40 protein-coding genes and 1 pseudogene are annotated in these 40,484 nt (G+C 65.8%); 14 read left to right on the plus strand and 27 right to left on the minus strand.

Annotated features, from left to right (window positions below):
• Nucleotides 1-344: 344 nt before the first annotated feature.
• The 5 genes from G369_RS0133865 to G369_RS38905 all read right to left on the minus strand — a co-directional run bounded on the left by G369_RS0133865 (nt 345) and on the right by G369_RS38905 (nt 3,195).
• A complete protein-coding gene (locus G369_RS0133865) occupies nt 345-737 on the minus strand; it encodes a hypothetical protein (protein ID WP_038116808.1) in 393 nt (130 codons plus the stop codon).
• Between the two features lie 106 nt (nt 738-843).
• The gene (locus G369_RS0133870; RefSeq protein ID WP_019658517.1) at nt 844-1,104 is read right to left on the minus strand and encodes a hypothetical protein; all 261 of its coding nucleotides are present in this window, start codon (nt 1,102-1,104) and stop codon (nt 844-846) included.
• Between the two features lie 207 nt (nt 1,105-1,311).
• Nucleotides 1,312-1,797 (minus strand): T6SS immunity protein Tdi1 domain-containing protein, encoded by a 486-nt coding sequence (locus G369_RS36790; protein ID WP_019658518.1) that lies wholly within the window; start codon nt 1,795-1,797, stop codon nt 1,312-1,314.
• Between the two features lie 100 nt (nt 1,798-1,897).
• Complete coding sequence (locus G369_RS0133880) at nt 1,898-2,515, minus strand: hypothetical protein (RefSeq protein WP_019658519.1); 618 nt, start codon at nt 2,513-2,515, stop codon at nt 1,898-1,900.
• Nucleotides 2,516-2,646: 131 nt separating this feature from the next.
• Nucleotides 2,647-3,195 carry a hypothetical protein gene (locus G369_RS38905; protein ID WP_132802038.1) on the minus strand — a complete coding sequence of 183 codons (549 nt, stop codon included), beginning with the start codon at nt 3,193-3,195 and terminating at the stop codon, nt 2,647-2,649.
• A 109-nt stretch (nt 3,196-3,304) separates the two neighbouring features.
• Here G369_RS38905 and G369_RS0133885 point away from each other — a divergent pair, with 109 nt between their 5' ends.
• Together G369_RS0133885 and G369_RS0133890 are read left to right on the plus strand one after the other, a co-directional pair.
• Entirely contained in the window at nt 3,305-3,853 is a 549-nt protein-coding gene (locus G369_RS0133885) for a TetR/AcrR family transcriptional regulator (RefSeq protein ID WP_244164426.1), read from the plus strand.
• A gap of 66 nt (nt 3,854-3,919) precedes the next feature.
• The gene (locus G369_RS0133890; protein ID WP_020723444.1) at nt 3,920-4,654 is read left to right on the plus strand and encodes an SDR family NAD(P)-dependent oxidoreductase; all 735 of its coding nucleotides are present in this window, start codon (nt 3,920-3,922) and stop codon (nt 4,652-4,654) included.
• A gap of 431 nt (nt 4,655-5,085) precedes the next feature.
• Here the strand turns inward: G369_RS0133890 and G369_RS36795 are convergent, their stop codons facing one another.
• Nucleotides 5,086-5,748, minus strand: a complete 663-nt coding sequence (locus tag G369_RS36795; RefSeq protein WP_020723445.1) for a winged helix-turn-helix transcriptional regulator — start codon at nt 5,746-5,748, stop codon at nt 5,086-5,088.
• 163 nt (nt 5,749-5,911) lie between these two features.
• Here G369_RS36795 and G369_RS0133900 point away from each other — a divergent pair, with 163 nt between their 5' ends.
• Both G369_RS0133900 and G369_RS0133905 read left to right on the plus strand, forming a co-directional pair.
• On the plus strand, nt 5,912-6,772 hold the full coding sequence (locus G369_RS0133900; RefSeq protein WP_019658523.1) for a DUF8737 domain-containing protein: 861 nt from the start codon (nt 5,912-5,914) through the stop codon (nt 6,770-6,772).
• A gap of 84 nt (nt 6,773-6,856) precedes the next feature.
• Complete coding sequence (locus tag G369_RS0133905; RefSeq protein ID WP_019658524.1) at nt 6,857-7,951, plus strand: NmrA family NAD(P)-binding protein; 1,095 nt, start codon at nt 6,857-6,859, stop codon at nt 7,949-7,951.
• A 73-nt stretch (nt 7,952-8,024) separates the two neighbouring features.
• Here G369_RS0133905 and G369_RS36800 read toward each other — a convergent pair whose 3' ends face one another.
• The 3 genes from G369_RS36800 to G369_RS0133920 form a co-directional block, all read right to left on the minus strand.
• Nucleotides 8,025-9,599, minus strand: a complete 1,575-nt coding sequence (locus G369_RS36800) for a hypothetical protein (protein ID WP_145762113.1) — start codon at nt 9,597-9,599, stop codon at nt 8,025-8,027.
• Nucleotides 9,600-10,123: 524 nt separating this feature from the next.
• Nucleotides 10,124-11,470 (minus strand): sigma-54-dependent transcriptional regulator, encoded by a 1,347-nt coding sequence (locus tag G369_RS0133915; RefSeq protein ID WP_019658526.1) that lies wholly within the window; start codon nt 11,468-11,470, stop codon nt 10,124-10,126.
• Nucleotides 11,455-12,921, minus strand: coding sequence for a sensor histidine kinase (locus G369_RS0133920; protein WP_019658527.1), 1,467 nt, complete (start codon nt 12,919-12,921; stop codon nt 11,455-11,457). The genes G369_RS0133915 and G369_RS0133920 overlap by 16 nt, the downstream gene beginning before the upstream one ends.
• A gap of 418 nt (nt 12,922-13,339) precedes the next feature.
• On the opposite strand from G369_RS0133920, the gene G369_RS0133925 reads away from it, so the two are divergent.
• The 3 genes from G369_RS0133925 (at nt 13,340) to G369_RS0133935 (ending at nt 16,204) form a co-directional block, all read left to right on the plus strand.
• On the plus strand, nt 13,340-15,088 hold the full coding sequence (locus G369_RS0133925) for a gluzincin family metallopeptidase (protein ID WP_019658528.1): 1,749 nt from the start codon (nt 13,340-13,342) through the stop codon (nt 15,086-15,088).
• A 119-nt stretch (nt 15,089-15,207) separates the two neighbouring features.
• On the plus strand, nt 15,208-15,426 hold the full coding sequence (locus G369_RS38910; protein WP_080647974.1) for a hypothetical protein: 219 nt from the start codon (nt 15,208-15,210) through the stop codon (nt 15,424-15,426).
• Between the two features lie 262 nt (nt 15,427-15,688).
• Entirely contained in the window at nt 15,689-16,204 is a 516-nt protein-coding gene (locus G369_RS0133935; RefSeq protein WP_020723447.1) for a DUF2867 domain-containing protein, read from the plus strand.
• A gap of 87 nt (nt 16,205-16,291) precedes the next feature.
• On the opposite strand, the gene G369_RS0133940 is transcribed toward G369_RS0133935, so the two are convergent.
• From G369_RS0133940 to G369_RS0133980, 9 genes are all read right to left on the minus strand, one after another.
• Complete coding sequence (locus G369_RS0133940; protein ID WP_026346859.1) at nt 16,292-16,705, minus strand: VOC family protein; 414 nt, start codon at nt 16,703-16,705, stop codon at nt 16,292-16,294.
• A gap of 90 nt (nt 16,706-16,795) precedes the next feature.
• A complete protein-coding gene (locus G369_RS0133945) occupies nt 16,796-17,863 on the minus strand; it encodes a pyridoxal-phosphate dependent enzyme (RefSeq protein WP_019658532.1) in 1,068 nt (355 codons plus the stop codon).
• The gene (locus G369_RS0133950) at nt 17,863-18,846 is read right to left on the minus strand and encodes an N-carbamoyl-D-amino-acid hydrolase (RefSeq protein ID WP_019658533.1); all 984 of its coding nucleotides are present in this window, start codon (nt 18,844-18,846) and stop codon (nt 17,863-17,865) included. Before G369_RS0133950 ends, G369_RS0133945 begins: the two co-directional genes overlap by 1 nt.
• A 157-nt stretch (nt 18,847-19,003) precedes the next feature.
• Nucleotides 19,004-19,684, minus strand: a complete 681-nt coding sequence (locus G369_RS0133955) for an amino acid ABC transporter permease (protein WP_019658534.1) — start codon at nt 19,682-19,684, stop codon at nt 19,004-19,006.
• A 12-nt stretch (nt 19,685-19,696) separates the two neighbouring features.
• On the minus strand, nt 19,697-20,380 hold the full coding sequence (locus G369_RS0133960; RefSeq protein ID WP_019658535.1) for an amino acid ABC transporter permease: 684 nt from the start codon (nt 20,378-20,380) through the stop codon (nt 19,697-19,699).
• The gene (locus G369_RS0133965; RefSeq protein ID WP_019658536.1) at nt 20,377-21,135 is read right to left on the minus strand and encodes an amino acid ABC transporter ATP-binding protein; all 759 of its coding nucleotides are present in this window, start codon (nt 21,133-21,135) and stop codon (nt 20,377-20,379) included. The genes G369_RS0133960 and G369_RS0133965 overlap by 4 nt, the downstream gene beginning before the upstream one ends.
• A 30-nt stretch (nt 21,136-21,165) precedes the next feature.
• Nucleotides 21,166-22,023, minus strand: a complete 858-nt coding sequence (locus tag G369_RS0133970; protein WP_019658537.1) for a transporter substrate-binding domain-containing protein — start codon at nt 22,021-22,023, stop codon at nt 21,166-21,168.
• Between the two features lie 62 nt (nt 22,024-22,085).
• Complete coding sequence (gene hydA, locus G369_RS0133975) at nt 22,086-23,573, minus strand: dihydropyrimidinase (protein WP_019658538.1); 1,488 nt, start codon at nt 23,571-23,573, stop codon at nt 22,086-22,088.
• Between the two features lie 261 nt (nt 23,574-23,834).
• Nucleotides 23,835-24,752 (minus strand): LysR family transcriptional regulator, encoded by a 918-nt coding sequence (locus G369_RS0133980; protein WP_020723448.1) that lies wholly within the window; start codon nt 24,750-24,752, stop codon nt 23,835-23,837.
• A gap of 136 nt (nt 24,753-24,888) precedes the next feature.
• Here G369_RS0133980 and G369_RS0133985 point away from each other — a divergent pair, with 136 nt between their 5' ends.
• The 4 genes from G369_RS0133985 to G369_RS0134000 all read left to right on the plus strand — a co-directional run bounded on the left by G369_RS0133985 (nt 24,889) and on the right by G369_RS0134000 (nt 28,765).
• Nucleotides 24,889-25,548: an aspartate/glutamate racemase family protein gene (locus G369_RS0133985; protein WP_019658540.1), complete on the plus strand. Its 660-nt coding sequence runs from the start codon at nt 24,889-24,891 to the stop codon at nt 25,546-25,548.
• Nucleotides 25,549-25,579: 31 nt separating this feature from the next.
• The gene (locus G369_RS0133990; RefSeq protein ID WP_019658541.1) at nt 25,580-27,028 is read left to right on the plus strand and encodes an FAD-binding oxidoreductase; all 1,449 of its coding nucleotides are present in this window, start codon (nt 25,580-25,582) and stop codon (nt 27,026-27,028) included.
• Between the two features lie 105 nt (nt 27,029-27,133).
• On the plus strand, nt 27,134-28,066 hold the full coding sequence (locus G369_RS0133995; RefSeq protein ID WP_019658542.1) for a 2-hydroxyacid dehydrogenase: 933 nt from the start codon (nt 27,134-27,136) through the stop codon (nt 28,064-28,066).
• Nucleotides 28,067-28,105: 39 nt separating this feature from the next.
• On the plus strand, nt 28,106-28,765 hold the full coding sequence (locus G369_RS0134000) for a hypothetical protein (RefSeq protein ID WP_019658543.1): 660 nt from the start codon (nt 28,106-28,108) through the stop codon (nt 28,763-28,765).
• Between the two features lie 154 nt (nt 28,766-28,919).
• On the opposite strand, the gene G369_RS0134005 is transcribed toward G369_RS0134000, so the two are convergent.
• Nucleotides 28,920-29,246: an EthD family reductase gene (locus G369_RS0134005; protein ID WP_019658544.1), complete on the minus strand. Its 327-nt coding sequence runs from the start codon at nt 29,244-29,246 to the stop codon at nt 28,920-28,922.
• 60 nt (nt 29,247-29,306) lie between these two features.
• On the minus strand, nt 29,307-29,849 hold the full coding sequence (locus G369_RS0134010; RefSeq protein ID WP_026346862.1) for a carboxymuconolactone decarboxylase family protein: 543 nt from the start codon (nt 29,847-29,849) through the stop codon (nt 29,307-29,309).
• A gap of 58 nt (nt 29,850-29,907) precedes the next feature.
• On the opposite strand from G369_RS0134010, the gene G369_RS0134015 reads away from it, so the two are divergent.
• Nucleotides 29,908-30,231 (plus strand): winged helix-turn-helix transcriptional regulator, encoded by a 324-nt coding sequence (locus G369_RS0134015; protein ID WP_019658546.1) that lies wholly within the window; start codon nt 29,908-29,910, stop codon nt 30,229-30,231.
• Nucleotides 30,232-30,644: 413 nt separating this feature from the next.
• Here G369_RS0134015 and G369_RS36805 read toward each other — a convergent pair whose 3' ends face one another.
• Nucleotides 30,645-31,442: an AraC family transcriptional regulator gene (locus tag G369_RS36805; RefSeq protein WP_019658547.1), complete on the minus strand. Its 798-nt coding sequence runs from the start codon at nt 31,440-31,442 to the stop codon at nt 30,645-30,647.
• 102 nt (nt 31,443-31,544) lie between these two features.
• Here G369_RS36805 and G369_RS0134025 point away from each other — a divergent pair, with 102 nt between their 5' ends.
• Nucleotides 31,545-32,357, plus strand: coding sequence for a sulfite exporter TauE/SafE family protein (locus G369_RS0134025; RefSeq protein ID WP_019658548.1), 813 nt, complete (start codon nt 31,545-31,547; stop codon nt 32,355-32,357).
• Nucleotides 32,358-32,407: 50 nt separating this feature from the next.
• Here G369_RS0134025 and gcvA read toward each other — a convergent pair whose 3' ends face one another.
• A complete protein-coding gene (gene gcvA / locus G369_RS0134030) occupies nt 32,408-33,343 on the minus strand; it encodes a transcriptional regulator GcvA (protein ID WP_019658549.1) in 936 nt (311 codons plus the stop codon).
• 127 nt (nt 33,344-33,470) lie between these two features.
• On the opposite strand from gcvA, the gene G369_RS0134035 reads away from it, so the two are divergent.
• The gene (locus G369_RS0134035; RefSeq protein ID WP_020723451.1) at nt 33,471-34,817 is read left to right on the plus strand and encodes an aminotransferase class III-fold pyridoxal phosphate-dependent enzyme; all 1,347 of its coding nucleotides are present in this window, start codon (nt 33,471-33,473) and stop codon (nt 34,815-34,817) included.
• A gap of 93 nt (nt 34,818-34,910) precedes the next feature.
• On the opposite strand, the gene G369_RS0134040 is transcribed toward G369_RS0134035, so the two are convergent.
• The 5 genes and pseudogenes from G369_RS0134040 to G369_RS0134060 all read right to left on the minus strand — a co-directional run.
• Nucleotides 34,911-35,804, minus strand: a complete 894-nt coding sequence (locus G369_RS0134040) for an NAD(P)-dependent oxidoreductase (RefSeq protein ID WP_019658551.1) — start codon at nt 35,802-35,804, stop codon at nt 34,911-34,913.
• A 9-nt stretch (nt 35,805-35,813) separates the two neighbouring features.
• Complete coding sequence (locus G369_RS0134045) at nt 35,814-37,265, minus strand: aldehyde dehydrogenase family protein (protein WP_019658552.1); 1,452 nt, start codon at nt 37,263-37,265, stop codon at nt 35,814-35,816.
• A gap of 24 nt (nt 37,266-37,289) precedes the next feature.
• A complete protein-coding gene (locus G369_RS0134050) occupies nt 37,290-38,711 on the minus strand; it encodes an amidase (protein ID WP_019658553.1) in 1,422 nt (473 codons plus the stop codon).
• A gap of 4 nt (nt 38,712-38,715) precedes the next feature.
• Complete coding sequence (locus G369_RS0134055) at nt 38,716-40,209, minus strand: ABC transporter substrate-binding protein (protein WP_019658554.1); 1,494 nt, start codon at nt 40,207-40,209, stop codon at nt 38,716-38,718.
• Between the two features lie 54 nt (nt 40,210-40,263).
• Nucleotides 40,264-40,484 (minus strand): annotated as a pseudogene (locus G369_RS0134060) (peptide ABC transporter ATP-binding protein); the annotation flags it as partial.

Consider the following 40,484-nt stretch of genomic DNA (forward strand, 5'->3'; position numbering starts at 1 on the left):
GAAGTCTGGTCTTCGAGTCCGGTGATGCCCTTCGTCGACCGTCCTGGCGTCGAGCGACGCGAACAACGGCCTGGATTTACTGCGCCTCGGCAACGCCATTGGAGCCATCCCCTGGGCTCCGCGCCCCAGCCAACTTGGGCCACGCGTTCCGAATCCCCATAGGCTCGTAGCGTTGCCTGTCCTAAGCAGAGCATTCCGCGGTTTCCTCCTTAGAGGCTTGTCCAACACCTGCCCTCTGGCCGTTGTCGTGCGCGGGCTCGTGGCGTTGCTCGGGCAGGTATCGGACAACCCTTAACCACTGCGGTCTTTCGATCTGCCCCAAAGCGGATATTTCTCTGAAGGCGCTACTCCACGGAGTAGCGAAATACGCCCCAAAATATTGGGTCAGCGGCCACTAGCCTTTTCACCTTTTCTGGCGCGTACGCAAAATCGAACTGAACAGTTACCCAGCGAGCTTCTAAAAGTTTTCGACGCTTTGCCGTTCTCACCGCAGCGTCTATGAAGCTGACAGAGTACGAAATCTCTTTCAGCAGGTGCTCCACCCTTGTCAGCTCGAACGAAAAACAGTTCGCTTCTTGGTCGTCCAAGCTGTAGTAGCCGACTCCGCAGAGATCTTGTAGCACATCGTTCGATCCATCGGCATGTTGTGAGTAGCCGAGCCAGATAGAAACCTCACCGGGGCTCTCGAAGCCTTGTGTGTAAAAGTCTTCGTCTTCGGAATAGTCGCGGCGTGCCATGAGCATGCGAGGAGTTGAAGAAGTATGAGCGAATGACCGAAGCTGGCCGAATTGCCGGTGTTAGCGACCGTCTGGCGGTGGTGGACAGAACGCTCATTGAGCGCCGTCACCTCTCGTCGACCGCCACAAGCTCACTGCGGAAGTAAACCAACTGGCCGATGGAAAGCCCATGCGGCTTCTCCACTTCGACCAAGACGGCGCCGTGCTCGCTGCCGGCGTCACAACGAAAGGCCCATTCGTTCTCTACATCGGTGACGCAGGCGCGAACCTCGCACGATGGCGAGCCCACGAGTGGTTGCTGGAACGTCAGGGCGTCGTGGGCCTTAATACCGGCAACGCGCGCAACTAGTGAAATCTTGACCTCCATATTGCATGGTCCTAGCCGCCACAAGGAAGCCTTTGAATCGTAGGAGCCGCCCTCGAATGCGCTTACCCAATACCTGCGCGCATCAGTGACAACCTCCAACAGTCGGTCGTGTGTTTCTCCCTCGACTCGGTCAATTGTTCCGAACAGTTTCACCTTGCTCAACTCCTCAAAGACCTCCAGGCCTAGTGACTGGCAACTCGGGCTGCCTTAGCGGCCAGCGTCCCTGATGCTCACCGAACGGATGACCGTCTGCGGTTTGAGCCGGCTGAGCTGCGCTTGGAGCTGGCCATTGACACTGAAGTGCACTTCGATGTCTGTGGCCTCGAAGTTGTCGATGACGTAGTCGCCTCCCATGGTCGGCAGCCGCTTGAATCCGAACAGTTCTCCAGCGGCCAGAGTTTGCCCAGAATTGAAGAGTTCGCCAACGAGTTGAACGTCAAAGAACTTGGCAACAAACTCCCGCTGCGCGAGCAGCTCCTCGAATTCGACGGTCGACGCGGCGATCAGAATCAAGTCCGCTGAACCGACGTCGAGCAGTTTGATTTCGCCGCTGCTCGATTCCTCCACAAATGCGTTCCCGACGGCGGTAACCAGCACAGGGAGAGCGCTCGTACCAAGGAGCCACGTCCAATCTGAGAGCATCGTCTCGCGCTGGAGGTGTTGAAAGCCAACGGTTAGATCGTCGAGGGTCATCTGAGGGCTGAGTTTTCGCAGCAGATCGGAAAGTCCGCTCTTGGCCGACTCCTACGCTTGATCGACTGCAGCCGGACCCTGGATCGCTGGCCCTTGCGCACTACGTTTCATAGCCGTACGCCGTTTTGGCGTCTAGGAGCTTGGAGAGGATGGAGGACTCGATGTCGGAGTTCGGATTGATTTCACTCCAAGTTGCCGAAACTGTCGATCCGAAAACGCTGTCGACGAATCTACGCGGGCCGAGGATCATGGTGTACTGACCATTCACGTCGAGCAGAGAATAATTGAGGCAGGGCGAAAAGAGGAAATGACTGCCGCTGTAGAGCCCAATCTGCCCGCCCCGGACTTTGGAGAAGTCGTCAATTGTGGGGTTGATGGCGCCGAGCAGCGGTGGCTCGAAATCGAGCATCTCCATGGCCGCATCGGAATCGCGCGCATATTCATAGCCGGTAGGAATCGCATACAGCTTTTCAACGCGGGCCAGTGTCAGTTGTCTGAAAAACGACTCCAGCACGGAGTCATCCCAGTCGGCTACTTGCGCGCTGTGAATAAGAAGGCCAACTACGGCCCCCAACCACACGACAGCGTTCTCATCGAATCGCACGCCATAGTTGCAATCAAAAAGACGGCGCGCGTTCAGCACAAGGGATACGACGGAAGGCGACGCTCCGTAGATATCTGAGTCGCCAGGAATGACGGAGGGGTGTGCTTTGATCATTTGAGGACGGCGCTGCGGAAACTGATCCTCGGCGGCTTTAAGGTGAACTGGGAGCTGCGGGCGAACGGCGGGTTGTGGCCGAGAGCTGTAGCTGACGCGAACAGGACCAAGGCAGGCAAAGCGGCGGAGCCTCAGCTCCGGCATGCCTCACCGGAATCCAGAAGCAGTCGAAACGGCTCCCATCCACCTGGTGGGTCCCATTCGGCATTGCCAAAAATCTGACCATCTTGAATTCTCTGCACGATGACGCCATCGACTCCAAGCCCGGACTTCCTCCACAGGAGCCGGCCGGTTCCGTCGAAGCGCAACAACTCTGTGGCTGAGGCAACCAAGACTGATGAACCAAGTTCCAATGACTCAGTATCGCTCGAAGTGAATAGGCGGCCAAAGTAGCCATCGAGCGAGTGCGATGCCAAGTCGCCTGTCCTGGGCGAGAACACGGCGACTTGCTCGCCATAGCCAATGTAGATCAGTTCGCCAACGCGGCGTATATCCTGAAAACAGGAATGCCCAACGACTGGGAGCAAGTCAACTCGCCATTTGGCCTCTGACCCAAGGCTGATCCCAACAGCCGCAACGGCGGATGCTGTTGAGTCGGAGGAGCCGCCCAATACAAAGCGATCAGCGTTGCGCCAGTCGCCGACATCTTCGGCAGTGACAAAGGTTGCCCGCATGTTCATGATGTGCAGCTTGTCGTTCTGGTCAGCAAGCCTGGTTATTGACAGATCTATCCATAACGCATAGCATGATGGCATGGTAAGACCACGGGAATTCGACCGGGACGAAGCATTGGAGAAGGCCACCCAGGTTTTCTGGGACCGTGGCTATGCTGGCACGTCGACTGACGACTTGCGCAACGCGATGGGAATAGGTCGTCAAAGCATGTACAACGCCTTTGGGGACAAGCGGCAGCTGTATCTGGAAGTGTTGGCGAAGTACCAGGCCAAGAGCGTGGAAACGCATCTGCGAAGGCTCAATGAGCAACCGTCGGCTCGCGAAGGTATTCGGGCGATGTTGAAAGGCTTGGCCGTCGAGGATGACCGGGTGCGCGCGATGGGATGCTTCGGCGTTGGTGCGACGGGCGAGTTCGGTATTACCGACCCGGAGCTTTCCGGCATGTCCGCAAATTCGAGAGCTCTCTTGGGAGAGCGCCTCGTGGCCAAGGTCCGCGAAGGTCAGAGCGCTGGCGACATAGCGCCACACCTTGATGCGGAGCGCGCGGCCGCCTTTGTCATCCTTACCATGACCGGGCTGCAAGTGGCAGCCCGCGCAGGCGCCAATGTGCAGAGCATGCACGCGATGGCTGATTTCGCAGTTGACCTACTCGGGGTCGGCTGAGTTGGGCTCTGCCATCAGGCAGTTTTTTTTGCTTAGTTATGGACTGAACTGTCCACAAAAGGAGAAATGATGTCAGATTCGACAAGGGGTGCAGCTCTGGTGTTTGGTGGTGCGAGGGGCATCGGTGCTGCAGCGGTGAGGCGCCTCGCGGCCGATGGTTACCCGGTCGCTTTCACGTTCGTATCGCGCCCGGACAGCGCGCAGGCACTGGTGCAGGAAGTCGCTGCAGCCGGAGGACGAGCGCATGCCATCCAGGCGGACAGCGCCAGCGCCGACGCCATCATCGAGGCCGTACGGCAGGCAGTCGAAAAGTTCGGCCTCATCAAGGTGGTCGTCGTCAACGCTGGCATCTATAGGGCGGGCACCATCGGCGACGTTTCCTTGCGCGACCTGGACGAGATGCTCAGCATCAACGTGCGCGCTGTCTTCCTGTCCATCCAGGCGGCTCTTCCGCACCTCGTGGATGGCGCTCGTGTCATCACCATTGGCAGCAACGTGGCTGTCCGCACCGGCATTCCAGGGGCGAGTGTCTACCAGCTGACCAAGACCGCCGTGGCCGGGCTGGTGAAGGGAGCGGCGCTGGACCTGGCTCCGCGTGGAATCACGGTCAATAACATCCAGCCTGGCCCGATTGAAACCGACCTGACGGCCAGCATGATCGAGGCGTTGAAGCCGTTGAGCCCGCTCAGGCGTGTTGGCCAACCCCATGAGGTCGGAGCACTTATCTCCTACTTGGCCGGCGACGAGGCAGGATACATGACCGGAGCCAGCCTCACCATCGACGGCGGCTTCACGCTGTAGTTGCCAAAGGCAGGGTGGCGAGTGCCGAAATCATGCGAGGAAGGAGTCTTCCCGAAGCGGGCACGGGCCAGCTTGCCATCGTTTATGAGATGGAAAGGCTAGCAGCTGAAATTGAGAGGCTCAAAAAATTGAATGTGCAACCTCGAATTCAGGTGAATCGGGGCGGAGGAACGGACGGGCGCGCGGCTACCGAGCTTCACGGAGGGAGCGGGGGCGGCCATTTTTCCGGAGCTTATAGATCTCCAATCGCAGGAGCTTGTGGGTGCACTCGCCAACCATCGTACTCATCAGCTTTTCCGACCAGCCTTGAAACACGCATGACGGCGTAAGGCTCAAGAATTTCGTCCATAACTTACATGCCTGGCGGCGACGCGAGCGGCCACTCGTGGCCGACTGTCGCCTGCCACTGCGTCTGCGCTAAAGGATCGAACTCAAGACTCTTTCGAGGGCGTTTCGTTCGAGGGTCTGTCGCGGTGGCGGGCGTGAGATAGACGCCAACGAACGAGATCATCGGCGCCGGGGCCTGGGTTGATCTCAAGGTCGGCTGTGCTGACCACGTCCCCGGTTTCTTGATCGATGAAACTCAACCGAACCTCTGCACCGGTCTTTCGATTCACGAAAGTCATCGGAGGCGCGCCCGCGCCGGACACTCCCAAGCGGTCGCCGATCTGGGCGAGCACGGGCATCATGGGCGCCATCTGCCAGCCTTTCTGGGTCAGCAGATATTCGAAGCGCTCTGGGTTTGCCTGGTAGCGCCTTCGTTCAATGAGGCCATTGGCTTCGAGGTGCTTCAGACGATCGCTCAGCGTTGCATTCGTGACGCCGGAGGACTTGCGAAAGTCCTCGTAGCGTCGGAGGCCACAGACCATATCCCGCAGGATGACCAGACCCCAGCGGTCTCCGATCGCGGCCATCACGCCAGCGATCGAGCACACCATCCCATCAAAACCCTTCGAGCGCATCTCGCTCCTTCCGACGTCTACTGCCTTGCTGGCGATGCTCTCATAAGAAGAGGCGCTGGTCTCGGCGGGGCTGAGGCATTGCCGCCGCAGCGCTTGGCCGATCAGCCTGCCTGGGCGATCGAGCGAGAGCACTGCCAAGACTCCTTTGCAAAAAACCCAATTAACTCTTATTATAAGAGTGACTGTCGCACCGGGCGGAAAAGGCACGCATGTTCAGGGCTTCAGGGCCTGATGGCGAGCATCCGGCGCTGATCGCTGCAGCACATCATCGAATTGGTCCAATGAAGAGAGTTTCATGTTGGCGTCGAACAACTCCATGATCGGCCCCGTGCTTGCGCTTGGCGGCACGGCTGTTATGACGGCCATCTGGCTGGCGGCTCTTGTCACAGTCCCGGGCGGGCAGCAGTCCGAGGTGTCGGTCATCGTCGCGCTCCTGGCTGTTCACATCGCCACACTGGCTGGCACCTGGCTCGGCCTGTCCCGAACGTCGTTGACGGTTTCGCAGCGGCGGACGACCTGGCTTGCGATCTCCATCCCCTTGACCCTTTGGCACGGCGCGGCCTGGGCGATCGTCGCCAACGGTCTGCTCCTGCCGGGCGCCATCCCCATTCCATTGCTCGCGTTGATGATCGTCGTGCCGACGGCCGTCGTCGTCTTTCTGGTCACGCGATCGAAGCGCATCGGCGTCCTGCTCGACGCCATGCCGATGAATTGGCTCGTAGGGTTTCAGGTCTATCGGGTAATCGGTGGCGTGTTCCTCATCAACTGGTGGCTCGGGAACGCGCCGGGCATATTCGCCGTCCCCGCCGGCACAGGGGACGTGATCACAGGCCTGCTGGCGCTGCCTACGGCCATCATGCTGGCGAACGGACGTCCCGGCAGCGGGAGGTCTGCGCTGGTGTGGAATTTCATCGGCATCTCGGATCTGGTTCTTGCGGTCATGCTGGGGGCGCTTACGTCGCCCGGGCCGCTGCAGCACCTTGCGTTCGACCATCCGAATCTGCTGACCGGCAGCCATCCCACCGCAATCATTCCGGCCTTCACCGTTCCGACCTCGCTCGTCCTGCATGCCCTTTCGCTTCGCCAGTTGCGCAGGCGCTCGCGACGAACGACCGCCCAGGCTGAAGGGCGAGTGCGCCTCTTCCAGGGCAGCTGAACGGGGCCATCCAACACTTTCGCCTGCCGCCCGACAAACGCTCAGCACCAATCGCGGGCCACGGCACCAGACAAGGAGATATTCATGACCTCTTACTCCACTTCCAGGATCTTCGTCGTCGGCGGCACTGGCGCTCAAGGGTTGCCGGTGATCAAGACACTGGTCGCGGACGGGAAATACTTTGTCCGAGCCCTCACGCGCGATCGCGGCTCGCGCCGGGCGAAAGCTCTCGCCGAGCTTGGCAACGTGGAGATTGTCGAAGGCACCTTTGCGGATGAGGACACGCTGCGAGCCGGCTTCCAAGGGTGCGACGGCGCCTACATCAACATCGACGGCTTCAATACCGGCGAGAAGACCGAGATGTACTGGGCGATCCGCGCCTATGAGATCGCGATCGAGGAAGGTGTCAGGTTCTTCGTCTACGGCAATCTCGACTACGCTCTGAAGAAGGCGGGCTATGACTCCAAGTTCCGTACCGGGCACTATGACGGAAAGGGCCGCATCGGCGAATGGATTCTGATCCAGAACGAGGCCAACTCCGACCGCATGGGCGCGGCGGTGTTCACGACCGGGCCCTACATGGAGATGGCTCTTTCGGCCATGACGCCGATGACCCCGTCGGTCGAGGATGGGGTCGTTACCTGGCGGGTCCCGCTTGGGGGAGGGCGCGTTCCTCACGTCGCGCTCGGCGACTGCGGCTACTACGCCCGATGGCTCTTCGACAATCCGGGGCGCGCCAACGGCATGAATCTCGAGGTCGCCATCGAGCAGGTCGACTACCACGAACTGGCAGCTGCCTTCGAGCGGGTCACGGGGCATCGCGCGCGCTACATCGATACCTCCCTCGAGGACTATTGGAGCGGTCCGCTCAGGATGGCCGCTGGACTTCCGGCCGGGTACAACGCAGACCCGCAGGACAAGAGCACGATGAGTTTCCGCGATAACTTCACCGGCTTCTGGAACATCTGGAAGCACGAGATCGTTCAACGCGACTACGCACTTCTCGACCAGATCCATCCGAACCGCATCAGGACGGTCGAGGAGTGGCTCCGACGTGAAGACCAACTGGGCCAAGCACTTGGCCATGGAACCCTGTGGGAGAGGGTGCAGCCTGAAAATCAGGCCAAGCGGCCGCCGATCCTCAAGCTGAGCGAAGATCGCCGCAAGGGCCGGCTCTAGGCGCTAGCTTCGTGCGCCATGCACTTCAAGACGCCTTTTCTGTTTCGGAGCAAGGTTCGCGGTGAATGGTGTCCTACCGCAGCATGGCCGGTCCATCGGGCAACCCCGCCATCGCGGCAGCAGCCTTAAGTGCCTGATCGTGTTGGCGTGCGTCGTCGGGGTCGTCTGACATCTCGGCCCTGTCGATGATCGACAGCAGAAGGCGCAGGTCGTTCACACGCGTGCCTTCTTCCGGCTGCACTGTGTCGGACTCCAGTTTGGCCATGAGGTAGCGCTGCACGTGCGTCGACTGCCGAGCGCTCTGACCGACCGATGCACGGGTGCGCGTACCGTCTTCGTAGGAAATGTCGGTCGAAGCATTGGCTTGGTCGTTGATCTGCACGAACTCGTAGAACTGAGATTCCTTCGCTGCCGTGAGCAGGAGTTGAGCGCCCGGCGACAGCGCCCGGTGAAAGCTTGCATCCAGTTCGGCTTGCCGGTCTTGATGGATGGTCCGGTTGCGCGGGTCCTTGCCCGACACGCTTGTCTTCTGCGACAGCGTGTACCTGAAGGTATCGACCTCGTCCGGGCGCATCGGGTTCGATGCATCCGGCACCTGCGTCATCGATGCATTGAAGTCGGCCAGGCCACTGAGCAAGCCATGGTCGCCAGCATTGAGCGAAATCGCTGTCGGCGCCTCGCGGCCCGGCAGCGCAGTCTTCTCGCCGTAGTTGCTGTTCAGCTGCGAGAACGCATCCTTGAACATCGAGACCAGGGCAGCGTCACCCCGGCCGCGGCTGCCTGCCATGTCTACCTGCTGCAAGTACCGTGCGATGGCTCGCGCTTGCTGCGGGGCACTGCCGAGGATGGCCGGCTGCGATAAGTCGACGTCGACCTTCACTGTGCCGGAAGGTCCGGAAGCGCTCAGGGCGCGCGTTCTCGAGTCGGCATGAAAATCCACTGCCTGTATCGCGCCCTTGCCATCAGTCCTCAGGCTCGCCTTGAAATCAATGGACAGCAGCTCTTTGGTATTGAAATTGGTCAAGCCTTCGAGGGCGAGCTTTGGGGGCAGGGCATTCAAGCCGTCGATGGCCTCTTGGAACGCGCCCGAGAGGTCTGCGAGAGCCTTGCGCTCGGACTCATTGAGCTCGCCGCCGGAAACCGCTACCTGTACCGCCATGCCGTCGGCCTGGCTGGCCAGGCTCAGCTCGACCGTGGCACCGCCGGTAGTCTTGATCGACAAATTGATCTGATTGTCGGCTGCGGCCAGCAGGTCAGCCGGCGCTACGGCGGACGCACCTGGTGTCGCAAACGTCACCGATTGAGAGAAGTCGTCGACATCGGTCTCGAAGCGCTTCAGCATTGCCGCGCCCAGGCCGCTGAAACGCGCCGTGAGAGAGGGCAGGCCGAAGTTGCCAGCCATCAAGGACGAAACGGCGTCGTCGGTGGGCCGCGACCAAGCGGTTGTGGTGGATCCGAAGATTGTGTAGGTCTGAATGTCAGCCGGGGTGGGTGCTCGACTCAGGCTGACCAATACTGCCGACGCAGGGGACTTCGGTGTCACTTGCGCTGACGAAGTCTTCGCGAGCGTCGACAGCGGCGTGGCTCGCGAAACGCTTACAGCGGCGGGCGCTGCATAAAGGCCGGATGCGCTCGGGGTGACGTTCACTCTGGATTCCATTCAAAGGGGAGCAGCCAGTGGCTGCAGGCAATCTTCCTTATCGGCAGTGGCGCGCATTTCTTAAGAGCCGAGAACTCGATTTGAAGAAAGTCTGAACAGCGTTTGCGATGGCCGGTGCCACGCCCGCCATCCCCACCTCACCCAGTCCTTTGGCGCCCGGCGAGTTGAAGCGTGTGTCGGGCTTGCCGACGAAGTCGACCTGAATGCGGCCCATGTCTGCAGCCACGGGCAGCACGTACTCGGCAAGGTCGGTGTCGAGATAGCCTCCGTAGCGCGGTCGACCTCGCTGACCTCGCTAGCGGCTCTAGCCGAACAAGGACCGGGAACAAAACGCGGAACAAATAGGCGAGGGGCTCGACGGCGAAGGCTTGAAGAGCGATTTTTTGAGGTGGCGCGGTAAAGCAGCTGAATGGAGGCACGGCAACCCCTTGCCGACGAGCCAGCAGCCTCTATCGCAGACCCATGATCGTCCCGCCCATTTGCCGGTGTTCGCCGCGGTCTCCCGCCGATGCCTACTCGATGCCGTACTGCGTCAGCTTCCGGTACAGCAGCTGGCGGTGGATGCCGAGGCGCCGCGCCGCTTCGGCGCGATTGCCCTGTGCCTGGGCGAGCGCGTTCTCGATCAGCAGCCGCTCGAGCCGTTCGACTGTGCTCGGCAGGTCGCCTTCCAGCCAGTCGGCCGGCAGGGTCTGCGCGCCCTGCGTCGGGCGTGCCTGGCCGAGCACCAGGTCCAGGTCGGCGCTGCCGATCACACGGTGCCGCACCAGCGCCTGGCAGCGCTCCATCACATTGCGCAGCTCGCGCACGTTGCCCGGCCAGGGCTGGCGCAGCAGCGACTGCGCGGCCTCGGTGGACAGGGCCTTGGGCGCATCGGGCGCGGCCGCGCGGCGCAGGAAATGCTCGGCCAGCGGAATGACGTCGGCGAGCCGCTCGCGCAGCGGCGGCAGCCGGATCGACAGTACGTCGAGCCGGTACATCAAATCTTCGCGAAAGCTGCCCTCGCGCACCGCGAGGGCCAGGTCGCGGTGCGTGGCCGCGACCACGCGCACATCGACCTTCACGGTCTTGTGGCTGCCCAGCGGCGTGACCTCGCCCTCCTGCAGCACGCGCAGGATCTTCGCCTGCACGGCCAGCGCCATGTCGCCGATCTCGTCGAGCAGCAGCACGCCGCCATCGGCCGCGCGGAAGCACCCCGCGCGCTCGCCGGTGGCGCCGGTGAACGCGCCGCGCACGTGGCCGAAGAGTTCGCTCTCCAGGAGCTCCTTCGGAATGGCCGCGCAGTTGATCGCCACGAACGGCTTGTCCGCGCGGTCCGAATGCCGGTGCAGCGCGCGCGCCACCATCTCCTTGCCGGTCCCCGTCTCGCCGAGCACCAGCACGGGCATCGCGTTCGCCGATGCGAGGCCGATGCGCTTCTGCACCTCGCGCATCGCCTGGCTGGCACCGATGAAGTCGTCGTCCGCGTCCGCCACCGCGGCGGTGGTTGCCGCGCCGGGCTGCTGCTGCAGCGCGCGGTCGAGCACCTCGCGCACCGCCTCGCGGCTGATCGGCTTGGCCAGGTGGTCGAAGGCGCCGAGGCGCATCGCCTCGATGGTGTTGCCCGCGCTCGCGAAGGCCGTGAGCACGATCACCGGCGGCACGCGCGCGAGGCGGGCGCGCATGGCTTCGAGCGTCTGCAGGCCGTCCATGCCGGGCATGCGGTGGTCGAGGAAGACCGCGTCGAAGCGCGTGCGCGCCATCGCTTCGAGCGCCTCGGCGCCGCTCGCGATTTCGGTGGCCTCATGACCCAGGCCCTGCAGCGTCTCGGCCAGCGTGTCGCGGAACGCGTCGTCGTCGTCGATGATCAGGAGGCGCGCCATGGAAGCTCCAGTTCGAATCGCGTGCCGGGTTCGAGCGCCCGATGGCGCAGGTCGCCGCCGTGCGCGAGCGCCACTTCGCGCGCAAGGGCCAGGCCCAGGCCGGTGCCGTCGGCGCGTCCCGTGGCGAAGGGCTCGAAGAGGTTGGCCTGCAGCGCTTCCGGCACGCCGGCGCCGTCGTCGTCGACGCGGATGCAGAGCATCTGCGTCTCGTTCGTCGAGGCCGACAGCGTGACGTGCCCGCCGCGCGGCGCATGGCGCACGGCGTTGTCGAGCAGGTTGTCGACCGCGCGCGCCAGGTGGACGGGATCGAACACGGCCTTGGCGGGGCCTTCATGCTGCAGCACGAGCTGTACGCCTGCCGCGGCGGCCTTGTCGCCGATGGCTGCCGTGCGCTCTTCCAGCCAGCGATGCAGGTCAACCTGCACCGGTGCCAGGGTCACGGGCTGCACCAGTGCGAGCAGGCTCTGGACCAGTCCCTCCAGCCGATCGATCTGCCCGACGATCATGCGCAGCGCATCGGCCTGCTTCTCGGGTGCGGCTGCCAGGGCGTTCTCGGCCTTCAGCCGCATCGTGGCGATCGGGTTGCGGATCTCGTGCGCGATGCCGCCGGTCATGCGCCCGAGGGCGGCCAGGCGCTGGTCGCGGCTGCGCTGCTGCGCGGCCTCCCGCAGGCGCACGCGCGCTTCGTCGAAGCGCGTGCGGTAGTGGTTGAAACCGTCGACGATGCGGTCGAGCTCGCGCACGCCGGTGCGCGGCAGCTCGGGCATCGCGCCGTCGCTGGCATCCGCCTGCGTGAGCCGCGTCTCGAGCCGCTGCACGTGGCGCAGCCCGCGAAACAGGATGAAGCCCAGCCATAGCCCCGAGGCGAGCACCGCCGCGAGCAGGACGCCCAGCCCCACGCGCAGGCTGCCCAGGGCGGCCAGGGCGCCGCCGTTGGTGCGTGTCATGGTCCAGGCCGCAAGGTCCTTGGACGCCGAGGCCAGCGGGCAGGCCGAGACGATCAATGCCTCGCGGCTGCCGCGCACCACGTCGGTCTGCGGCGCCTGGGCGCGGGCGGCGAGCTGCGAGAGCTCGACGATGAGGGGCTGTTCGGCCGCGGGCACGTCGCGCTTGACGCCGCTGCCTTCATATGTGGGGTACGCATAGGCCAGCAGCCCCGAGTTCGCTCTCGCGCCGGCCTGCCATACCCCACCCTCGACGTGCGGCACCTCGGTCAGCACCAGCTGGAGCACGACCTGCAGGAGGTCGATCTTCGGCTCGGATGCGTCGGTCGCGGCCTTGGCATAGCGCGCGGCGATCGCGCGGCACGACTGCTCCGTGGCCGTGCGCCCCGCATCGATCTGCGCCCCGGCGCTTGCGCGGTAGAGCGTGAGCATCACCACCGCCAGCGCCGCGCACACGCTGAACAGCAGGACCCAGAAAAAGACAAGTTGACTGCGTAATGACTTCATTCGCCCTGGAACGCGTGGACACGTTTTCTGGTGAAAGCGCTCGACAGGATGGCCCCGAGGCCGCCGCGGCGCAGCCCGAGTATGCCCTGGGGGCTTCTCTCCTGGCTCTGCGCAGCACGCGCCGCCGACCGAAGAAGAGCGGCGATGCGGGAGCGTCAATTCCCAATGCCTGAAGGCTGGAGCGAAGTCACGTCGAATGCGGAGCTCGTCGACGAACAGGAAGTACGACGGCATGTTCAATGCCCACAGCCAAACCACCTGCAAGGCGCGGCGCAGCGCGACGCTCATGGTGAGGTACTGTTTCTCGGGGTCGTCCCTCGCTGCAGTAGCATGGCCGCAGGTGCGTTCGGCGCGCCGTTGCCCCGGTGCAATGGCGCAACGGCCGCTTGCTTGCCACACTGCCGTGAAGGGACAGGCCATGGCGACTGCCAGAACCTCCACCGCGAAGACACGCCCGCCGGCCAAGGGGTCGGTGCGGGTCAAGATGCTGCCCAAGGATCCTCTGGTCGCTCGCCGGGACGACCTGTGGCCGGTCGATGTGGACATCGAAGCCGCGACGGCAGGCGACGGGCCCTCCAGCGCACGGGTCTGCGTGGTCGACTACAACGCCGAGCTCGATGTGCTCTTCGAGCCCGCGAAGCTGCTCAAGGACCGCACGGGCTATGCCGGCATCGCGAGGATTCGACCGAACGAGAAGAGCCTCGACGACTTCACCTTCCACCAGGTCAATGTCTGGGCCATCGTCGAGCAGACGCTGAGCTGGCTGGAGGATGCACAGGCGCTGGCGCGTCCCATCCCCTGGGCCTCGGGCCTGGGGCGGCTGCTGGTGATCCCGCATGCCGGCTACGACGAGAACGCCTTCTACGACCGGTCGACCGGGGCGCTGCACTTCTTCTATTTCCAAGGGCCCTCGGGCGAGCCGGTCTACACCTGCCTGTCGCGCGACATCGTCGCGCACGAGCTGGGGCATGCCGTGCTTGACGGCCTGAAGCCCGGCTACAACGAGGTGACCTCCCCCCAGACCGCCGGCTTCCACGAGTACTTCGGCGACGCCATCGCGATGATGGCCAGCCTGAGGACGCGGGAGATCGCGCTGCGGCTGACGGCCGATGCGCCCGCGCGGCTGGCAGCGAGGAACATCGTCTCGGCGATCGCCTCCGAGTTCGGAGCGGCCGTCCACGGCCTTGCCGACCACGACTACCTGCGCGGCGCCTGGCGCAGGCGGACGATGAGCCAGATGGCCGGCCGCTACGAGCCGCACGACTGGTCGGAGGTGCTGACCGGCGTCTACTACGAGCTGCTGCAGTTCCTCTACGTCAAGAACCTGGACGAGATTCTGGGGAGCATCGCCCGGGAGTCGAAAGTGCCGCGACGTGCGGTCGTGCGCAACCAGCAGCACTGCATGCGCGCCGTGATCCGGGCGGCCGGGCAGACCGCGAACGTCATGCTGCGCGCCCTGGACTACTGCCCGCCCGTGGACCTGCGCTATGACGAGTACGCCCGGGCGCTGCTTCGTGCGCACGAGGTCGCGTACCCCGTCGACAGCTACGGCATCCGGGCCGCGCTGCAGCGGTCGTTTGCCGTTCGCGGCCTGGTGCCGGCCCCCGAAGTGGAGGGCTTCAACTCGCAGGTGACCTACGCGCTGCGCGATGCGGGCGATATCGAAGCGATCACCGCGACCCCGGGCGACGCCTACCGCTTCGTGGACCGGTACCGCGCCATGTTCGGCGTGCCGCACGAGGCGAACCTGCGCATCGTCGCCGTGTACGCGACGCGCAAGAGCACGGCCGGAGGTTTCCGGCCGCCGCGCGAACGCATCATCGAGTTCACCTGGACAGAGGACGTCGAACTCAGGGGCCCGGGCTTCGGCCCCTTGAATGGAACCCGGGTGAACATGCACTGCGGCGGGACGCTGGTCTTCGACAGCAACGGCAACTTCCTGCATTCGTCGCTGGTTCCCGCGACTCCCAGGCGGCGCAGAGAACTTCAGGACTACATCGCACACCTGGTGCATGACGGCAGCATCGGCATCACCGAAGGCGTGCAGGACCCGGGCATGCCGGATGGCGGGGGCTTCCGCATCTCCGCCACGGTCGTCCGAGGGCGGCTGCGGCTGTCCTTCAACGCCGCGATGCGCCATGCCGGGACCGAGCGCCACAGGCACTGAGATGGCCGCGTCCCGGCTGCCGAAACAACCTCGGGTGCGGCGTTTCGCGTCAACAGCCGCGGGATGCCGTCCGTTTTGTGAACGGGAGATGGTCTCCCTCACTTCTGGATGGACATCACATGAAAAAACTCCTCATCCCCCTGGCCGTCCTGCTCGGCGCCGCTGGCGCATGGGCGCAGTCCGACAACGGCGTCACCGTTAGCACGGATCCTGCCCGCGCGGCAGCGGTGGAGCGCCATGCGCAGGAACTGCAATCGCGTCCCGCGCCGAAGCCGATGGCGACTCACGCCAAGGCCACCAAGCATTCGCCGCGTCACCACCGTCCCGCCAAGCACTGAAGCGCGCAGGCGGTTCCCGCCCTGGCATCGCGGATCGTTTTGCTGCCAGGGCGTTTGCAGGCGCCGAGTCGGGAACGTGGCCCGCGCAGGAACAGTTGCTGCCAGAGCGGCAGAATCGGGTGACAGCCGGCGCGGCGCTTGCGGCGCGTACGGCGCTAGTGGCCGCACCCTGTCGAAAGCAAGACGGCGTTCGATCCCGGATCGGACGCTGCGAACTTCGGCGAAGACCACCCTCTCACCAAGACCTGCGTCGAAACGGGACATGACATCGATCAAAGCGCGCGCCGTACCGATGCCCAGCAACAGCGTTCTGGCGCCGCTGTACCCGGGTGCGGACCTTCTGGACGCCTATGCAATTCGCCTGCCTTCGCAAGCCAGCAACGATGTGGAGGTCCTAGCGCGCATCGCATTCGAGCGGCAGGCGGGGTGGATCCGCGCACTCACGCTCGTTCGTGACGTGGTGATGGCGCCGTTCGGCATCAAATCGTCAAGTGCCGTCGGGCGTGCCGGCAAGGCGGCGGGGCCGGTCATCGGCTTCTTCCCACTGTTGTCGAAGAGCCCGACGGAGGTGGTCGTGGGCGCGGACGATCGGCACCTGGACTTCCGCGTCAGCATCCAGCTCTGCGCCGATGCGGCAGATGGACGCGAGCTGCTGGCGGCGACCGTCGTGCATTGCCACAACGGCTTCGGGCGCGCCTATCTTGCGACGATCGCGCCGTTCCACCGCCTGATCGTGCAGGCGAGCCTGGAACGGGCCGTCAGAGAAATGAAGCTCTAAGCGTGCATGGCGGCACGTGCGCCGCAAGTGCGACGGGCAGCCCCCGCTGCACTCCCGCGGCCGAGTCAGGTGCAGACGCGGCGGGAGTCACGCTGCATAGATCGCCTCCACCGATCGGAAACCCTTGATCTCGATCGGATTGCCGAAAGGATCGCGGAAGAACATCGTCCATTGTTCGCCGGGCTCGCCTTCGAATCGAACCTGCGGGGGCAGCACGAACGCCGTGCCCGCGGCGCTCAGCCGCTCGGCCAGCGCCTTCCAGGCGGGCAGCAGCAGGATGGCGCCGAAGTGCGGCATCGGCACCATGTGCGCGCCGACATGGCCCGTATCGGCCGTGGCGAACGGCGTTCCAAGGTGCAGCGAGATCTGGTGGCCGAAGAAATCGAAATCGACCCAGGTGTCGGTGCTGCGCCCTTCCGAGCAGCCGAGCACGCCACCGTAGAAGGCGCGCGCCTGGTCGAGGTCCGTGACGTTGAACGCCAGGTGGAAGGCGGAGGGCAGTGAAAGCGTGGAGTTCATGCGAAGAAGGAAAAGGGTTGATGGAAGCGGCTGCGGGGGCCGCCGGCATCGACGTGCCGTGCGGCAGCCCGCTCAATGCCCGGCGAGCACGGACTGGAGCAGCGGCAGATCCACGTTGCCGCCCGACACCACGATCACGGCGCTGCGCCCGTCCAGCTGCAGGCAGCCGGCCAGCAACGCGGCCAGGGCCACGCTGCCGCCGGGCTCCGCCACGATGCGCAGCTCCTCGAGCGCGAAGCGCATGGCTTGGCCGACCTGCGCGTCGGTGACCGCGAGCGCGCTGCTGAGCAGCGGCTGGTTGATCGCGAAGGGCAGCTCGGCCGGGGTCGCGGCCTGCAGCGCATCGCACAGCGTGCGCGCAGCGGGGTCGTTGCTTTCACGCCGTCCGCTGCGCAGCGAGCGCACCGTGTCGTCGTAGCCGGCCGGCTCCACCGCCACCCGCTGCGCACCGGGGCTGAGCGCATCCAGCACCAGATTGCAGCCCGCCATCAGGCCGCCGCCGCCGCAGGGCGCGGCGAAGACTCCGAGGTTCTCGCGCTCGCCCGCCGGCAGGTCCTCGAGCGCCTCGAGGGCCACCGTGCCCTGCGCGGCCAGCACGTCAGGATGGTCGCCCGGAGGCACCAGCGTTGCGCCCGTCTCGGCGAGCAGCTGCATGCCGATGGCTTCGCGGCTTTCGTGGCGGCGGTCGTAGTGGACGACGCGCGCGCCCTGCGCCACCGCCTTCGCGACCTTGTTGCGGGGTGCATCCACGGGCATCACGATGGTCGCGGGAATGTCGAGCTGAGCGGCAGCCCAGGCGATCGCCTGGCCGTGGTTGCCGGTCGAATAGGCCACGACGCCGCGGCGGCGCTGCGCCGGATCCAGGTTCAGAAGCGCATTGAAGGCGCCGCGCAGCTTGAAGGAGCCGGTGAGCTGGAGGTTCTCCAGCTTGAGCCACACCGGACCGCCCGCGCGTGCATCCAGCGCGGGCCAGCGCAGCAGCGGCGTGCGGCGAACATGCGGGGCGATGGCTTGCGCGGCCCGCTGCACGTCCGCGAAGCGCGGCACCCTGAGGGTTCCGAGCATCTCGTGCGCGATGGTGTCGGGCAGCAGCGCGGCGCTGCGGGCTTCGGGTTCGGCGTTCACGACGGCGGCTTCCATCAGGCGGGGTTCCAGACGGAAGGCGCGACGCTGCCGGTCTGGCTCGTGATGCGGGTGTAGGCCTCCAGCCGGCGATGCTGCGCGAAGTTGAAGATGGTGTTGCGGCCCAGCTCGCACATCTCCAGGTTGCAGTCGGCGACGATCAGCTCGTCGTCCCAGGTGGAGGCCAGGGCCATGACTTCGCCTTGCGGGTTGACGATCACGGAGTGGCCCAGCAATTCGCAGCCGTCCTCGTTGCCGGCCTTGGCCACGCCCACGCCGAAGGTGGCGTTCTGGTAGCAGCCGGCCTGGATGGAGAGCTGCGAATGGAACTGGCGCTGGTAGGGCGCCTCGAAGCCCCGGTTCTCCTGGTTCACGGCCGGCGTGTTGTAGCCGAGCATGACCAGCTCGACCTGCTGCAGGCCGAGTTCGCGCCACGACTCGGGCCAGCGGCGGTCGTTGCAGATCAGCATGCCCATGTTCACGTCCACGCCGGCCACCGGTGCCCGCACCACCGGGAACCCCAGGTTGCCCACTTCGAAGTAGCGCTTCTCCAGGTGCTGCACCTTGCGGATCGTGGAGAACTCCTTGTGGCCCGGCAGATGGACCTTGCGGTACTTGAGCACGATCTCGCCCGAGGGGGCGATCACCACCGAGGTGTTGAACCGGCGCTTGCGCATCACGCCTTGCTCGTCCGGCTCGTGGGCGATCTCGGCATAGCCGAGGTAGCAGGTCAGGCCATAGCGCCGGATGGCGTCGAACAGCGGCTGGGTCGCCGGCGAGGGCAGGGTCTCTTCGTACCAGCCGTCGGCTTCGTCCAGGTTCTCGACGTACCAGCGCGGAAAGAAGGTGGTCAGGGCGAGTTCGGGAAAGACGACCACGTTGGCGCCGCGCTGGTGGGCGCGTTCGAGCAGGCGGACCATGCGCGCGACGACGACGTCGCGGCCCTCGGCACGTTGGATGGGGCCCAGCTGGGCGGCGGCGACGGTGATGAGACGTTTCATGGCTGATGGCTAAGGAATAAATGCACAAGCAATGCGAGCGCCGATGTACGGCAGACACGGGACTGCGACCTGCGGTCGGAGGCAGCCCCTCCCAGGTGAAGATTCGAGTCGATTGAGTGGCCGGTGCCCGCCGATGCCGCAGGCGCCGGGCGGAGGATCAGTGGCCGGCCATGCCGGTGCGGCGTTTCTCGAGGCTGGCGAGCACGCGCGTCAGCGGCCAGAGCATGACCAGGTAGAGCAGTGCGGCCAGCACGATGGGCGACGGGTTGTAGACCAGCGACTGCGTATCGCGCGCGGCCCTGAGCAGCTCCGGCATGCCCACGACGCTGGCGATCGTCGTCAGCTTCACGACCTCGATGCAGTTGCCCAGCAGGTCGGGCATGACGTTTCGCACCGCCTGCGGCAGGACCACGTAGCGCAGTGCCTGCATGCGGGTCAGTCCCGTCGAACGTGCCGCCTCCATCTGGCCTTTGTGCACCGCCTGGATGCCAGCCCGGAACACTTCGCAGAAGTAGCTCGCGTTGTTGAGCACGAAGGCGATGACCACGGCCGCGAGCTTTGGCACGTCACCGCCGAGGAAGGGCAGGCCGAAATACAGGAAGATCAGCAGGACCAGGGGCGGAAACGCACGGAAGAAGTCGACGTATGCGATCACGGTCCAGCGCACCCAGCGCGAGCCCGATTGCGTCTGACCCAGCGCCAGCAGCAGTCCGGCGATGGCCCCGAGCGGGATGACGATCACCGACAACCAGATCGTCGTCCACAGACCGTTCAGCAGATAGGGAAGGACCTGGCGATAGATCTCCAGGTTGAAGAAGTTCTCGATGATCGAGTCCATGGCTGGCCTGGCTTAGTTCCTGTTGGATGAGCGGTGTTCGAGCGTTCTTGCCACGAAGACGAGGGGCAGGAACACCAGCAGGTAGAGGAAGGCGCCCACCGTGAGCGGCGTCGGATTGCCCGCCACGGCTGCAGATGCCTGCGCCGTGCTGAGGATCTCGCTCAACGCCACCACCGAGCCCAGCGCGGTGTTCTTGGTCGTGGCGATCACCCGGTTCGTCAGCGGCGGCACAGCGCGCCGCAGGGCCTGGGGAAGCAGCACCCAGCGCATCGCCTGCCACCAGCCGAGGCCGGTGGAGCGGGCGGCCTCCATCTGCCCCTTCGGCAGGGAGGACAGGCCGGCCCAGATGCTTTCCTGGGCATAGGCCGCGAGCACCAGCGACAGGGACAGCCACGTCGAGGTGAAGGACGACAGCGGCATCCCCAGCGCGGGCAGGCCGAAGTACAGCAGGATGATGATGACCAGCGGCGGCAGCGAACGCGTGATGTCCGAGAACAGCACGACGGGCAGGCGCAGCCAGGCGCGGCCGGTGGCCCTGGCCAGCGCCAGCACCAGGCCGGCCGCCACGCCCGTCACCACCGTGGCCGCGCCGACGCCGATCGTGACCACCATTCCCCGTGCGATCTCGTGCCAATACTGGGCCGCGACCGCGGGATTGAAGAAGGTGAAGAGGAACCCGGAATTGGCTTCGTTCATGCCGGGCTCGCGCTCTTCGCGTCCATGTAGCGGCCGATGAAGCTGCGCGTGCGCGCTTCCCTGGGGTTCTCGAACACCTCGGCCGGCGTGCCCTGTTCCGCCACGACGCCGCCGTCCATGAACACCACCCGGTCGGCCACCGCATGCGCGAACGCCATTTCGTGGGTCACGACCAGCATCGTCATGCCGCCTTCGCGCAGGGCGCGCATCACGCGCAGCACTTCGTCGACGAGTTCGGGGTCGAGCGCGCTGGTCGGCTCGTCGAACAGCATCACCTTGGGCTTCAAGGCAATCGCCCGGGCGATCCCGACGCGCTGCTGCTGTCCGCCGGAGAGCTGGGCCGGAAAGGCATCGGCCTTGTGGCCCAGCCCCACTTGGGTCAACGCGTCGCGTGCGATCGCCTCGGCCTGCGCGCGGTCCTTCTTCTGCACGCGGCGCAGCGCCAGCGTGACGTTCTCCAGCGCACTGAGGTGCGGGTAGAGATTGAAATGCTGGAACACCATGCCCACGCTCTGGCGTACGCGGTTGATGTCCGTGTCGGGCCGCGTGATGTCCTGGCCATCGACGACCACCTGGCCGGAGCTGGGCTCCTCGAGCCGATTGCAGCAGCGCAGCATGGTGCTCTTGCCTGAACCGGAGGGCCCGATCACGCATACCAGCTCGGCAGGTCGGACGCGGAGTTCGACTCCGCGCAAGACCTCCTGCGAGCCGTAGGACTTCTTCAGTCCGACTAGTTCTAGGATGGGGGCGCTCATGGGCTGCGTTTCTTCCGTTGAACCCGGCGATCAGGCGCAGTTGGGCTTGACCGGGGTGGGGTCGTAGTTCTCGGTGCCGGGCACGCCGTGGCCGGGCGCCACGGTGCGCTCGACGCTTCCCGCTGCGGGCTCGATGCCGTACCACTTGGTGGCCAGGCGCGCGATGGTGCCGTCGAGCTTCATGCACTTGAGGGCGTTGGAGACCAGGTCGCGGCCGGCCTTGTCGTTCAGGCGGAAGGGAATCGCCCAGACCAGCCCGGTCTTCACCGTGTAGGTGGTCTGCAGGGCGGGGTTCTGCTTGGCGGCCCAGCCGGCCACCGTGTTGCCCGCCAGGTTGAAGTCGGCCCGGCTCGACATGACGGCCTGGATCGCATCAGCGTTGGTGCCGTACACGTCGTACTTGAAGCCGTACTTCTCGGCGTTCTCCTTGGCCCAGCCCTCGTAGTTCGAGCCCTTGTTCACGGCCACGGTCTTGCCCTTCAGGCCTTCCAGTGACTCCAGCTTCGTGCCGTTCTTGCGCGCCAGGAAGGTGTAGTTCGTCTCGGTGTAGCCCTCGGTGAAGAGCAGGGCGCGCGCACGCTCGGGGTTGACCGTCACCGGCGCCAGCAGGAAGTCGTACTTGCCGCTGTTGAGGCCCGGGATCAGCCCGGAGAACTCGGTCGCCTCGATCTCGACCTTGCGGCGCAGCCGCTTGCCCAGCTCTTCGGCCAGATCGACGTTGAAGCCCTGGATGCCGCCGCCGAGCTTGACCATGGCCTGGGGAGCGAAGGTCGGGTCGAGTGCGGTGCGCAGCGGCGCGCCTTCGTCGGCCTGGGCCAGGGGGCCGAATGCAGCGGCGCCGACGGCCAGGAGGGCGGCGAATCGGCGGGAGATATGGAGCTTGGACATGATCGCGTGTGTGGGATGAAGTTGGAAGAAGAGGGAGGAAGAGGAAAGAAGATGGAAGAGCTTCAGCGGCCGCGCAGACCTTCAGGCTGATCCAGTCCGACCAGCGCGCTGAATGCGCCCCGGCTCGCCGAGCGGGCGGGCGCAGCACCGAGCGGCCGGGACGGGCCGCGGCGCAGGTATTGGCCGGAGCCACGCTCGGCGCGCAGCTCGCCTGCGCGCACGACGCTGCGCCCGCGGCTGAACACGTCCTCCGGCCAGCCGGTCAGGCGCATGCCTTCGTAGGGCGTGTAGCCGACGTTGTCGTGCAGCATCGCGGCGGACACGTCCACGACGCGTTGCGGATTCCAGATGGCGATGTCGGCATCGGCACCGATGGCGATCGCGCCCTTGCGGGGCGCCAGGCCGTACATGTGCGCGTGGTTGGTGGCCGTGAGCGCCACGAACTGCTCGATGCTCATGCGGCCCTTCATGACGCCTTCGGAGAACAGCAGTGGCATGCGCAGCTCGATGCCCGGCACGCCGTTGGCCATCTCCTTGAAGGTCGTTGCATCGCCCTTGGGCAACTTGCCGGATTCGTCGAAGCGGAAGGGGGAGTGGTCCGACGAGTAGACGCCGAGCGTGCCGTCCAGCAGACCGGCCCATACGGCCTCCTGCGAGGCCTTGTCACGCGGCGGCGGGCTGCAGCAGAACTTGGCACCTTCCACGCCCGGAAGGTCGATATTGGAGGCCTCGAGGAAGAGGTACTGGGGGCAGCTCTCGGCATGCACCTGCGCACCCAGGCGGCGCGCCTGGCGAAGCACCTCGACCGTCTCGGCGCCTGCGACGTGCACGATCAGGATCGGCACGTCCACCAGACGCGACAACTGGATCGCGCGGTTGGTGGCCTCCGCCTCGGCGAGCGGGTCGTGCGACACGCCGTGGAACTTCGGCGCCGTGTGGCCCCGCTCGAGCAGGCGCCGCGCGATCCAGCGGATCATGTCGTGGTTCTCGGCGTGGACCATGACCATCGCGCCCTCCTGGCCGGCCGTGGACATGACGTCCAGCAGCGCGTGGTCGTCGAGCTTGAGCAGGTCGTAGGTCATGTAGACCTTCAGCGACGTGATGCCGTCGCGGATCGCCTGCGGCAGGTGCACCGCCAGGGCCTCCTCGTCGGGACGCGTCAGGATCAGGTGGAATCCGTAGTCGATGACGGCCTTCTCGCTCGCCCGCCGGGCGTAGTCGGCGAGGACCTGCGGAATGCTGTCCTTGCGGTGCTGGGCGGCGAACGAGAGAACGGTGGTCGTGCCGCCGAAGGCGGCGGACACCGTGCCCGAATAGAAGTCGTCGGCGCACATCAGCCCCATGCCCGAGAGCTGCTCGATGTGGCAATGGCTGTCGATCCCGCCGGGCAGCACCCATCGCCCGCGTGCGTCGATGTCTTCCCGTCCGGGAGCCAGGCCGGTGCCGATGGCGGCGATGCGGCCGTCGGTCACGCCGATGTCGCCCTCGATGCAGCCGGCGGCATTGCAGATCCGGCCGCCCCGGATGGTCAGGTCAAATGAAGAGGTCATGTTTCTTGTGTGCTGGCGTCGGCGAAGCAGGGAGTGCTCGTGCGCCGGAGCGTGGAGACGGGTTGTTGTTGCCGACCCGGCGGACGTCACTGGCGTCCTGCGGCAGCAGGCGTATTGCGGCGAGTCGGGCGGTGGTGATTCATGACGAAGGCCTGCACGGGTGAAGCGATGAAAGAAATTATTTCGATCGCGTCAGGCCTTGTCGCGTGCCTTTTTATGCAGCAGCCATAACCTGCTGTTAAGTGATTGCACCTGGTGCGCCTATGCACCTTCCTGGGGCGTCGATGTCTCCTGGCCATCCATCAGGGCGCGCAGGTCGGTGATGAACGACTGGGCGATCTGAGACAGCGGTTCGAAGCGCAGATGCATCAGCGTTGCGTGCACCAGAGGCGTCCCGTGGACCGGCCGCACGACGAGGCGATGGTTCGTCCAGCTGCGCACCGAGAACTCGTCGACCAGCGCGATGCCGGCCCCCGCCTGCACCATCGCATAGGCGTTCTGCGGCGACCCGACCTCCACGGCCGCGCGCACCGTCTGTCCCGCCGACTCGAACAGCTGGGCCACCATGCGGCCGAAGTACGTGCTCCGTTCGTAAGACACCAGCGGCCAAGGCAGCAGGTCCTCCACAGACAAGGTGGCAAGGCGCGCCAGCGGGTGGTCGTACGGGCAGACGCATACCAGCCGGGCCGAGCCGAGCGGCGCGGCGATCAGGTTGGGATGGTCGACCGGCCGAAGCGTCACCGCCAGGTCGGCCTGCTGGTTGAGCACGCGCTCCATGAGTGGTGCGGGGCCCAGGTACTGGAACGTGACCTTGACATTGGCATGCCGCTGGCGGAAGCGCGTAACGGCCTGCGGAATGATCATCTGGCCCACGCTGGGGCTCGAGACGATGTTCAGGATCCCGTCGCTGTTGTCGCGCAGTTCCTGCGCCAGTTCGTTCACGCGGTTGACGCCGGCATACACCTGCTCGACCTCGCGGATCAGCTTCTTCGCCTCCGGCGTCGGGTACAGCCGCCCCTTGATGCGCTCGAAGAGCGGAAACCCGACGCGGCTTTCGGTGTGCGACAGCAGCCGGCTCACCGCCGGCTGGGAAACGCAGAGAAGTTCGGAGGCGCCGGTGATGGAGCCGGTAGTCATCACGGCGCGGAAAACCTCGATCTGGCGGAGATTCAGGGACATGGCATGCAAGCTGCAAAGCCGGGTGAGCGGATAACAGAAGGTTAAGGGTGACCGACAACTTAGCAAGTGCCATGCCCCAGCCCGCGGCCTAGACTTTCCTCACGCCGCAACCCGCTGTCCGCTATCACTGCCCGCCATGTCACGCACCCTCTACGTCATCAACCCCAACAGCAACGCAGACGTCACCGCGCAGCTCAGCGCAGCCGTCGAGCCGTTGCGGCGCGCGGGCGGGCCCGAGATCCGATGCGTGACCCTGGAAGCCGGCCCGCCCGGCGTGGAAACCCAGGCGCACGTGGACGGCGCGGCCCTGGCCGTCAACGACTTTGCCGTGCGGCATGAGGCCGACGCGGCCGGCTTCGTGGTGGCCTGCTTCAGCGACCCGGGTGTGGCACAACTGCGCGAGCGCGTCGCCGTGCCGGTGCTCGGCATCAGCGAGTCGGCCGTGCTCACGGCGCTCACCCTGGGCCACCACTTCGGCGTGATCGCCATCCTGCCGGGCTCCATCCCGCGTCACTTGCGTGCGTGGGGGGCCATGGGCATCTCGCAGCGCTGCGTGGGGGAGATCGCGATCGGGCGGGGCGTGTCTGCGCTTGCCGACCGCGAAGCCACGCTGGCGGCCATGATCGACGCAGGCCGGCGGCTGCGCGACGAACGCGGCGCGCACGTGCTGGTGATGGGCTGCGCCGGCATGGCCGGATTCCGGGCGCCCCTGGCCGAGGCCTGCGGCCTGCCCGTGGTCGAACCCACGCAAGCGGCCACCGCGATGGCATTGGGCCGTGTCCTGCTTGGCTGGTGAGCGCGCGCAGCCATCCGGGACAGCGCCGGCGATGAATTCGGTTCTCCTCGAGCCGCGGGCAAGGACTGCCGCGCCGCATCCCGACCTGCACCGGCGGCTGCACGCCATCCTGGGCGACGAAGGCCTGGTGCAGGACGCACAGGCGCAGTCGCCCTACCTGAGCGATTGGCTCGGCAAATGGCACGGGCGTGCCTCGCTCGTCGCTCGCCCGGCCGACACGGCGCAGACGGCGGCCGTGATGCGGGTGTGCCACGAGACGCACACGCCGGTCGTCACGCAGGGCGGCAACACCGGCATGAGCGGCGGCGCGACGCCTGACGCCAGCGGGGCACAGGTCATCCTGAGCACGGGTCGCATGAATCGCATCCGTGTAGTCGATCCGCTCAACAACACGCTGGTGGTCGAAGCGGGCGTGCTGCTGGCCCAGGTCCGGCAAGCCGCGCAGGACGCCAACCGCTTCTTCCCGCTGAGCCTGGGTTCCGAAGGCAGCTGCACCATCGGCGGCAACCTGGCCACCAATGCGGGCGGCATTGCCGCGCTGCGCTACGGGAACATGCGCGAGCTTGCGCTGGGCCTGGAAGTGGTGCTGCCCGATGGCCGGACCTGGAACGGCTTGCGCGGGCTGCGAAAGGACAACAGCGGCTTCGATCTGCGGCAGATCATGATCGGCTCCGAAGGAACGCTGGGCGTGATCACGGCCGCCGTTCTGAAGCTGCTGCCACGGCCGATATCGACGGCGACGGCGTGGGTGGGCGCGGACCGCCTGGGTTCGTTGGTCAAGCTCCTGGCCGCGCTGCGCGAGCGGTGCGGGGAACGGCTGGCGGCCTTCGAGATGATGTCCGAAGCATCCCTGTCGCTGGTGCTCGCGCATGTGCCCGGCACACGCGCACCGCTGGCCGGCCGTCACGGGTTCCATGCGCTTGTCGAGCTGTCCGATACCTGCGCCTCGGGTCTGGACGCGCAACTGGAAGAAGTGCTGGGCGACGCGCTGCAGGCCGGGCTGGTCAGCGGTGTCGCGCTCAGCGCCACGCATGCGCAGACTCGGGACTTCTGGAATCTGCGCGATGGCATCTCGCAGGCGCAGGTGCGCGCGGGCTGGGCGATCAAGCACGACATCTCCCTGCCGATTTCCGCGGTGGCCGACTTCGTGCCTCGTGCCGACGAAGCCCTGCGCCGGCTCGCGCCCGATGTGCGCATCGTCAACTTCGGCCACCTGGGCGACGGGAACCTGCACTACAACGTGCTGCTGCCACCGGACACCCCCAGTGCGGCCCGCGATGCCCGCCTGGTCGAATTCAATCGCGTGGTGCACGACCTGGTCGACCAGTACGAGGGAAGCATCAGTGCCGAGCACGGCGTGGGACAGCTTCGACGCGACGAGTTGCGGCGCTACAAGCCCGCCGTCGAGTACGAACTGATGATGCGGATCAAGCAGGCGCTCGACCCCAATCACCTGATGAATCCCGGAAAGATTTTCTGAGCCCGGCCTCCGCGCGGGTGCATGCCGCTCGACGCCACCGATCGGTGAGCAGCCACCGCGGCAGCCGTGATCCGCCTTTCGACAAGATCCACCATTCGCAGCACCATGAAAGTTCTTTTCTGCAGCACGCATCCGCTTCACACGGCGGATTTCCTCGCTGATTTCCAGGCCGCGCTTCCGGCCGTGGAGTTCATCCACTGGCGGGAGGACATGCCCACGCAGGGCGCGGAACTGGCGGTGATCTTCCAGCCCCCGGACGCCCTGTACGCCCGCGAGCCGGGCCTGCGCGCTGTCTTCAACCTGGGCGCCGGCGTCGATGCGCTGCTGCGCAACCCGGCCTTCCCCAGTTCTTTGGCGCTGTACCGCCTGGAAGACGGCGGCATGTCGGCCCAGATCGCCGAATATGTGGTGCATGCCGTCTCCAGGATCGTGCGCCAGCTCGACCGGTATGCCGAGCAGGAGGCGGACCGCCACTGGCATCAACTGACGGCGATCGATCGGCGCGAGTTTCCGGTCGGCGTGCTGGGCATGGGCGTCATCGGCCGAAAGATTGCGACCACGCTTGCGCAGCTGGACTATGCCGTGGCGGGATGGTCGCGCAGCGGGCAGCCGCTGGAGGGGGTCGAGGTGTTCGGCGGTCAGTCGCAGATGGATGCCTTCCTTGCGCGCAGCCGCATCGTGGTGAACATCCTTCCGCTGACATCGGAAACCTCGGGCATCCTCAATGCGCGGACGTTGGGCCGGCTGAAGGCACCCGCCCACCTGATCAATGTGGGGCGCGGCGAGCACCTGGTCGAGGAGGACCTGCTGGATGTGATGGCATCCGGCCACGTGGAAAGCGCCGTGCTGGACGTGTTCCGGACGGAGCCGCTGCCCAAGGATCACCCCTTCTGGAGCCATCCGCGCATCAGCGTGACCCCGCACATCGCGGCGCAGACCGGTCGTCGCGAGACGGTGGCTCAGATCGCATCCAAGATCGAAGCCTACCTTGCGGGTCGCACCGTGTCCGGGCTGGTGTCCCGCGAACTCGGCTACTGAGGTGCTGCCGCTTCGTGCGCAGGTGAAGGCCTTGAGGGCATGAACCGCGCGATGGAGAGCAAGGGATTCCATGCGTCTCCATCCACTATGATCCCGCGCCATCTCCTGGCCGCCGGCCAATCGCAGCGTACGAAGCAGAGGTCTCGCGTGAAAGAAATATCAGAGCAGCTGGTCGCCATGATCGGCCAGCCTTTCGACAGCAGGAAGGTCCGAGATGTGCTGGGCTCCCTGGGCGTCAAGAGGGTTTCAGGCCTCGGCGCCTTCTCCTCGAGCGAGGAGGTCATCTGGATACCCAAGGCGTCCGTGCGCATCGATATCTACCAGGCGCAGAAACTGAACGGGCTGACGGGATCGAACTACCCGGATGAAGAGGGATGGTTCATCGGGTCCGTGCAGTTCCTCGCGCCCGGATCGGACGACAGGATCAAGACGCCATTTCCGGGCCCGCTCCCGATGGGCCTCGCCATCGGCTCGACACCGCAGGATTGCATCGACGCGCATGGCCGGCCGGACCTGGACGAGGAGCATGACCGGCCCGGTTTCTCCGGCAGGGTTCTGGCCTGGCGCAAGCAGCACCAGAACATCGCGGTCATGTTCGCCAGCCAGGGGCGCGAGAGCACGATGATCAGCCACACCGTTTGCCTGATCGGTTGCGTCGGTGCCTGGCGCTATACCCATCCCGAGGTCTTCGCTCCCTGAGTCCGAATCGGATGTCTGGGGCCAGCATGCCGACGGCCATACGTCGCTGCACCCGATGTCCCGGCAAGACGCTGCCGCCAAGGCAAGCCCCTCGAACGCTCCATTCCACGAATCGCTCGCGTGGATGCGGTGCCTGGCGACATTCGCTCCTCGATCAAACTTCCGAACGCTCTACCACCACTTCGCTGATCTGCACGACCGGCCGAATGTCCGTGTACTTGGGGATGTCATCGATGATCTCCTGCTGGTGCTCGCCGGAGGCCGCCCGGTAAGCTTCGGCGGAAGTGCAGATGAAATCGCACTTTGCTGCGTAGACAGGGTCGCTGCCGGGAGCACGCCCCGAGATGCCCTTGTCCACCGTGTAGTAGAGGCATGCATCGCCGAGCAGCCGCTTCATCATCGGCATATGCCTCTCGCGGTAGTAGGCGTGATCGAACCGCGCGCCGATGGCGTACGGGTACATGACACTGACCTTGATCATCGAGATTTCTCCTGTTGTTGCACGTTGGTCCTTGCGGCCGCGGTTCGGCCAGAAGCAGCCTCAAGCCGGGAATCGTGCGCCCGTCTCTTCCAGGGGCAGGCGCAGTCCGTTCGTGAGATAGCTGACGGTGCGATAGAAGCCGGCCAGCATCAGCAGCTCGATGACGGCTTCTTCGGCGAAGTACTTTCGCAACTCGCTCCAGAGTCCGTCGTCGATGTCGGAGTGCTCGTGCAGGGAGTCGCACAGACGCAGAAGAACCCGTTCCTCGACCGACCAGCAGGCTTCGTTCGCCGAATCCGTGACGGTCGCCTGAACCTGCTCCGGCGTCAGGCCCGCAAGCTTCGAGAAGACCGTGACGTGGATGCCCCATTCATATTCGGATCTGCACAGCGCCGTTGTTCGGTGGATCACGATCTCGCGCTGCCGGACGCTCAAGTTGCCCTTGTCCAGCAGCCCGCCGGCAAAGAACTTCTGAAACAGACGAGGGTCGCGCGCCAACGTCGTGAACAGCCGTAGAGGGGGCTGTCCCTTCATCAGCCTGTCGAGCGGCCCAAAAATGTGCTCGGCAAATGGCGGCGTTGCTGGATCGATGCGTGCGGACATGCAGGTTCCTGACTCCAAGACGGCGTCATCGTAGGCTTGTTGCTGTATAAAGTAAAGCATGACGACACCCCGCATCGGTCAATCTGTTCGCGGTTCCACCACCGGCCGCCCCCTCATGGTCGCCCTGGACCTGCTGGGTCGACGCACCGCGCTGCGCGTGCTCTGGGAGCTTCGCGGAGACCCGCTGACCTTCAGGGCATTGCAGGATGCTTGCGAGACAAACACCCGGTTGCTCAACACGCGGCTCACCGAGCTGAGGGAGGCCGGCCTTGTCGAGCATGCCGAGGGGGGCTATCGGCTGACGGACGAGGGGAGACGGCTTTCGAAGGCTTTGAAGCCGCTGGCGGATTGGGCCGAGAAGTGGGGAGATGGAAAGCGATGAGCGGGTGACTTGGACCATGCCGCTGGCGCGCCACCCGGCAGGGCGGCGAGCCAGAGGCGAAGCCGCCCCGTCGGCACCAGCTCCGGCGGGGCGACTGTGCTCAAGGCATCGGGCAAGGCGAGCGCTTCTCGAGATGCGGAGCGAGCTTTGTTCAAGCCGCTGCGCTGGGGCGCATCGAGACAGCGTCGTACCAGCGACGCAGCGCACGGAAGCCGATCCAACGCTTCACCGATCCTCAAGCTGTTCTTGTCCCGGCTGAGCGAGCTGGCTCCGAAGGACTCCGGACGAGCAACGCCGTCGAGAACCTCGTAGGCGCGAGAGGCATTGCGGCAGCCTCTTGCTGGCATACAGCGTGGTGGCCATACGGCCGGCTGCAAGCAAGGTCGAAGGATGCGGATGGCGAAGAAACTGCTTCACCCAACCGGCTCGGGTGTCGAATCTCCCATCATCGAATGCGAAATGCTCGACGGACTGAAGCCCAGGCGGCGCCGGAACATCGTCGAGAACGCGCCAGGACTGTCGTAGCCGAGCTCGAGCGCGACGGCTGTGACCGGTTGCCCCTCGGCCAATCTGGAAAGCGCCGAGATCAGGCAGGCATGCTGGCGCCACTCTCCAAAGGGCATGCCCGTCTCGGCGCGGAAGAACCGCGTGAAGGTGCGCTCGCTCCGGTGCAGCTGCACCGCCCAATCCCCGGCAGTCGCGCGGATGCTGGGTGCGTAGAGAAACTCCACGCACAACCGATGGAGCATGCCGTCCTTGGGCAAGGGCGCGAAGATAGGTAGCGTGGCCGCGCGCGCGATCTCCGCGAGTGCGAGGCGCATGACCAGGCCGTCCCTGTCGTGCTCTCCATAGAGGGCCTGCGCCTGCGTCGCCTCCAGCAGCAACTGCCGCAAGAGGGGCGAGACGAGCAGCACTTCGCAGCGAGATCCCTCGCGTGGCGCCGCACTCGGTTCGATGTAGAGGCTTCGAGTGCTGACCCCAACCATGCGCACGCGGTGCGGCTTGTTCGCCGGGATCCAGACTCCGCAATGCGGGGGTACGACCCACGCGCCGTCATCCGTGCCGACTTCCATCAGGCCCGTCGCGCCATAGAGGAATTGCGCTCGCCGATGGTGATGCATCTCCAGAAGCGTCCCAGGCGCGTAGTCGGTGCCTATCGCAAGCACATCGCGCTCGATCGCATCGACGCTGTCCAACGGTACGTTTCTCATCGACGGTCATTATTGGCTGAAACGCGAACATCGTTGTCCAAGCTTCGAAAGCCAGACAGAACGGGGTTCCGTAGCCTCACTGATCTTGAAGGACGGATTGCGATGGAACTCTATTTCTGGCTTGCCGCCTGCGGCACGCTCGCCGGCGTGACCACGGTGCTCTTCGGTTTCGGCGGCGGCTTCGTGGTGGTTCCGCTGCTCTATCAGGCGCTGACGCACCTGCGCGGGCCCGAAGCACCGGCGGCGTCCCATGCAATGCAGATTGCGGTTGCGACCTCGACGTGCGTGATGATCTTCGGGTCGGCGATGGCAACGGCGAAGCACCAGCGCGCAGGATCGCTGGACTGGACGGCCATCAAGCCGCTGCTCGTCTCCATCGCCATCGGCAGCGCGCTCGGCGCAGCGACCGCGGCGGCAGTGCAGGGCAGCTGGCTGCGCTGGGCTTTCGTCGTCTACGTGGGGTTGACCATCGTGGACTGCTGGCTTCGGCCCGGCTTTCTTTCACAACCAGCGCAAGCGGCCCGACCTGCGCAGGCACGGACGGCATGGGTGGGCGTCGCCATCGGCTGGGTCGCGGCCTTGCTTGGCGTAGGGGGTAGCGTCATGACGGTTCCCTTGCTCCGCCGCAGAGGGGCAAGCATGACCGGCGCGACGGCCATGGCCAGCCCGCTGTCGCTTCCCGTTGCCTTGGCGGGGACTGCGACCTACGTGGCCCTTTCCTGGGGCGGGATGACGAACCTGGGCCGCGGGTATGTCGGTTATGTGGATCTGCGCGCATTCCTCGCCCTGGTCTCCGGCTCGTACGTCGGGATTCGTTTGGCGACCCCGTATATCGGGCGGATTCCCGATCAGGTGCACGCCAGGGTGTATGTCGGGCTGCTGATCGCCGTCGAGGTGTCTATGTTGCTTGGCTAGATGCGCGTGCGGGCGGACCGGGTCACGGCGACCGGTGCGCATGATCGGGCTCAAGGCGGATGTCGAGGCCAGCCTGCTTCCGAAAATTCCTTCGCCTGCACGCGCAGCCAGTCGCAAAAAGACTTGACCTGCGGTCGCACGGCAGACGTCCGCGGCGTCAGCAGGTGATAGGCGTAGGGGCCGGGCACCAGCTCGCCAGGCGCGATGGCAAGCCGCCCAGTGCGCACTGCGTCGGCCGCCAGAACGTCGGAAGCCACCGCCACGCCTTCGCCCCCGATCGCGGCGTCGATCGTGAGATAGGTGTGCGAGAAGCGCAGCCCCTGCCTGATGCGGCGCTCGGACAAGGGGCGTGCGTCCTGCGCGGTCCACCAGCGGGACCAGTCCACCTGAAGTGGAATCCGCGGCTCGTACTCGTCATGAAGCAAGGTGGCTTGCAGGATGTCACCGATCTTCTTCCAGCCGCGACACACATCCGGTTGCGCAATGGCGCAGAAGGATTCGCGCAGCAGGAGCTCGCTGTGCAACTCGGGGTAGGAGCCGCTGCCGAGGCGTATCGCGACGTCCACGCGGTCCCGTGCAAAGTCCACCGGCGGGACCGAAGCAAGCAGCCTGACTTCGACCTCCGGATGCTTCTGCCGGAAGTCTCCCAGCCGTGGCATGAGCCAGCGGGTCACGAATGACGGCATGGCCGTCACGGTGACCTCCTTCGCATCGTCGGCGCCGCGCACCGCAAGGGAGACGCGCTCCAGTTCCTCGAGCATGCGCGAGATCTCCAGCTGGTAGCGCCGGCCCGTCTCGGTGATCTGCACCGACCTTGGACCTCGGACGAACAACGCCGTCCCCAGCCATTCCTCGAGAAGCCGCACTTGATGGCCCACCGCGCCGGCGGTGACGAAGAGCTCTTCACCGGCACGCACGAAGCTGGCGTGGCGTGCGGCCGCCTCGAATGCACGCAACGTCGAAAGGGGAGGAAGTTCGTACGGCATGCCTCAATCGTACTGAGCCTAAGCCGCCAAATGTTTGATTTGTACGCTTGGAGCGCAATCCTTAGTCTCTGGATTCCTCGACCAACCAGGCTCAGACATGCTGAGCCAAACCCACAGGAATCTCATCATGGATCTGCGCATCCACGGACAGGCGAACGAGACGCTGGCCCCATCCTTCCGCAAGGTGCTGGTGCCCTGGGCCGTGCAGGGCGGCCTGAATCCGCCGGTGGTCACGCACGCCAAGGGCTGCCACTTCTACGACGCGACCGGCAAACGCTATCTCGACCTCACGAGCGGGTATGTGGCCGTCTCCCTCGGTCATGGTCATCCGAAGGTGGTCAGGGCGATTCAGGATCAGGCCGAACGCATGTGCTGGGTGGCTTCGAGCTACTTCAACGACGTGCGGGCGGAGTACGCGGACCTCCTCGACACTGTTTCGCCGTGGGCCGAGGGGATGCGCGTGCACTTCGCGTGCGGCGGCGCCGAGGCGAACGACGACGCGGTAAGGATCGCCAGGCTCGTCACCCGGCGCTCGAAGATCCTGACCGCCTACCGCTCCTACCACGGAGGAACCATCGCCGCGGCCTCCATGACCGGCATCGATCGCTGGCGAGATCCGTTTCCGGCGATGCCGGGCATGGTCAAGTTCTTCACGCCCTACCCGTATCGCAGCCCCTTCTTCACCACAGACCCTGCTGAAGAGACGCGGCGCGCGCTGGACCATCTCACGCGGGTGCTCTCCCACGAAGGTGCGCAGAACGTTGCCGCTGTCCTCATGGAGCCGATGACGGGCTCCAGTGGCGCGGTGGTCTATCCACCCGGCTATCTCGAAGGGGTCAGGGCCTTGTGCGACAGGCATGCGATCCTGCTCATCTTCGACGAGGTCATGACGGGCTTCGGACGCACGGGCGCGCCATTCTGCTCACAGCGCGTCGGTGTGCAGCCGGATCTCATCTCCTTTGCGAAGGGGGCCAGTTCCTCGTACACCCCGCTCGGTGGCGTGATGGTTCGTGAAAGCGTGGCGCGCCACTTCGATTCGGAGCTGTTCGATGTCGGCCACACCCACGCGGGCCATGTTCTCTCGGTGGCGGGCGGGCTTGCCGCGCTGAAGGTCTACATCGAGGAAGGCCTGTTCGAGCGCGCCCGTGAGATCGAGGGGTGGCTGCGCGATGGCCTCGGCGAACTGGCCCGGCGGCACGCGTGCATCGGCGACATCCGCGGCATGGGGGCGCAGTTCGGCATCGAACTGGTCCAGGATCGTGAAAGCCGCGAACCCCTGGTGGAATGGCATCACCCCGGCGGTTCGCTGCCGATGAAGGCCTTCTACGCAGAACTGCTCGCCCGGGGCGTGCATGCATATGGGCGCTACAACGTGGTGATCGTCGCGCCGCCGCTGGTGATCTCCAAAGCCGAACTCGACGAGGGCCTTGCCGGGCTTGACGCCGCACTCACCGCATTGGAGGGTGCGCGATGAACTACCAAGACCTTGCCGTCATCGCGCTCAAACGAAAGCGGCCCTCGACCGCTCCGAACAACGGCGGCGGCGGGGCCAGGCAGACGCAAAGAATCAGCGCAACGCTTCAACGAGATCAAGAACCATCCGGTCTCCACCGAACTTCTCGACCCCATGCGTCAGCAGCGCATCCACGGCCTGCGCGATGCCATGGCTCGACGAAGACTGCTGCGCCATGTCGTTGTAGTAGCCCAGGTCCTTCTTCGCATTCGCCATCGAGAACTTCAGCGAATCGGTGCTGCCGGTCAGCAGCTTGGGCTTGACGCGTTCCAGCGCCACGCCGTTGCCGCCGCCCTTGGCCAGCACGTCGACGAACACGTCGGGCTTCACGCCGGCGCGTTCGGCACAGGCAGCGGCCTCGCACAGCAGCGCCACGGTGCCCAGCGACACGAAGTTGTGCAGCAGCTTCATCGCGTGGCCGGCGCCGATGCCGCCCACATGGGTGATGTTCTCGGCGAAGCAGCGCAGCAGCGGCAGGCACGAGGCCAGCACCTGCTCGTCGCCACCCACCAGCAGGTTCAGGCGGCCTTCGGCGGCTTCCTTGGCGGTGCGGGTCATGGGGGCGTCGATGAACTTGCCGCCCTTGGCGCTCACCGCCTCGGCCACCTTCGCGGTGGAGGCGGGCACCGCCGTCGAGCAGTCGATGACCACGGTGCCGGGGCGCAGCGTGGTGAGCGCGCCGCTGTCGCCCAGCATCACGGCCTCGACCTGAGGCGTGCCCGTGACGCACAGGATCAGCACGTCGACCTGCGCGGCCAGCGAGGCCACGTCCTTCACCGAGGTGGCGCCGGCCTTCAGCAGGCCGTCGATGGGCTGGTTGCCCGCGTGCTCCAGCACGGTGAGCTGGTGGCCGTGCTTGACGATGTTGCTGGCGATGCCGTGGCCCATCAGGCCCACGCCGACGAGGCCGACCTTGCGCGGCGCTTGCTGCTGTTCAGTGGTTGTCATGTGTTGTCTTCATCCGTGCTTGATGGCGATGGTCTTGAGGGTCGTGAAGCCGAGCAGGGCCTCGAAGCCCTTCTCGCGGCCGAAACCGCTGGATTTCACGCCGCCGAATGGCAGTTCTACACCACCCGCCGCACCGTAATTGTTGACGAAGACCTGGCCGCAATGCAGCTTGTGCGCCATGCGCAGCTGGCGCGCGCCGTCGCGGGTCCACACGCCGGCCACCAGGCCGAAGTCCGTGCCGTTGGCCAGGCGAACCGCCTCGGCCTCGTCGGCGAAGGGCGTCAGGGCCAGCACCGGGCCGAAGATCTCGCGCTGCGCGATGTCGCTGTCGTGCGGCACGTCGCGGAACAGCACGGCCTCCTGGTAGTAGCCGGTGGACGACGCGTTGGGCGACACCGTGCCGCGCGCCGCCACCTTCAGGCCGGCGGCCTCGGCGGTCGCGACCATGTCGCGCACCTGGCGGAACTGCTTTTCGTTGATGAGCGGACCCATGTCCAGGTCTTCGGCCGGCGTGCCCGCGCGCACGGCGGTGAAGCGCCTGGCGAGGCGCTGCACCACTTCTTCATAGACCGACTGTTCCACCAGCACGCGGCTGCCTGCCGAGCAGGTCTGGCCTGCGTTCTGGATGATGGCGTTGAGCAGCACCGGCTCGGCCGCGTCGAGGTCGGCATCCGCGAACACGATCTGCGGCGACTTGCCGCCCAGTTCCAGCGTCACCGGGCAGTGGCGCTCGGCCGCGGCCAGGCCCACGCTGCGGCCGGTCATGGTCGAGCCGGTGAACGAGATGTGGTCGATGCCCGGGTGTGCGCACAGCGCGGCGCCGGCTTCCTTGCCGTAGCCGGTCACCACGTTGAGCGCGCCGGCCGGAAAGCCCACTTCGGTCGCGATCTCGGCCAGGCGGAGCAGCGACAGGCTCGCGTCTTCCGCCGGCTTCACCACGCAGGCGTTGCCCGCGGCGAGCGAGGCGCCCACGCTGCGGCCCGCGATCTGCATCGGGTAGTTCCAGGGAATGATGTGGCCCGTCACGCCGTGCGGCACGCGCACCGTCAGCACGGTGTAGCCGCGCTCGTAGGGCAGGGTGTCGCCGTGCAGCTTGTCGCAGGCGCCGGCGTAGTACTCCATGTAGCGGGCCAGCGCGGTGGCGTCGTTGCGCGCCACGCGCAGCGCCTTGCCGGTGTCGCGTGCCTCGAGCTGGGCCAGCTCCTCGTGGTGCTCCAGCACCGCGGCGCCGAGCTTGGCCAGCAGGCGGCCGCGCTGCAGCGCGGTCAGGCCGCCCCAGGGGCCGTCGAAGTTCTCGCCCATGGCCTGGCGTGCGGCGCGCACGGCGGTGTCCACGTCGGCGGCGGTGCCGCGCGCGATCTCGCCGAACTTGCTGCCGTCGCTCGGGTCGATCACGTCGATGGTGGCGTTGCCTTCGGACTGCACGTGGCGTCCGTCGATGTAGTGGGCTGCTGCGTTCATGATGTCTTGTCTCCTGGGGGCCGGTCAGCGGGACGTGCTGGGTTCCGGCCAGGGTTTCTGCGGTTCGCGGATCTGCTCGAAGGCGCGGCTGAACTGCAGCACGCCCAGGTCGTCGAAGCGGCGCCCAGCGATCTGCAGCCCGATGGGCATGCCCTCGGCCGAATAGCCGCAGTTGATCGAGGCAGCGGGCTGCTCCGACATGTTGTAGGGCACCGTGAAGCCGATGTGCTCCAGCGGCAGCATCGGGTCGTTGGTCGGCGATGCGTGGTCGGCCGGTGCGGGCATGTTGGGCGACACCGGCGAGATCACGAAGTCGTAGGCCTTGGTCGCCGCGATCGTCGCCGCGCGCGCGGCGATGAACTGGCTGTAGGCATCGAAGATGTGCGCGCCCGAGAAGCCGGCCGCGCTCTCGGCCCATTCGCGGATGTACGGCAGGATCTTCGCGCGCTTCTCCGGCGCCATCGCCTGGATGTCGATGCACGAGCGCATGCGCCAGAAGTGGTCCATGCCCTGCAGCATCTTCGGCGTCATGAAGGCCGGGATCTCTTCGATCACCGCGCCGGCCGCCTCGATGAGCTTCGCTGCGCGGCGCACGGCTTCGGCGATCTGCGGGTCGAGCGGCAGGCCGCAGCCCGCGTCCATGTGCAGCGCGACGCGCTTGCCCTTGATGAACGAAGGATCGACCTCGAAGGCCGTCCAGTCGATGACGGGCGGCGGCAGTTCCGAATAGTCGCGGTCGTCGGGCTGCGCGACCGAGGCCATCATCAGCGCCGAATCGGCCACGGTGCGGGTCATCGGGCCGGCGCAGCGGCCCATGTAGGGCGAACTCAGAGGAATGCGGCCGAAGCTGGGCTTGAGCGTGTAGATGCCGCACCAGCTCGCCGGCAGGCGCAGCGAGCCGCCGATGTCGGTGCCGACGTGCAGCGGGCCGTAACCGGCAGCGGCCGCGGCGCCGGCGCCTGCGCTCGAGCCGCCAGGCGTGCGCGACAGATCCCACGGATTGCGCGAGAGCTCGTGGAAGCTCGACAGCCCCGAGGACAGCATGCCCAGGTCGGGCATGGTGGTCTTGGCGACCAGCACCGTGCCATCCTCCTTCAGGCGCGCGGCCGGCGGCGAGTCATAGGTCATCGGCACGAGGTCGTAGGCGGCGGTGCCCAGCGGCATCGGGTCGCCCTCGGTCGCGAGGTTGTCCTTGATGGTCACGGGCACGCCGTCGAGCGTGCCCAGCGGCTTGCCGGCCAGCCAGCGCGCTTCGGACGCGCGGGCCTGCTCCAGCGCCAGCTCGGGGCGGAACAGCCAGGTCGCGTGCAGCTCGGGCTCGTAGGCCGCGATGCGCTCGTTCACCGAGCGCGCCACTTCCACCGGCGAGAGTTCCCTGGCCGCGTAGGCGGCGTGCAGTTCCTGCACATCCAGGGCATACAGGGGCTTCGATGTCGACGTGCTCATCGCATCAACCCCACGAGATCGCTGCCAGGTCGTTCACCACGATCGGCATGCTCGGCCAGAGGCCCTTCACTTCCTTGCGCGCGATGGTCGGGAACACCGCCTGGTAGAGGAAGCCGTTGACGGCGTCGGTCGCCAGCATGCGCTGCGCGTCGGCCAGCAGGTCGGCGCGGCGCTTCTTGTTCTCCTCGTTCTGGATGGCCACGAACAGGTCGCGGAACTTCTTCGAGTCGTAGCCCCAGTAGTAGTCGGGCTCGGTGTACTTCACCAGGTCGAAGGGCTCCACGTGGGCGACCATGGTCAGGTCGAAGTCGTGCGCGCCGCCGAAGGTGCCGCTGAGCCACTGGGCCCATTCCACGTTCTGGATCTTCACGTTGATGCCGATCTGCGCGAGCTGCGCGGCGATCACCTCGCCGCCCTGGCGGGCGTAGGAGGGCGGCGGCAGCTGCAGGCGCAGCTCCAGCGGCGTCTTCACGCCGGCCTCGGCCAGCAGCTTCTTCGCCTTCTCCACGTCGAAGGGGTTCATCGCAGTGGTGTCGATGAAGCCCGGCGCGCCCAGCGCATAGTGGCTGCCGATGGGCTTGCCGAAGCCGTCTGCCGCGCCCTGGATGATCGCGTTGCGGTCGATGGCCGCCAGGATCGCGCGGCGCACGCGCACGTCGTCCAGCGGCTTCTTGCGGTTGTTGATGGTCAGGATCACCTTGCCGCGCGTGCCCACTTCCAGCACCTGGAAGCGCGCGTTCCCCTTGAACTGGCTCACCGAGCGCGTGCCCGCGCGCGGGAAGATGTCGATGTCGTTCGACAGCAGCGCGGCGGTCTGAGCGGCCGTGTCCGACATGAAGCGGAAGACGAACTTCTCGGTCTTCGCGAGGTTCGGGTCGCGATAGGTCGGCGACTTCACCAGCGTGCACGAGGCGCCGCGCTGCCATGCGCTCAGCTTGTAGGGGCCGGTGCCCACGGGTGCGGTGGCATTGGTCTCGGCGCTCTTGGGCTCCACGATGCAGGCGGTCGACTGGCCGAGCATGAAGGGCAGGTCGGGGTTGGACAGCGTGCTGTTGACGCCCACCGTGTACTCGTCGAGCACGACCGTGCCGATCTCGCTGAAGAAGCGCTTGTCCTTGTTCGTGCTCTTGGCGCCGCCCGCGCGGTCGAACGAGAACTTCACCGTGTTCGCGTTGAAGGGCTGCCCGTTCTCGAAGCGCACGCCCTTGCGCAGCTTGAAGACGAATGTCTTCATGTCGGGCGAGGACGACCAGCTCTCCGCCAGCATCGGCGTGACCGAGCCGTCGGCGTTCACCTTGGTGAGCGTCTCGAAGATGTTGTACTGCGTGATCTCCGCGATGGCCGATGCGGCGCCGCTGGTCGGGTCCAGGCCCGGCGGTTCGAGCGGCATGCCGATCGTGAGCGTGTTCTTGCCGGCCTGCGCACGGGCCTGCGGCAGGAAGACACCCGGGATCGCCGCGGCCATGGCGGAAGTCATGAGTGTGCGTCGCTTCAACATTCGATAGTTCCTGGAGGTGAGTGTGGAAAGGGAAGAAGGAAAAGCCCGCCCCGGCTAGCGGGAGGGCGTGTGCAGCACGGCGGAAAGCAGAGTGCGCGTGTACTCGTGCTGCGCGTGCTCGAACAGGTCGGCCGGCCGGCCGCGTTCGACGATGCGTCCCTTGAAGACGACGCAGATCTCGTCGCAGAGGTGGTTGACCACCGCGAGGTCGTGGCTGATGAGCAGGTAGCTGATGCCGAACTGCTGCTGCAGGTCCTGCATGAGGTTGAGCACCT

The sequence above is a fragment of the Variovorax atrisoli 110B genome (assembly GCF_000382045.1).
Taxonomy (GTDB): Bacteria; Pseudomonadota; Gammaproteobacteria; order Burkholderiales; family Burkholderiaceae_C; genus Variovorax; species Variovorax atrisoli.

Coding starts and splice junctions, on each gene's coding strand:
- G369_RS0133980 (WP_020723448.1), bottom strand. CDS start 24,752: ATGTCCCTGAATCTCCGCCAGATCGAGGTTTTCCGCGCCGTGATGACT.
- G369_RS0134000 (WP_019658543.1), top strand. CDS start 28,106: ATGAACCGCGCGATGGAGAGCAAGGGATTCCATGCGTCTCCATCCACT.
- G369_RS0134050 (WP_019658553.1), bottom strand. CDS start 38,711: ATGAGCACGTCGACATCGAAGCCCCTGTATGCCCTGGATGTGCAGGAA.
- G369_RS0133990 (WP_019658541.1), top strand. CDS start 25,580: ATGAATTCGGTTCTCCTCGAGCCGCGGGCAAGGACTGCCGCGCCGCAT.
- G369_RS0133890 (WP_020723444.1), top strand. CDS start 3,920: ATGATGTCAGATTCGACAAGGGGTGCAGCTCTGGTGTTTGGTGGTGCG.
- gcvA (WP_019658549.1), bottom strand. CDS start 33,343: ATGCCGTACGAACTTCCTCCCCTTTCGACGTTGCGTGCATTCGAGGCG.
- G369_RS0133995 (WP_019658542.1), top strand. CDS start 27,134: ATGAAAGTTCTTTTCTGCAGCACGCATCCGCTTCACACGGCGGATTTC.
- G369_RS0134010 (WP_026346862.1), bottom strand. CDS start 29,849: ATGTCCGCACGCATCGATCCAGCAACGCCGCCATTTGCCGAGCACATT.
- G369_RS0133935 (WP_020723447.1), top strand. CDS start 15,689: ATGACATCGATCAAAGCGCGCGCCGTACCGATGCCCAGCAACAGCGTT.
- hydA (WP_019658538.1), bottom strand. CDS start 23,573: ATGACCTCTTCATTTGACCTGACCATCCGGGGCGGCCGGATCTGCAAT.
- G369_RS0134035 (WP_020723451.1), top strand. CDS start 33,471: ATGGATCTGCGCATCCACGGACAGGCGAACGAGACGCTGGCCCCATCC.
- G369_RS38905 (WP_132802038.1), bottom strand. CDS start 3,195: ATGAACATGCGGGCAACCTTTGTCACTGCCGAAGATGTCGGCGACTGG.
- G369_RS0134015 (WP_019658546.1), top strand. CDS start 29,908: ATGACGACACCCCGCATCGGTCAATCTGTTCGCGGTTCCACCACCGGC.
- G369_RS0133900 (WP_019658523.1), top strand. CDS start 5,912: ATGTTGGCGTCGAACAACTCCATGATCGGCCCCGTGCTTGCGCTTGGC.
- G369_RS36790 (WP_019658518.1), bottom strand. CDS start 1,797: ATGACCCTCGACGATCTAACCGTTGGCTTTCAACACCTCCAGCGCGAG.
- G369_RS0133955 (WP_019658534.1), bottom strand. CDS start 19,684: ATGGACTCGATCATCGAGAACTTCTTCAACCTGGAGATCTATCGCCAG.
- G369_RS0133865 (WP_038116808.1), bottom strand. CDS start 737: ATGGCACGCCGCGACTATTCCGAAGACGAAGACTTTTACACACAAGGC.
- G369_RS0133880 (WP_019658519.1), bottom strand. CDS start 2,515: ATGATCAAAGCACACCCCTCCGTCATTCCTGGCGACTCAGATATCTAC.
- G369_RS0134040 (WP_019658551.1), bottom strand. CDS start 35,804: ATGACAACCACTGAACAGCAGCAAGCGCCGCGCAAGGTCGGCCTCGTC.
- G369_RS0134005 (WP_019658544.1), bottom strand. CDS start 29,246: ATGATCAAGGTCAGTGTCATGTACCCGTACGCCATCGGCGCGCGGTTC.
- G369_RS0133965 (WP_019658536.1), bottom strand. CDS start 21,135: ATGAGCGCCCCCATCCTAGAACTAGTCGGACTGAAGAAGTCCTACGGC.
- G369_RS0133960 (WP_019658535.1), bottom strand. CDS start 20,380: ATGAACGAAGCCAATTCCGGGTTCCTCTTCACCTTCTTCAATCCCGCG.
- G369_RS0133925 (WP_019658528.1), top strand. CDS start 13,340: ATGGCGACTGCCAGAACCTCCACCGCGAAGACACGCCCGCCGGCCAAG.
- G369_RS0133870 (WP_019658517.1), bottom strand. CDS start 1,104: ATGGAGGTCAAGATTTCACTAGTTGCGCGCGTTGCCGGTATTAAGGCC.
- G369_RS0134045 (WP_019658552.1), bottom strand. CDS start 37,265: ATGAACGCAGCAGCCCACTACATCGACGGACGCCACGTGCAGTCCGAA.
- G369_RS0133920 (WP_019658527.1), bottom strand. CDS start 12,921: ATGAAGTCATTACGCAGTCAACTTGTCTTTTTCTGGGTCCTGCTGTTC.
- G369_RS0133905 (WP_019658524.1), top strand. CDS start 6,857: ATGACCTCTTACTCCACTTCCAGGATCTTCGTCGTCGGCGGCACTGGC.
- G369_RS0133915 (WP_019658526.1), bottom strand. CDS start 11,470: ATGGCGCGCCTCCTGATCATCGACGACGACGACGCGTTCCGCGACACG.
- G369_RS0133945 (WP_019658532.1), bottom strand. CDS start 17,863: ATGGAAGCCGCCGTCGTGAACGCCGAACCCGAAGCCCGCAGCGCCGCG.
- G369_RS0133985 (WP_019658540.1), top strand. CDS start 24,889: ATGTCACGCACCCTCTACGTCATCAACCCCAACAGCAACGCAGACGTC.
- G369_RS36805 (WP_019658547.1), bottom strand. CDS start 31,442: ATGAGAAACGTACCGTTGGACAGCGTCGATGCGATCGAGCGCGATGTG.
- G369_RS0134055 (WP_019658554.1), bottom strand. CDS start 40,209: ATGTTGAAGCGACGCACACTCATGACTTCCGCCATGGCCGCGGCGATC.
- G369_RS0133950 (WP_019658533.1), bottom strand. CDS start 18,846: ATGAAACGTCTCATCACCGTCGCCGCCGCCCAGCTGGGCCCCATCCAA.
- G369_RS0134025 (WP_019658548.1), top strand. CDS start 31,545: ATGGAACTCTATTTCTGGCTTGCCGCCTGCGGCACGCTCGCCGGCGTG.
- G369_RS0133970 (WP_019658537.1), bottom strand. CDS start 22,023: ATGTCCAAGCTCCATATCTCCCGCCGATTCGCCGCCCTCCTGGCCGTC.
- G369_RS38910 (WP_080647974.1), top strand. CDS start 15,208: ATGAAAAAACTCCTCATCCCCCTGGCCGTCCTGCTCGGCGCCGCTGGC.